We start from the raw sequence: 55,977 nt of genomic DNA on the forward strand, positions 1-55,977 counted from the left end.
CCTGGTCGTGCAGGACGGCGATATCGTGCTGTCGCCCGCCTGGTCGATCCATATGGGCGCGGGCACCGGGCCTTATTGCTTTGTATGGGGCATGACCGGCGAGAACCAGGCCTATGAGGATGTCACGCCCGTCCCGGTGAGCAGCCTCAGATGACGCTGAACCCCGGCGACGCGCTGCGCTACTGGCAGGTCTCGGCCATCACCGAGGCGCGGTTCGATCTGCCCGATGCGCCGCTCGAGGGCGAGATGGATCCGTTCTTCTTCCTAACCAAGGACCGCAACTTCATCCCGCATGAATATCCCTGCCGGACGGAATTCGCCGCCCGCCATCGCGCGACGCGGCCCGATGTCCGGGGCGCGCCGGACTGGGCGGCGAATGTGCTGCCCTTCGGACAGGACATGCTGGATCTGTCGGGGTTCTGGTTCCGCCCGACGCGGCTCTCTGCCTGGGCCGGAAGCTGCATCGACGCCGATGCGGCCGGACCCGCACGGCTGCGACTGACCACCTGTGGCGGTGCGGTGCTGTTCGTCAACGGCACCGAGGCGGGCTGGACCGCCCCCTATCTGCGCAACTGGACGAGCAGCGCCGAGTTCGAGGTGGAACTGGTCCGGGGCCGCAACGAGATCACGGTATTCTTCGACGATCTGGCCGAGCGCGACACCCGTTTCCTGATCCGGCTGGACTATATTTCCGGCCCGGATGCTGCGGCCGGTCTGCCTTTCGAGGCACCCGAGACGACCGTGCGCGCCGTGGAAACCCTGCTGGAGCAGATGCATTTCGACCGGCCCGCCTATCACGGCGGCGAGGTGGCGATCACGCTGCCCGCGAGCCTTGGCGCGGATGGCGCGGCCGATGTGGTGATCGAAGGCGATTTCATGTCGCATGAGCGGATGGAGCGGCATTATCCGCTCGCCGCCGGTCAGACCCGCCTGGTGCTGGGACAGGCGCAGGAGTTTCCGGCCGATTTCCGCCATTTCCGCGTGACCGCCACGCGCGAAGGCTTTGCCGCGACGCGCAGCCTGGGCGTCGAAATCTCTCACCCGACCGGCCCGGCCCCCGAAACGTCGGCGGGGCGGATTGCCGAGGCGCTCGACGCGGTCGCGGAAAAGGCCGAGCCCGACACGGTCTGCGCGCTCGCCCGGCTGGCCACCGGGCGGAGCGCGGACGATATGATCCTGCGCGCCCTGCCGGCCATCGCGGATTGCTGGGACTGCGCCGATTTCGCGCTCGTGCCGCTGCTGTGGTGCCGGATCCGCTTTGCCGACCGGCTGGCGGCGGAGACGGTGGCGCGGATCGACGACACGATCCTGGCTTACCGCTACTGGATGGACGAGCCGGGCAACGATGTGCAGTGGTATTTCAGCGAAAACCACGCGCTGCTGTTCCACACCGCCGCCTATCTGGCGGGCGATCTGCTGCCCGATGCGGTGTTCCGCCGGTCGGGCCGCGACGGGCGCGCGCAGTCGCAGGCCGGGGCGGCGCGGGTGCGGGCCTGGCTCGATCACTTCGAGGCCTGCGAGATGGCGGAGTTCAACAGCGCGCCCTATTTCCCGATAGATCTGAAAGGGTTATGCGCGCTATTTGCACTTGCCCCGGATGCCGATATCCGCGACCGGGCGGGCCGCGCCATCGCCCGGCTGGTCGAGATCGTCGCCAACAGCGCCCATCAGGGGGTGCTGACCGCCGCGCAGGGGCGCAGCTATGAGCACACGCTGCGGGCCGGGGCGACGCTGGAATTATCGGCCATCGCGCGGATGCTCTGGGGGGCGGGCAGTTTTGGCGCGCGGTTTCACTGCCTGCCGCAACTGGCGCTGTGCCTGCGCGATCACGGGCTGAAAATTCCGGATCTGAGGACCCGCGCGCTGTGGGATCGCGATGACGGGCAGGAATGGTGCTTCACCCAGGGTGCGGGGCGTTTCGCGCATCTCTATCACTGGAAGACGCGCTGGACCGCGATGGGTTCGGCGGCAACTTATCGTTGGTTCGACTGGGGTTATCAGGAAACCCTCATCCATGCCCGGATCGGGTCCGACCCGCAGGCGCAGATCTGGATCAATCAGCCCGGAGAGCTGATCCAGTCCGGCTATGGCCGCCCGTCCTATTGGGGCGGTTCGGCCAGCGTGCCGCGGGTCCAGCAATATCGCGGGCTGGCCGTCGTGACCTTCTCCGGCGTGCCGCCGCAGCCGGATCTGACCCATGCCTGGTTTCCGGGCTCGGTCTTCGATGCGTCGCGGGTGACGGATGCAAGCGCGATGGCCGTGCTGGACGGGGCGGGGCTGATGCTGGCCGCCTCCGGGCCTCTGTCGCAGGTGACGCAGGGGCCGAGCGCCGGAAACGAGCTGCGGCTGGCCGGGCGCGAGGGAACCTGGCTGCTGCGCGTCGTTGACGGGATCGGCGATCTCGACCAGCTTGAGGCGAAATTCGGCGCTCTGTCATTGATTGCCGGGCCGGATGGCAGCATTGTCGTCATGGACCCGGATTACGGTCGTGTGAGCTTTCATCCTGACGGCGTCGTGGAGGCCGAGGGACGCAGGCTCGACCCGGCGGAGTGGACCCTGACGGGGCGACGCCAGCACGTGATCTAGCCCGAAGAGGCTGGGAATTTAGGGAGGAGACTACGAAATGAACAGAACAGTGACGATGACGGTCGCCGCATCGGCCCTTGCGCTCGCGGCATCCGCGCAGGCGGGCGAGGTCCGCATGATGTGGTATTCCGACGGGGTGGAGGGCGAGGTCATGCAGGACCTGCTGAACCGCTTCATGGAGGAGAACCCGGACATCACCGTGACGCTGGACAATGTGGCCTATCAGGTCATCATGGAACAGCTTCCGATCCAGCTTGCCGCGGGCGAGGGGCCGGATATCGCGCGGGTGACCAACCTGAAGGAACAGGCGGAGCACTGGCTGGACCTGACCCCCTATGTCGAAGACCCGGACTACTGGCGCGAGAATTTCGGAGATCAGTTCGACTGGATGCGGCCCGACGACAGCGACATCATCCCCGGCTTCATGACCCAGCTCACCCTGGTCGGCGGCTTTGCCAATGCGACGCTGTTCGAGCAGGCGGGCGTCGAGATGCCGGGCGAGGGCGCGACATGGGATGACTGGGTCGCCGCCGCGACCGAGGTGCAGGAAAGCCAGCAGCTTCAGGCTGCCTTCGTGATCGACCGCTCGGGCCACCGCATCACCGGGCCGATCCTGTCCTCCGGCGCGGTGCTGAAGGGAGAGGACGGCAAGCCCGCGCCGCTGGATGATGCCGCGAAGGGCTTCATCACCAAGCTGGTGGACTGGACCGAAACCGGCCAGCATATGCGCGATGTCTGGGTCAGCGCCGCCGGCACCACCTACCGTTCCGGCGCGGATGAGTTCATCAACGCCAATATCGCCATGCTCTATTCCGGCTCGTGGCAGGTGGCGAACCTGTCCACCAAGATCGGGGACGGGTTCGACTGGGTGGCCATCGGCTCGCCCTGCGGCGATGCGGGTTGTTCGGGTCTGCCGGGCGGGGCGGCACTCGTCGCCAACAAGAACACCCAGAACCCGGAAGATGTCGGCAAGGTGATGGATTTCCTGGCCCGTCAGGACATCGTCAAGGAGTTCTCGGAACGCACGCTATTCCTGCCCGCCCATAAAGGCGTGGTCGAGGCGGGCGGGCTGGATTTCCAGACCGACGATCCGCAGGCCAAGGCGGCACTCGACAAGTTCGTCGAGGCCTCGGGCGAGATCATCCCGTCCGCGAACGAGATCCCGGCCTGGCGCTATGCCAATGCGCTTTACGGCGGGATGGTCAACCGGATCAGCCAGGCCATGGCCGGCGAAATGTCGGTCGATGAGGCGTTCGAGCGCATCGACAGCGACGTGGCCGAGCAGGTCGCGGCGGCGGAAGCCGGCGAATGAGCAATGGCGGGGCGACGCATTACCTGACGGCGCCCCTTCGCTGGCTGGCGCGGGCGGCGGATGTGCCGCTGCGCGCCTGGCAGCGCATGACCGGGCAGGGCGGCATGATCGCCCTGTTCCTGTTGCCGAACATGGCGATCTTCTCGATCTTCGTGCTGATCCCGCTGGGGATGAACGCGCTTTATTCGACCACGGGCGGGGTGGAGTTCTTCCTGGCCGACCGCCCCTATGTCGGGGGCGAACATTACGCCCGGCTGATGGATTGCGAGAATTACCTGGAGCCGCGAAGCTGCCGCGACGACATGTTCTGGATCGCGGTGTGGAACACGGCGCGCTTCGTCATCTTCCAGGTCGGGGTGATGACGCTGGTGGCGATGATCACCGCGCTGATCCTCAATCGCGCCATTCCAGCCAAGGCCTTCTGGCGGGCGGTGTTCTTCTTTCCGGTGCTGCTCAGCCCGGTCGTCGTGGGCCTGATCTGGCGGTGGATTTTGCAGCGCCAGGGCCTCGCCAATCTCGCCATGTTCGAGATGGGGCTGGAGCCGGTGAACTGGCTGACCGACCGGTTCTGGGCGTTTTTCGCGGCGGTGGGCGTCAGTGTCTGGGCGCATATGGGGTTCTATACGCTGATCCTGCTGGCCGGGCTTCAGGCCATTCCGCGCGACCTTTATGAGGCGGCCGAGATGGACGGCACGCCGCCCTTCCGGGTGTTCTACCGCATCACCCTGCCGCTCCTGATGCCCAACCTTCTGGTGGTGCTGGTGCTGGCGCTGATCCGCGCGGTGCAGATCTTCGATGAGGCATATGTGCTGACCGGCGGCGGGCCGGGCACATCGACGATGTTCATGACGCAATATATCTATGAAAGCGGCTTCGCGAACCTGCTGCGCAATCCGGGGCTGGCGGCGGCGGCCTCGATCCTGATGGCGCTCGTGCTGGTGGTGCTGACGCTGTGCCAGCTCTGGCTCAGCAGGCGGGCCGGGGGGGATCGCTGATGCGCTGGCTTGTCGCGAAGCGCGGCCGGACCGGGGACGGGCGCGGCTGGCACTGGACCGATATCGCCACCTGGGTCTGGCTGATCGGCGGCACGATCCTGATGTTCGGCCCGGCGGTCTGGCTGGTCCTGTCCAGCTTCAAGACCCCGGCCGCCCTGGCAGAGTTTCCGCCGACGCTGCTGCCCTTCGCCCAGCAGACCGTGGAGGTCGAGGGCGAGCAGAAGCCGCTCTATACCGTCACGCTGGCGGATGGCACGGTCAGGACCATGGCCGAGCTGCGCCGGGTGGGGATCGTGGCCCAGATGGTCGATCCCGACGATCCGGGGGCGGAGCCCGCGCGGGTCAACATCGCCGATCGCGACCCGGTGCGCGAGGTGGATTTCGCCACCGAGAACTATACCGAGCCCTTCATGCGCTTCGATTTCTTCCTGTTCCTGCGCAACTCGGTCTTTGTCACGGTGATGGCGACGATCATCACGCTTCTGACCAACTCCATGGCCGCCTTCGCGCTGTCGAAATACGAATTCCGCGGCCGCAATGCGGTGATGCTGCTGATCATCGCCACGCTGATGGTGCCCCTGTCGGTGATCCTCGTGCCGCTTTATTCGGTGGTCGCGGCGACGGGGCTGATGAACAATCTCTGGGGGGTGATCCTGCCCACCGTGGCCACGCCCACGGGGGTGTTCCTGCTGCGCCAATACATGCTGACCATACCGGACGAGCTCTTGGATGCCGCGAGGATGGATCACGCCTCCGAATGGCAGATCTACTGGCGGATCGTGCTGCCGCTGGCGGCGCCCGCGCTTGCGGTGCTGGCAATCTTCTCGGTGGTGTGGCGGTGGAACGATTTCCTGTGGCCGCTTGTCGTGCTTTCGCGCAAGGAACTTTACACGTTGCAGATCGGGCTGAACACCTATGCCGGAGAGCTGAACGTGCAATGGCACTACATCCTTGCCATGACTGTCGTGGCGATGATCCCGGTGGTGCTGGTCTTCGTCTTCCTGCAACGATTCATCACGGCGGGCATCGCCGGAACGGGGCTGAAATAATGGGCGCGATCGAGCTTGAGAACATCCACAAATCCTTCGGTGCGGTCGATGTCATCAAGGATGTGTCGCTGAACATCCCCGAAGGAGAGCTGACCGTGTTCGTCGGACCCTCGGGCTGCGGGAAATCCACCCTGCTGCGGCTGATCTCGGGCCTCGATCAGCCGACATCGGGGCGCATCCTGATCGACGGTCAGGATGTGACGCGGCGTTCGGCGGCGGATCGCGGGCTGGCGATGGTGTTTCAGTCCTATGCGCTCTACCCGCATATGTCGGTGCGCCAGAACATGGCCTTCGGGCTGGAAAATACCCGGATGCCCAGGGCCGAGATCGCGAGCCGGATCGAGGAGGCGGCGCGGCTTCTGGAAATCGACCCGCTGCTGGATCGGCGGCCGGGCCAGCTTTCGGGCGGGCAGCGTCAGCGCGTGGCGATCGGGCGGGCGATCGTGCGTGAACCCACCGCGTTTCTGCTGGACGAGCCGCTGTCCAACCTGGACGCGGAACTGCGCGGCACGATGCGGGCGGAACTGGCGGCGCTGCATGGGCGGCTTGGCAAGACGATGATCTATGTGACCCATGACCAGATCGAGGCGATGACGCTGGCCGACCGCATCGTGGTGCTGCGCGGCGGCGTGGTCGAGCAGGTGGACACGCCGCTGAACCTGTTCAACGCGCCCGCCAACCGCTTCGTGGCGGGCTTCATCGGCGCGCCGAAGATGAATTTCCTGCCGCGGCCGGATGGCCGCACAATGGGCATCCGCCCCCAGCATCTGCGGCTGGGAGAGGGCGGGCTGCCGGTGACGGTGGACATGGCCGAGAATCTGGGCGCCGAAACCCTGATTCATGGCCGCAGCGAGGACGGCCACACCCTGCTGGCGATGGTGCCGGGTCAGGTAACGCCCGAGCGCGGCGATGTGCTGTCGCTGCAATATGACGAGGCCGACGCGCATTATTTCGGCGAGGACGGCTTGCGCCAATAGTCCACAGGTTTCCTCCTTCACCCCCGGCCCGGAACAAGGGGCGCAAGCCCCGCCGGGCCAGCGGACGACCGCCCGCACGGGCGTCCGCTTCGTCGCCGGTCCGCGCGGAAAAATCGTTCGACGTGGCTGCGCGATAAAGGCGCTGAACTCGGGCGCCAGCAGCGGACACCCGCGGTCGTCCGCTGGCCCTCTGTTCGGGATACTGGGCGAGCAGGCATCCGCAACGAACTTATCGCTGCGGTTCGCTCTGTCTCCTCAGGTCACCCGATTGGCCCGCCGGTATTCCGGATGATCCCAAAGCCGCTTGTCCATCACTTCCGCCAGAACCCCGACCGCCCGGTCGATATCATCCGCATCGAGATAGAGCGGCGTGAACCCGAACCGCATGATGTCGGGGGCGCGGAAATCTCCGATCACCCCGCGCGCGATCAGCGCCTGCATGGCCGCATAGCCGTGGTCGAAGGCAAACGACACCTGGCTGCCGCGCGAGGACGGATCGCGGGGGCTGGCGAGGCGCAGATCGGGGCAGGCGGCCTCCACCCCCGCGATGAACCGCTCCGACAGCGCCACCGACGCCGCGCGCAGATCGGCCATGTCAATGCCCTCCCAGACCGACATGGCGGCTTCGAGCGCCGACATCTGCAGGACCGGCGGCGTGCCGACCCGCATCCGCTCGATCCCCGGCGCGGGGCGGTAGTCGAGATCGAAGGCGAAGGGCGCGTCATGGCCCATCCATCCGGCAAGCGCAGGCTGCGCCTCGCCCGCCAGATCGGGGCGGATATAGATGAAGGCCGGCGCGCCGGGGCCGCCGTTCAGATATTTATAGGTGCAACCGACCGCGAATTCGCAGCCCGATCCGGCCAGATCCACCGGCACCGCACCGGCGCTGTGGGCCAGATCCCAGATCATCACCGCGCCGGCGCGATGGGCGGCCTTGGTGATCCGCTCCATCTCGTGCATCCGGCCGCTGCGGTAATCGACCTGGGTGATCATCACCGCCGCCACCTCCTCGGTGATCGCGCCCTCGACCGCCTCGGGATCGACCACGCGCAACTCATGCCCGCGATCCAGATGCCGCAAGAGCCCGTCCGCGATATACAGATCGGTTGGGAAATTGCCGTTATCCGACAGAACGACGCGCCGGTCCGGCCGCATGGCGAGCGCGGCTGACAGCGCCTGATAGACCTTGATCGACAGCGTGTCGCCCATCATCACCGAACCGGGCGGCGCGCCGATCAGCCGGGCCACCAGATCGCCGACCCGGCCCGGCTGGCCCATCCAGTCATCCTCGTTCCAGCCCTTGATGAGATGCCCTCCCCACTGGGCGGTAACCACTTCGGCCAGATGCGCAGGTACGGCGCGGGGCAACGGCCCCAGCGAATTGCCATCCAGATAGATCACCCCCTCGGGCAGATCGAACAGATCCTTGCGGGGCAGGGTCGCATTCGCGCTCATAACTCACCTCTCACATCCCAAAGCTCGGGGAACAGCACCACGTCCAGCATGCGGCGCAGATAGGGCACGCCGCTCGTGCCGCCAGTGCCGCGCTTGAAGCCGATGATGCGTTCGACCGTGGTGACGTGGTTGAAGCGCCAGCGGCGGAAATAATCCTCCAGATCGACCAGCTTCTCGGCCAGTTCGTAAAGCGTCCAGTGGCGCGACGGGTTGCGGTAGACCTCGGCCCAGGCCGCCAGCACCGCCGGGTCGCTGACATGCGGCGTCTCGGCGGGCAGATCGAACGCCATGCCGGTCTGCTCGGCCAGCCGGTCGAGCGCGACGCGGTAGAGCGACGGCGCGGCCAGCTCCGCCTCCAGCATGGCCAGCAATTCGGGGCGGTGTTCATGGACCTTCATCATCGCCCGGTTGCGATTGCCGAGGATGAATTCGATCAGCCGGTACTGATGCGACTGAAAGCCCGATGACGCGCCCAGATCGTCGCGGAGCGCGCTGTATTCGCTGGGCGTCATGGTGCGCAGCACGTCCCATGCGCCGTTCAACTGCTCGAAGATCCGCGCCACGCGGGTCAGCATCTTGAAAACCGGGTCGAACTCGCCCTGTTGCAGCGTCTCGCGCGCCGCGGACAGCTCGAACAGCGCCAGCCGCATCCACAATTCGGAGGTCTGGTGCTGGATGATGAACAGCATCTCGTCATGGGCGTCCGACAGCCGGTGCTGCGCGCCCAGGATCTGGTCGAGCGCCAGATAATCGATATAGCTCATGTCCTGGCGGAAGGACATTTTCGCCCCCTCGCCGGACGGGTCATAGGCGTCGGTCATGCTCCGCTCCCGCTTGCCGGTTCCTGCTGTCTACACGCCGACATAGCGCTCGGATATGTCGGAAGTCATTTCGCCCATTGGACCGGCCCAGACCGTGCTGCCGCGTTGCAGGATCACCGCGCGGTCGCAGACCGAGGCGAGTTCCCGCACCGATTTGTCGATCAGCAGGATCGCCATGCCGGTCTCGGATTTCAGCCGCCGGATCGCGGCCCAGATCTCCTGGCGGATGATCGGGGCCAGCCCCTCGGTCGCCTCGTCCAGGATCAGAAGCCGGGGATTGGTCATCAGCGCGCGGCCGATCACCAGCATCTGCTGTTCGCCCCCCGACAGAGAGGCGGCGCGCTGCGCCATCCGCTCGCCCAGCCGGGGAAACAGCCGCGTGGCCGCCGCCAGATCCCAGGGGCCGGGACGCGCGGCGACGACCAGGTTCTCGCGCACGGTCAGATCCCCGAAGCAGCGCCGCCCCTCCGGCACCAGCCCGATGCCCAGCCGGGCGGCGCGGTGGCTGGAGAGCCGGTGCAGATCCTGGCCGTCGAAGCTGAGCCCGCCCTGCGACGGGATCATCCGGCAGATCGCCTTGACGGTGGTGGTCTTGCCCATGCCGTTGCGGCCCATCAGCGCCACCACCTCGCCTTCACCCACGGACAGATCGACCCCGAACAGGGCCTGGCTGACCCCGTAGGCGGCGGTGAGCGCGGAGAGATCCAGAAGGCTCATCCCTCCTCCCCCAGATAGGCCTCGCGGACCTCGGCGCTCGACCGGATCTCCGCGACCGTGCCGGTGGCGATCACCCGGCCATAGACCAGCACGCTGACCCGGTCGGCAAGCGCGAAGACCGCGTCCATGTCATGTTCCACCAGCAGGATCGGCGCCTCCTCGCGCAGCCGGTCCAGAAACCGCGTCAGCTTGGCCGAGCCGTCGCTGCCCAGCCCCGCCATCGGCTCGTCCATGATGAAGATCCGCGGCTCCAGCGTCAGCGCCACGGCCACCTCCAACTGGCGGCGCTGCCCGTGGCTGAGCGTTGCGGTGCGTGCGTGCAGGTGATCGGCCAGACCGACGCGGGCGAGGCAGTCCTCGGCGCGGGCGCGCAGATCGGCATCGCCAAGCGCGCGGCCGAAGAACCGCCATGGCCGGCCGGAGCGGCCGAGCGCGCCCAGCATGGCGTTTTGCAGCACGCTGTCCTCCATCGCCAGCGCCGAGATCTGGAAGGTGCGCCCCAGCCCGGCGCGGGCGCGCGCGGCGGTGTTCAGCGCGGTCACGTCCTGTCCCAGCAGATGCACCCTGCCGTGATCGGGGCGCAGCCCGCCGCAGATCTGGTGGATCAGCGTCGATTTCCCGGCCCCGTTCGGGCCGATCACGGCGTGGATCTCTCCCGGCCGCACATCAAGCGAAATCCCGTCGCTGGCGGTCAGCGCGCCGAACCGCTTGGTCAGCCCGTCGGTGGACAGCACCGGATCAGCCATCGCCCAGCCTCCGCCGGCTCAGCAGCCCGACGATCCCGCCGCGCGCGAAGAGCACGATCACCAGCAGGATCAGCCCCAGGAACACATGCCAGTGATCGGTCAGCCCGCCCAGAAGATGTTCCAGCGCCACGAACAGCACCGCACCCACCACCGGCCCGATCAGGCGGCCGACGCCGCCCAAGATGACCAGCACGATCAGCTCGCCCGAGAGTTGCCAGCTGAACATGGTCGGGCTGACGAAACGGTTGAGATCGGCAAACAGCGCGCCCGCGAGCCCCGTCACCGCGCCCGAGATTACGAAGGCCACCAGCTTCAGCCGGAACGGCGACAGCCCCACCGTCTCCACCCTGACCGGCACCTGCCGTGCTGCGTTCAGCGCCAGCCCGAAGGGCGACCGCGCCAGCCGGTCCCCGATCAGCAGCACCAGGCACAGCAGCGCGAAACAGATGCCGAAGAACTGGAACGGGATCAGCGTGTTCAGCCCCGGAAACCCGTTGCGGACATAGATCGACAGCCCGTCCTCGCCGCCATAGCGGTTCCAGGAGATGGCGAAGTAGTAGAACATCTGCCCGAAGGCGAGCGTGATCATGATGAAATACGCCCCGCTCGTGCGCAGCGATAAAAGCCCGATGCCGAGTGCCGCCAGCGAGGACAGCGCGATCGCGGTTAGCCAGATCACCGGCATGGAGGTGCTGCCCGCGATGGAGATCGGCCCGATCTCCAGCGGGGTGTAGGTCTGGACATGGAAGGCCAGGATCCCCATCGCGTATCCGCCCAGGCCGAAAAACACCGCATGGCCCAGGCTGACCAGCCCGCCAAGCCCGAGCGCAATGTTCAGCCCGACCGCGGCGAGCGCCAGGATCACCGCGCGGGTGGTCAGCGTGATGGTGAAGGGCTGATCGGCGATGCGCGCCCAGACCGCCACCCCCAGCAGCCCGGCCAGCACGGCAAGGTTCAGCCACCGCTCCGCGATCATGCGCGCGCCCCGAACAGGCCGGTCGGCCGCCAGATCAGCACCAGGCTCATCAATATATAGATCGACATGGATGCCAGCGACGCGCCTGCCGCCTGCGCCGTGGCCGGGTCGGTGAACACCTTGAACAGCTCGGGCAGGAAGATCCCGCCAAGCGTGCTGGTCAGCCCGACCAGGATCGCGCCGATGAACGCCCCCTTGATCGAGCCGATCCCGCCGATCACGATGCAGACAAAGGCCAGGATCAGCACCGGCTCTCCCATGCCGACCTGCACCGACTGGATGGTGCCGACAAGCGCACCGGCCAGCCCGGCAAGCGCCGCGCCGAGCGCGAAGATCAGCGTATAGAGGCGCGAGATGTCGATGCCGAGGGCTGCAATCATCTCGCGGTCATTCTCTCCGGCGCGGATCTGGATGCCGATCCGCGTGCGCTCGATCAGCCACCACAGCCCGCCCCAGACCGCCAGCCCCACCGCGATCAGCGCCAGCCGATAAAGCGGATACTGGATGCCGCCGGGCAGGGTGACAGGCCCGGACAGAGTGGCGGGGGTGTTGAGATAGAGCGGGAAGGAGCCGAAGATCCACCGCGTTCCCTCGGAGAAGATCAGGATCAGCGCGAAGGTGGCCAGCACCTGGTCCAGATGGTCGCTGGCATAGAGCCTGCGGATCACCACCATCTCGACCATCGCCCCGGCGAGCGCCGCCACGATCAGCGCCGCGATCAGGGCCAGCAGGAACGACCCCGTGACCCCCGCCACCGCCGCCGCCGCGAAAGCCCCGACCATGTAGAAGGAGCCATGGGCGAGATTGATCAGCCCCATCACGCCGAAGATCAGCGTCAGCCCGGCGGCCATCAGAAACAGCATGACGCCGAATTGCAGACCGTTCAGGATCTGCTCGATAATCAGGATCGCGGACATTCTGTGTTCCTGCCGGGCCGAACCGGAACAGGCCCGGCCCGGCTAAAGCGGTTGGCTTACATGCTGCACTCGCCGACATAGGCGTCGGCATGGTTCTCGATCGCGGTGCCGATGATCTTGTTGGTGTAGATATCACCTTCCTTGACCACCTCGCGGGCATAGATCGTCTGCACCGGGTGATGGTTCGCACCGAAGCTGAATTCTCCGCGGGTGCTGTCGAAATCCGCCGCCTTCAGCGCCGCGCGGAAGGCGTCCGCATCCGACGGCTCAGCGGTTTCCAGCGCCGAGATCAGCAGATTGGCGGTGTCGAAACCCTGGCTGGCATAAAGCGAGGGCAGGCGGCCGTATTTTTCCTCGAAGCTTTCGACGAAGGCGGCGTTGGTGGGATTGTCGATATCCTTGGACCATTGCGAGGTGTTGACCACGCCAAGGGCCGCATCGCCCACCGCCTGCAAGATCGCCTGATCGAAGGAAAAGGCCGGCCCGATCACCGGGATATCGACGCCGCTATCGGCATATTGCTTGAGGAACGAGATCCCCATCCCGCCGGGCAGGAAGAAATACACGCTGTCCGCGCCGCTGGCCCGGATCTGCGCGATCTCGGCGGCGTAATCGGTCTGGCCCAGCTCGGTAAAGATCTCACCGGCCGACTCGCCCTCGTAGAGCCGCTTGTATCCGGTCAGCGCATCATGCCCGGCCGGGTAGTTCGGGGCGAGCATGAAGCTGTTGCTGTACCCGGTCTGGTTGGCCCAGGCCCCCGCGGCCTCGTGCAGATTGTCGTTCTGCCAGGCGACGTTGAAGTAATTCTCGTGACAGCCCGGCCCGGCAAGCTGCGACGGGCCGGCATTGACCGACAGGTAGAACACGCCCTGATTGACCGCGCCGGGCACCACCGCCATGGCCAGATTCGACCAGATGATCCCGGTCATCACGTCCACCCGCTCCGACTGGATCATCTTGTCGGACAGCTGCACCGCGATATCCGGTTTCTGCTGGTCATCCTCGATGATGACCTCGATATCGTCGCGGCCGGACTGTTCCAGCGCCAGCATGAAGCCGTCGCGCGCGTCGATCCCCAGGCTGGCCCCGCCGCCCGAAAGCGTGGTGATCATGCCCACCTTGATCTCGGCCGAGGCTGCCCCCGCGCACAGCGCCAGTGCCGCCGCACAAGTCAGCAATTTGTTCATTTCCTGATTCCTCCCGGTTTTCTTCTTTTTGAACACGAAGCCATGGCCCGTGTCACCCGTCTTGACGCAGCCGGAATCGCTGGATCTTGCCGGTGCTCGTCTTGGGCAGGCTGGCGGCAAACAGGACCCGGCGCGGGTATTTATAGGGCGCGATCACCGCCTTGACGTGGTCCTGCAACGCCTTGACCGTCAGCGCGTCATCCGCGTGACCTGCGGCCAGCACGACATGCGCCTCTATGATCTGGCCGCGCTCCTCATCGGGCGCGCCGATCACCGCGCATTCGGACACGGCCTCGTGCGACAGCAGCGCGGCCTCGACCTCCGGCCCGGCGACGTTGTATCCGGCGGTCACGATGATGTCGTCGCTGCGCGCGGCGAAATGGAAGAACCCCTCCGCATCCTGCACGAAGCTGTCGCCGGTGATGTTCCAGCCATCCGCGACATATTCCGCCTGCCGCTCGCCGCGCAGATAGCGGCAGCCGGTGGGACCGCGCACCGCCAGCCGCCCGATCTCGCCGCGCGGGGCCTCGCGGCCATCCTCGGCCAGCACCTTCGCCTCATACCCGCCGACCGGCTTGCCGGTGCAGCCGGGGCGGTGGTCGTCGAAGCGGTTGGAGATGAAGATATGCAGCATCTCGGTCGCGCCGATCCCGTCCAGCATCGGCTTGCCGGTCTTTGCCTTCCAGGCGTCATAGATCGGGGCGGGCAGGGTCTCGCCCGCCGACACGGCCGCGCGCAGGCTGGACAGATCGGCGCCTTCCTCCATCGCCTGCAACATGGCGCGATAGGCGGTGGGTGCCGTAAAACAGACGGTTGCGCGGTATTTCTCGACGATCTCGATCATGTTGGGCGGCGATGCCGTCTCCAGCAAGGTCGCGGCCGCCCCGAAGCGCAGCGGAAAGATCGCCAGCCCACCCAGCCCGAAGGTGAAGGCCAGCGGCGGCGAGCCGACGAACACGTCTTCCGGCGTGACCCCCAGCACCTCGCGCGCATAGCCATCCGCGATGATGAGCAGATCGCGATGGAAATGCATCGTCGCCTTCGGATCGCCGGTCGAGCCGGAGGTGAAGGCCAGAAGCGCCACATCGTCCTGCGCCGTCTCGATCGCCTGGAACGTCACCCGCTTCTCAAGCGCAAGCCGGTCCAGTTCCGCATCATGGTTCGACGTGCCGTCGAAGCCGACCACGGTTTTCAGATAATCGCTGCCCTTGGCGCAGGCGATCATCTCCTCCATCAGCCGCGTGTCGCACAGCGCGAAGGCGATCTCGGCCTTGTCGACATATTTCGTCAGCTCGCCCGCGCGCAGCATCGGCATGGAGTTGACGACCACCGCGCCCGCCTTGGTCGCGGCCAGCCAGCAGGCGACCATCGCCGGGTTGTTGGCCGACCGGATCAGCACGCGGTTGCCGGGCTTCACGCCCAGATCCTCGACCAGCACATGGGCCAGCCGGTTGGTCCAGTCGGCCAGCTCCTTATAGGTGCGCCGCCGCCCGTTGCCGATCAGCGCGGTGTGATCGCCGAACCCTCTGGCCACCATCGCATCGGTCAGCTCCACCCCCGCATTCAGCCGGTCGGGATAGTCGAATCCGTCCAGCAGCAGATCCGGCCAGTCGGCCATAGGCGGCAGATTCTGTCGCGCGAAATGATCCTGATGCGCGCTGACGCGAAGCACCATGTCCGAACTCCCTGCTTCCCCCCGGCAGCCGCCTCGCAGGTCGGCTGTCCGCGGTCATTCTTGCGCAGGGCCGATAAAACTTCAAGTTTGAAATTTCGAGTTTGAAGTTTATTTGCCCCCCCGGATCGGCTATGCCCGAACCGGCGGGGCCGGAACGGGAAAGGCAGAGAGATGACCGACGAGACGCTGATCGACTGGGACGATGCCTTCGCCAACGCGGCCTATATCCCGGATGGCGCGTCCTATCCCGAGCGATGGGCACAAGATGCGGCGGCGTTCCGGGCGCAGGCGCGGGCGCGTCTGGATCTGCCCTATGGGGAAGCGCCGCGCGAAGGGCTGGACCTGTTTCTGCCCGACGCCGCACCGCTGGGGCTCATGGTTTTCGTGCATGGCGGGTTCTGGCTGGCCTTCGACAAATCCCACTGGTCGCATTTCGGCTCCGGCGCGCTCGCGCGGGGCTGGGCGGTGGCGATGCCCAGCTATACGCTCGCGCCCGAAATGCGAATTGCGGGCATGACCCGCCAGATCGCGCAGGCGGTGGCGCGGGCGGGGCAGGAGGTCTCGGGCCCGATCCGGCTCTGCGGCCATTCCGCGGGCGGGCATCTGGTGTCGCGCATGGCCTGCGCGGATGCGCCCTTGCCAGATGCGGTGGCGACGCGGATCGACCGGGTGGTCTCGGTCAGCGGTCTGCATGATCTGCGCCCGCTGATGCGGCATTCAATGAACGACCGGCTGCAACTGGACGCGGCGGAGGCGCGCGCCGAAAGCCCGGCGCTGAACGCCCCGCGTGGCGGGGTTCGGCTGACCGCTTGGGTCGGCGCGGCCGAGCGGCCGGAATTCCTGCGCCAATCTGCCTTGCTGGCCGAAAGCTGGTCGCGGCAGGGGGCACAAATCAGCCTCGTCGCCGAACCGGGCAGGCATCATTTCGACGTGCTGGACGGGTTGCGCGACTCAGATCATCCGCTGACGCGGGCGGTTCTGGACGGCTAGCGTTGCGCGGGTGAAAAAAGCCCGGCCATGCAGCATGGCCGGGCAGTCGGGGAAGGAAAGGCTACGCGCGCGTGATCCGGGCCGGTCGTCAGAAATCCACCTCGACCGCGACGCCGTTCTGCACCGCCAGATCAACCACCGCGGCGGCGACGGCCAGATCCTGCAGGCCCACGCCGGTTCCGTCGAACAGCGTGATCTCCTCCGCCGAGGCGCGGCCGGGATGTGTGCCATTGATGACCGCCCCGATCTGGGTGATGTCGCTCTCGGCGATCAGACCCGCGGCAACCGCATGCTGCGCCTCGCCGATGCTGACTGATTGCGCGACCTCGTCGGTGAAGACCGTGGCGCGGGCCAGAAGCGCGGGATCGACCTCCTGCTTGCCCTTGGTGTCGGTGCCCATGCAGGCGATATGGGTGCCGGGACTCACCTGATCCGCCATCAGGATCGCGTCGAATGACGAGGTGATAGAGATGATGACATCCGCCTCGCGAATCCCGTCCAGCTCCACCGCCTCGAAGGGCAGGCCGGCCTCTGCCGCCACTTCTTCCAGATTGGGCAGCATCTCGGGATGCAGGTTCCAGCCGATGACCTTTTCGAAATCGCGCTGTTCCAGCGCGGCGCGCAGCTGGAATTTCGCCTGATGCCCGGCGCCGATCATGCCGATCACCTTGGCGTCGTCCCGCGCCAGATGGCGGATCGAGACGGAGGACGCGGCAGCGGTGCGCAGCGCCGTCAGCAGATTGCCGCCCACCATCGCTCGCACCCGGCCGGTATCGGGATCGAACAGGAACACGGTGGATTGGTGATTGATGATCCCGTGTTGGTCGAGATTGTTGGGCCAATAGCCGCCCGCCTTCAGCCCCAGCGTCAGCCCGGCGCGGTCGAACCCGCCCTTGAAGCCGTACAGCGCATCCGCGTGCCCGATGGCCTCGCGAATGACGGGGAAGTTATAGGCGTCACCCGAGGCCATGGCGGCGAACACCTTTTCGACGGCGTCAAACGCCGCCGAGCGTGTCATCAGATCGGCGATTTCGCGTTCCGGCACGATCAGCATGTCAGTCTCCCTTGAGGTATTTGCGCCCCTGTGCATCGCCCGGAAGGAGACTGCACAGAGGCGACGACCCGGCCATTCCCGGTCGGCCGGAGCGTCAGCCCGCGATGTGCGGGATCAGTAGGCCTTGCCGCGGGCCGAGACCGGCCAGACCGTCTCGACCTTGCTGTTCCGCACGCCGACATACCAGTCATGGACATTGGCGGTCGGGTCGCAATGACCGGGCACGAGGCGCAGCTTCTCGCCCACTTTCAGTACGCCCTGCGGATCCGCGATGACGCCGTGCTCATCCGAGCATTTGACATATTCCACATCGTCGCGGCCATAGATGAAGGGCAGGCCGCTATCGACCGACTGCGCCTTGAGACCGGCATCGCAGATCGCCTTGTCGGCTTTCGCGTGGCTCATCACCTGGGTCAGGATGAAGAAGGCGTTTTCCCATTCGCCCTGATCGATGCGCTTGCCGTCCTTGTCCAGAATGCGCCCGTAATCGGCATCCATGAAGGCGTATGAACCGCATTGAAGCTCGTTATAGACGCCGGAATTCGCCTCGAAATAATACGACCCGGTGCCGCCGCCGGAGACCAGTTGCGGCTCCAACCCCTCGGCCTTCAACCCCTCGACCGCGTCGCTGACCTTGGCGATGGCGGCGTCCAGCTTCTCCTTGCGGCCCTCATAGCTGTCGATATGCTGCATCGCGCCCTGATAGGCCTGGATGCCGTCGAAACGCAGGCCGGGCGCTGCGTCGATGGCTTTGGCAATCGCCACCACCGACTCTGTCGAGGTCACGCCGCAGCGCCCCGCGCCGCAATCGATTTCGACGAAACAGCCCAGCTCGGTGCCGTGTGTCTGCGCCGCCGCCGACAGCTCGGCCACATTGTCGATATCGTCGACGCAGACGATCACATTTTCCGCCAGCTTCGGCAGTTGCGCCAGCCGGTCGATCTTTTTGGGGTCGCGCACCTGGTTGGAGACGAGCACATCCCTGATCCCGCCGCGCGCGAAGACCTCGGCCTCGCTGACCTTCTGGCAGCAGACACCGACCGCGCCGCCCAGCCGTTCCTGCAGCTTGGCCACGTCGACAGATTTATGCATCTTGCCATGCACCCGGTGCCGCATCCCATGCGCCTTGGCGTAATCGCCCATCTTCACGATATTGCGCTCCAGCGCGTCCAGATCCAGCACCAGACAGGGGGTCTGAATATCGGCCTCATCCATGCCGGGGATGGCGGGGACGTCGAAGCCCACATCGAGATCTTCGGGTTTCACATTCGTGTTCATCTTGAATCCTCCGGTCACTGGGTCCAGGGCAGGCGGTCGAGATCGACATTGCCGCCGGTGATGATGATGCCGACGCGCTTGCCCCTGAAGGCGTCGGGGTTTTTGAGGATGGTGGCGAGCGGGACCGCGCTTGACGGCTCCATCACCACGCGCAGATGTTTCCAGATCAGCTTCATCGCCTCGATGATTTCAGCATCCGAGGCGGTGTAGATCTCGCTCACATGGTTTGAGACGAAATGCCAGGTCAGATCCTTCAGCGGCACCAGCAGCCCGTCGGCTATCGTCTTGGGCGCATCATCGGCGATGATATGACCGGCCTTGAAGCTGCGATAGGCGTCGTCCGCCTGCTCCGGCTCTGCCGCGATCACTTGCGTTTCGGGGGCGAGCGTCGCCAGTGTCAGACAGGTGCCCGAGATCATGCCGCCGCCGCCAATCGGGGCCACGACCATATCGAGGCCGTCGGTCTGTTCGATCAGCTCCTTCGAGCAGGTCCCCTGACCGGCGATGACGCGCGGATCGTTATAGGGGTGGACGAAATCGCCGCCGGTCTCGGCCTGCACCTTGGCGAAGGTTTCTTCGCGCGACGAGGTCGAGGGTTCGCATTCCGTGATCACGCCGCCATAACGGCGCACCGTGTCCTTCTTGGCCTGCGGCGCGGTGCGCGGCATCACCACATTGCAGGGAATCCCGCGCCGCATCGCTGCGTAGGACAGGCATGACGCATGATTTCCCGAGGAATGGGTCGCCACACCCTTGGCGGCTTGCGCGTCATCCAGACCGAACACCGCATTGCAGGCCCCGCGCACCTTGAACGCGCCGGGTTCCTGAAAATTCTCGCATTTGAAGAACAGATCCGCGCCGGTCAGTTCATTCAGATAGGCCGACTCGCGGACCGGGGTGCGGCGGATATGGGGCTGGATGCGCTCATGCGCATCCAGCATGTCCTGATAGCTGGGAATATACATCTCGGCGTCTTTCATCAGGCGGCGTCTTTGCGCGCGGCTGACTGGGTCGAGCGGTAATATTCCTGTGCCGCCGCAACGCCTGAGCCGAGGCTTATATCCAGACCCAGATCGGCCATGCACATCTCAGCGGTCGCGATGCCGGACAATGTCATCACGTCGGTCAGGCTGCCCAGATGGCCGATGCGGAAGACCTTGCCCGCGACCTCGCCCAGACCGACGCCAAAGGCGACGCCGTAATTGCTGGCGGCATGGGTGACGATATCAGTCGCGTTGAAACCCTCGGGCGTGCGCACCGCGCTGACCGTGTCGGAATAGACATCGGGCGAGACTGCGCAAAGCTCCAGCCCCCAAGCAGCGATGGCGGCGCGAACCCCTTCGGCGATGCGGTGATGGCGGGCAAAGACATTCTCCAGCCCCTCATCCAGCAGCATGCCGCAGGCTTGGTTCAACCCGTTCAGCAGCCCGACGGCAGGGGTATAGGGATAGGCGTTATTGCCGTAGGATTTGCCCATGTCGCGCACGTCAAAGAAAGTGCGGGGCAGCGTGGCGCTATCAATCGCCGCCATCGCCTTTTTGCTGAACCCGAGGATCGCCAAACCCGGCGGCAGCATGAAGCCCTTCTGCGAACCGGTGACGGCAATATCAACGCCCCATTCGTCAAAGCGGAAATCCATCGACGCAATCGAGCTGACGCCGTCCACGAACAGCATCGCCGGATGCCCCGCCGCGTCGAGCGCGCGGCGCACGGCGGCGATGTCGGAACGCACGCCGGTCGCGGTCTCGTTATGCGTGGCCAGAACAACCTTGATCTCATGGTTCTTATCGGCGGTCAGGAATTCCTCATAGCGGTCGGCGGGCAAGCCGTGACCCCATGGGGTTTCGACGATCTGAACCTCCAGCCCGTGGCGCTGGCACATATCGATCCAGCGATGCGAGAACATGCCGTTGCGCGCCGCCAGAACCTTGTCGCCGGGCGAAAGCGTATTCGTCAGCGCGGTTTCCCAGCCACCCGTGCCGGTCGAGGGGAAAATGAAGATCTCGGCCTGATCGCTTTTCAGAACCTTGCGGACACCGGCAAGCGCCGGATGCAGGATCTGGCCGAACAGCGGCGAGCGGTGGTCGATCGTCGGCATGTCGCAGGCCTTGCGCAAGCTTTCGGGAATATTGGTCGGGCCGGGAATGAAAACCGGATTCTGAAAGCTCATGTCTGTCTCCTTCCATGTTCCCGCCAGACTAGAACGCCATGAGGCTGCACGAAATTTTTTTACTTTGCCGCCGGTCCGCTCCGGCAAAGGCGGAAAATCCAGCCTTGTCAGCCCCTTGTGTTTTTCATATCGTGAAAAATGATTTCGTATTTTGTGAGGGGCAGTTTATGGCAATCCCAGATAATCCCGAATCCGGGCCGCGCCGGACGCGCGGCCGGCCGCGCGGCTGGGACGACAAGACCGCCCAGAACACCATCAAGTCGCTGGATCGCGCGATGGCCGTCTTCGACCATGTCAGCCGGGGCAGCGGGCTGGCGCTGTCCACCATTGCGGCCGAGACGCAGGAATCCCCGGCCACGATCTACCGCATCCTCGTGACGCTGGCCGGGCGCGGGCTGGTGGAGTTCGATGCCGAGGCGCAGCTCTGGCATATCGGCCCGCACGCCTTCACCATCGGCACGCGCTTCCTGCGCCGCACCAGCCTGGTCGATCGGGCCCGCCCGGTGCTGCGCCGGCTGATGGAGGCGACGGGCGAGACCGCCAATCTCGGCGTCGAGCGCGAGGGCGCGATCCTGTTCGTCAGCCAGGTCGAGACCCATGCCAGCATCCGCGCCTTTTTTCCGCCGGGCACATTGTCGCCCATGCATGTCTCGGGCATCGGCAAGGCGCTGCTGGCGGCCATGCCGCAGGACCGGCTGGAGCGGCTGCTGGCGGGGCAGGACTTCGCATCGTTCACGGAGCATACGATCACCGACCGCGACCGGCTGGCGGACGAACTGCGCCGGATCCGCGCGCGCGGCTATGCCGTGGATGACGAGGAGCGCAATCTCGGGATGCGCTGCATCGCCGCGCCGGTCTTCGACATGAACGCCGAGGCGGTGGCCGGGGTCTCGCTCTCCGGGCCGACCAGCCGGGTGACGCCGGACGCGGTGGTCGGGCTGAGCGGCGAGGTGATCGCGGCCGCCGAGGCGTTGACCCGTGCGATCGGCGGGGTGGCCCGGCGGGAGGTCTGACCCGGCCCGCGGGGCCATCCGGGCGGACCGCGCGCCGCCCCGTCAAGCAGCAGGATCAGCCGCCGGGCCGCGCGGGGCGATGCCATGCGCCGATCCCGGCTCAGCGGCGGGTGAAATGCTTTTCATCCCCCATGAAATCCTTTACATTTGCGCTGACCCACGGCGTTCCGCGGGGAATTAGGGAGAAGAGCATGACATTTAAGACCTTGAAATACGGAGTTGTCGCGGCCACGGCCAGCCTGATGGCTGCCCCGGCCGTCATGGCCCAGGACGCAGAGGGCGCGGCCACCGGCGAATTGCCGATCGCGGTGCAGCTTTACACCCTGCGCGATTTCGGCACGCTGGACGAGCGGCTGGCCGCGGTCGAAGCGGCGGGCGTCACCGCGGTGGAGACCGTCGGCATGCAGGAGACCACGGCCGAGGATCTGAAATCCCAGCTCGACGCGCATAACATCGCGGCGATCTCGACCCATGCCCAGCTTGACGATCTGCGCGCCGATCTTCAGGGCGTCGTCGATTTCAACAAGGCCATCGGGAATGACACGATCACCGTGCCTTACCTCGCCGAAGACGCCCGCCCGACCGACGAGGCCGGCTGGGTCGCGCTTGGCGAGGAGCTGAAAACGATCTCGGACGAGTTGCAGGCGCAGGATATGCGTCTGGCCTATCACAACCATGATTTCGAGATGGTCGACATTGGCGGGCGCACCGCGCTCGAGGTGATGATGGAAGCGGCGGGCGAGGATGTCATGGCGCAGATCGATCTGGCCTGGGTCGCGCGCGGCGGGCTTGATCCGGCGGAATATCTGGGCCGGTTCGAGGATCGCGTCTTTGCCGTTCACGCCAAGGACAATGCGCCCGAAGGCGAGAACGAGGATCAGCGCGGCTTCGCGGCCCTGGGCGAGGGGGTGCTCGACTGGGCGGCCATCCTGCCCGCCGCCGAGGAGGCCGGGGTGGAATGGTATATCATCGAGCATGACCAGCCGCTTGCCGCCGATGAAGTCGTGGCGACCGGGGCCACCTTCCTGACCGAGAACCTGCCGGACGGCGCCACCCGCGACTGATCCCGCACGGGCCAGGTGAAACGCGAACGGGCCGCATCGCTGCGGCCCGTTTTTTGCTTTCAGTGATGCAGCACGCCTACATCGGGCGCACCCAGATATTGCGATAGCTGACCGAGGCGTCGTGATCCTGCAACTGGATCGGCGCGCAGCCATGGGCCTGGTATTGCGGATAGCCGATCCAGACCGTGCCGCCCTGCAGCTCGACATGGTTCTGCACCACCACCCCGTTATGGAACACGGTGATATAGGCCGGTTTCTCCAGATCGCCCTCATCCGAGAATTCCGGCGCATCGAAGATGATGTCGTATTCCTGCCACTCGCCCGGCCCGCGCGAGGCGTTCACCAGCGGGATATGCTGCTTGTAGACCGAGGCCGCCTGACCGTTCGCATAGGTCGGGTTGTCGGAGCTGTCGAGCACCTGCACCTCGTAGAGCTCCTGGAAGAACACGCCGCTATTGCCGCGATCCTGCCCCTCGAAGCCCTCGATATCCTCGGGCGCGCGCCATTCGATATGCATCTGCACATCGCAGAAGGACTCCTTGGTGCGGATTGCGCCGCTCTGGCGTTCGACGGTCATCACGCCGTCCGCGACCTGCCACGGCGCGGCGCCGCCTTCGACCGATTCCCAGGCATCGAGATTGCTGCCGTCAAACAGCACCACCGCGTCAGAGGGCGGGGCATCGGCGGGCGCATCCACGGTTTCCGGCACCGGCTCCCAGATCTCGGTCACGGTGGAGCGGGCCGCGTCATCCATGGCGGGCGCGGTGGCGGCGTCCTCGCCTTCCGCTTCCTCACCTTCCGCGTCGTCACCTGCCGCGTCGCCATCTTCCGCGTCGCCACCGGCCGCAGCCGCGTCCTGACCGGCCATATCCTCGCCAGCCATCTCCTCGCCAGCCATCTCCTCACCGGCCGCATCGTCACGCGCCATGTCTTCGCTGGCCGCGGCGTCGCTCGCCATATCGTCGCCGGCCGTGCCTTCCCCGGCCCCGTCGTCATCGCCCGAGGCGTCCGAGCTTGCGCCGTCCTCCATCGCGCTGCCGCTCTCGGTGGCGGCGTTGCCGGCGTCATCCGCCATCGCGTCCTCCGCCTCGGTTGCGGCCGGATCGACCATGTCGGAGGCGGCGTCGGGCCTGGCGGGCTCGGGCAGGGGCGCGTCGCCCTCGGTGTCGTCTTCCCCGGCGTCCTCCGCGGCGTCCGGGTTGTCCTCGGTGTCGAGTTCTTCGGCCGGCGACGGCGCGGCGGCGGGGGCCGGCACGCCCTGCGCTTCGGCCGCGTTCTGTTCGGCGGTCAGTTCGTTTTCCGCCTCGCTGTCCTGCGCGTGGGCCAGTCCGGCGGCGCAGAGACTTACGGCCAGGGCGGTGGTGGTCAGAAAATGGTTCATCTCGATACTCCTGCGGAAAAGAAAACACCCCCCGGCCGCGCCGGGGGGGCATCGCATGTCAGGTCGCCCAGGCCGGGCCGCCATCGTAATCGGTGTCGCGGAACTCGCCCGGCACCGCCTCGTAGCGCAGCACCTCGGTCGCGCCTGGCTGGGAGGTGAAGAAGCCGAACAGCACAAGCTGATGGATCGCGGTGAACCAGTGCGGCTCCGCCCCCTCGCGCGCCGACTGGTTGCGGGCGAGGCTCGCGATATCCTCGATCAGCACCTGCTGCTGGTTGGGTTCGAGCGCCATGAAATCGGCGCCATACACGTCCTGCGCATAGGTCTTCAGCATCTCCATTGCGTCCCGGAACTCGTCCTGCTGGGCGCGGTCGTAGCAGTCGCTCACATAGATCGTCATGAACTCGCCCACGCCGGCATCCTTCGCGCCGGGCGTGTCGGTCTGCGGAATGATGATCTCCGCCACCTCGTCGAGGAAGGCGGCATCCTCGGGCGAGAAGATGTTCTCGCCGATTTCCGTCGGCTGATAGCTCCAGCCGGCGCGGGGGGCGATCATCGCGGTCCCGGTGACGGCGGCGATCATGGAGAGAAGTTCGCGGCGGTTCATCACAGATCTCCGTTCTTGAGGCTTTCCACGGCATGGGCCGCAGCCCGCGCGGTCAGCGCCATATAGGTGAGCGACGGGTTCACGCAGCTTGACGAGGTCATGCAGGCGCCGTCGGTGACATAGACATTCGGCGCGTCCCAGAGCTGGTTGTTGCCGTTCAGCACCGATGTCGCGGCATCGCGGCCCATCCGCGCGGTGCCCATCTCGTGGATGCCCATGCCGGGCGCGTAGTCGCTCTCGGTCGGGCGCACATCGACCGCGCCGCCCGCCTCGAACAGGTCGACCGCGTCCTGCTGCATGTCCTTGCGCATTTCGCGTTCGTTCTCGCCCAGCTCGACGCTGATATCGAGCACCGGCATCCCCCATTTGTCGGTGACCGTGTCGCTCAGCGCGATGCGGTTCTCGTGATAGGGCAGCATCTCGCCGAAGGCGGTCATGCCGATGCGCCAGTCGCCGGGCTTGCTGATCAGCTCCTTGAAGTCCTTGCCGATATTCAGCTCGGCAATCTCGCGCCGCCAGCCCTCGCGGCTGGCCGAGCCCTGATAGCCGAAGCCGCGCAGATAGGGGCGTTCCTCGCCATCCAGATTGCGGAAGCGGGGGACATAGAAGCCCGCGGGGCGGCGTCCGAAGTAATATTTGTCGTCAAAGCCTTCGATCCGGCCCTCCGCACCGACGCGGAAATGGTGGTCCATCACGTTATGGCCCAGCTCGCCCGAGGCGGAGCCGAGCCCGCCCTCCCACACATCGGTGGCAGAGTTCATCAGCAGCCAGGTCGAGTTGAACGCAGAGGCATTCAGGAACACGACATTGGCGGTGTATTCATAGGTCTGGTTGTTCTCGGCGTCGATGATCTCGACCCCGGTCGCGCGCCCGGCGTCGCGGTCATACATGACCTGCCGCACGATGGAGAACGGGCGCAGCGTCAAATTGCCCGTCGCCATTGCCGCGGGAAGCGTCGCGGACTGGGTGCTGAAATACGCGCCGTAAGGGCAGCCGAGCCAGCACTTGTTGCGATACTGGCAGTTGGCGCGGTTCTGTTCGGGCTTGGGCTCCGTGATGTTGGCCACGCGCGAATTGATCAGATGCCGCTTGCCGCCGAAGGCCTGCTGGATGCGCGCCGCCACGTCCTTTTCCACGATATTGAGCGGGATCGGCGGCAGGAACTGCCCGTCCGGCAGAACGTCCAGCCCCTCATTCGAGCCGGAGATGCCGGCGAACTGCTCCACATGGTCATACCACGGGGCCAGATCGGCATACCGGATCGGCCAGTCAATCGCGATGCCTTCCTTCTGATTGGCCTCGAAATCAATATCGGACAGACGATAGGAATGCCGCCCCCACATCAGCGAGCGGCCGCCGACATGATAGCCCCGGAACCAGTCGAACCGCTTCGTCTCGACGTAAGGGTTATCCTGTTCGTTCGCCCACATGCCGTTGGTCGGTTCGTTCAGCGGATAGTCGCGCTGCAAGACCGGGTGCTGGCGCTTCATCTCCACCGTCGCCGTGCCGCGATGGGGGTAATCCCATGCCTCTTTTTCGGCATTCACGTAATCGGTCAGATGCTCGATATTGCGCCCGCGTTCGAGCATCAGCACCTTCAATCCCCGTTCCGTCAGTTCCTTCGCGGCCCATCCGCCGCTGATCCCCGAACCGACGACAATCGCGTCGTAATGCGTATTATCTGCCATCTGGCGCCCCTCCTCAGGACAAAGCTGGTTGGCTCAAATCGTGTTAAACATCACAGGTCAGAACCGCCGCGCGCAGCGCTTCGGCCGCGGCGTCGGTGGCCTGATCGGCACTCGGTACAAACTCCTGCGCGACATAGCCGGTGAACCCGGTGTCACGGATTGCGCGGCAAATGGCCGCGTAATTCAGTTCCTGGCTGTCATCGGGCTCGTGCCGGCCCGGATTGCCTGCGGTGTGGTAATGGCCGAAACAATCCTGATGGTCGGTGATCGTGCGGATCACGTCGCCCTCCATGATCTGCATGTGGTAGATGTCATAGAGCAGCTTGAAATTGGGCGAGCCGATGCGGTCGCACAGCGCCACGCCCCAGGGTGAGTTGTCACACAGGTAATCCGGGTGATCGACCTTGGAGTTCAGCAACTCCATCTGGATCACCACCCCGGCCTCTTCGGCGGCGCCCAGGATTTCCTTGATCCCCTCCTCGCAGGCGCGCAGCCCGTCCTCGGGGTCCATCCCGCGCCGGTTGCCGCTGAAGCAGATCAGGTTGCGGTATCCTGCATCGGCGACAAGCTGGATGTGGCGGCGGTAATTGTCGATCAGCACCGGGTGGTTGTCGCGTTCGGCCCAGCCATCCTCCAGGCTGATCTCCGCGCCGTTGCACATCGAGCTGTCCAGCCCGGCCTCCTTCAGCACCGGCCAGTCATCCGGCCCGCAAAGATCAATCGCCCCGATCCCGATGCGATTGCACAGAGCGGCCAACTGGTCGAGCGGCAGATCGCCATAGGTCCAGCGGGCGACGGAATGGTTGATATTGCCTTTCAGCGCAGTGGTTCCGGCGGTCTCGGCCTGCTGCGCGGCGGCCCGGCCTGCGATCAGCAATGCGCCGGTTCCGGCGGCGCCATGAAACAGGCTGCGGCGCGTGAGTCTCCGTTCCGACAAATCGGTCATCTTCAAATCCTCGCCTTGTTAAGTCGCCCGCCGCCTCAATTGCGGCAGAGGTCACATCCCTGCGCGACCGGCGCGCGGACGCGCAGGGGTCGTCAGCCGATCAATAGGGGCTGTCTTCGAAATAGTAATCCTCGGCATTGTCCTGGGTAATCAACTCGGACGCGATGATGAATTCGCCGGTCATGGGTGCAGCACCCGAGGCACCGACGGCCGTCATCTCGATCGCGGTCGAGATCATCGAGGGCGGATAGGTGACGTTGACCGGCACGGTCTCGTCGCCATTGCGGATGCGGTCCACCATCTCCTTCATCCCGGCGCCGCCGACGACGATCATTTCGCCCGAACGCCCGGCCTGTTCGATGGCCGCCAATGCACCGACCGCCTGATCGTCATCCGCAGCCCACACCGCGTCGATTTCGGAAAACCGCGAAAGGTAATCCTGCATCAGCGTGAACGCGTTGTCGCGGTTCCAGTTGGCGTGATCCATCGCCAGCACCTCAAGGTCAGAGCCTTCGAGCGCGGCCTCAAACCCCTCAACCCGCTCATTATCGACGGTGGACGGAATGCCGCGCATCACAACCAGCTTCGCGCCGCTGTCCAGATTATCCACGAAATACTGCCCGGCGGTCTGCCCGAAGCTCATATTATCGCCCGCGACATAGAGATCCTCGATCCCGTCCTGCGCCAGTCCCCGGTCCACGACTGTGACCCATGTGCCGCTTTCCGCGATCCGCTGGATCGGGCCGGTCAGCGGCTCGGATTCGAAGGGCAGCACGACAAGCGCGTCGATCCCGCGCGTCGCCACCATATCCTCAAGATCCGACACCTGCGTGCCCGGATCGGAGGTCGTGGTCAGCACGAAATCCATGTCGGGATAGGTTTCCTCGAGCCGCTCCACCGTGCGCTCGGCGTGGTAGTTCAGCGCACCGGCCCAGCCATGCGTGGCGGCCGGGATCGACACGCCGATGGTCTGTGCGAAGGCAGGCAGGGCAAGTGCGCCCGCCAGTGCCGTGGTGGCAACCAGAGTGATCTTCATTGTCAGTCCTCCCAGGGTAGTGTGACAGGGTTGACGGGCGGCCTCAGCGGGCCGGACCCGTGTTGCGTTGCAGAACGACCGCCAGGATGATGACGACGCCCTGAATGGCTCCGTTGAGATAGGGGCTCACGAAATCGGTCAGGTTCAGGATATTGCCGATCAGGCTGAGGATCAGCACGCCGACCACGGTGCCCCAGACCCGGCCGAACCCGCCTTTCAAAAGCGTGCCGCCGATGATGACCGCGGCGATTGCCTCCAACTCCCACAACAAGCCCGTGGCCGAGGAGGCCGAACCGAGGCGCGGCACATACATCACCACCGCCAGCCCGACCAGCAGACCGAGCAGCGCATAGGTGATCAGCCGCACCCGCAGCACCGCGACCGAGGAATAGCGCGCGACCTTCTCATTCGAGCCGATGGCCGCGCAATGCCGCCCGAACGCGGTGTGCCGCATGGCGATCTCGCCGATGATGGCGACAAGCGCGAAGACGATGATCGGCCAGCTAATCCCGGCGATCCCGCCGTAATAAACCGGGCGGTAGAACTCGCCCATCTGATAGCCGATGGACAGCGTGCCGCCATCCGCCAGCCAGGTGATGAGAGAGCGGTAGATCCCCATCGTGCCGAGGGTGACGATGAACGCCTCGATCCCGGCGCGGGTGATCAGCAGCCCGTTGATCATCCCCGCCGCGAAACCGGAAAACAGCGCGATCAGCATGCCCAGCAACACCACCGGCAGGGTGACGCCCATGCGTTCGGTCATCGCGTTCATGGCGATGATCATCACGCCCGCGACGAAGGCGGCCATCGAGCCCACGGACAGGTCCAGCCCGCCCGCGGTGATGACGAAGGTCATGCCCACGGCAATGATGCCGATGAAGGCCGAGCGCGCGAGTACGTTGGTGACATTGGCATAGCTCAGGAAATTGTCGCTCAGCGAGATGCCGATCAGCACCAGCACGATCAGCGCCACGACCGGGCCGATGGCTTGCAGATTGACGGATGACCGGCGCGCAGCCGGTTTCTTGGCGGTGGCGTCGGTCATGCGGCCGTCCCCTCTGGTTCTGCATCCATGCCCATGGCGAGCTTCACGATGCGTTGTTCGTTCACGTCCGCGCCGCTGACCTCGCCGGTGATCTCGCCCGAATGCATGACCACCACCCGATCCGCGAGGCCGATCAGTTCGGGCATCTCCGAGGAGATCACGATGATGCTGCGGCCCTCGGCGGCGAGATCCGCGATCAGTTGATAGATCTGCTGCTTGGTGCCGATATCGATGCCGCGCGTCGGCTCGTCGATGATGACGATCTCGGGATTGCTCAGCAGTGTCTTGGCCAGAAGCAGCTTCTGCTGGTTGCCGCCCGACAGATCGCCCACCGCCATGCCCCGGTCGGGGGCGCGGATGGCGAAATCCTCGATGGCCTTGCTGAGCGCGGCCTCTTCCTTCCTGCGGTTGATGAGCGGATTGCCGAATTCGGACAGAAGCGGCAGGGTCAGGTTCTCGCGCAGGGTCTTTTCCAGCAGCAGACCGGCGCCCTTGCGGTCTTCGGTCAGATAGACCAGCCCGGCCTTCACCGCCGCCGAAATGTCGCCTGGGGGCAGGGCGGTGCCTTTCACCGTCACCTCGCCGTCGCGCGGGCGCAGGCCCGCAATCGCCTCGGCCAGCTCGGTCCGGCCGGAACCGACCAGCCCGCCAATCCCCAGCACCTCGCCCCTGTGGAGATTCAGGCTGGCATTCTCGACCATGCCGGGGACGGAGACATTGCGCACCTCCAGCACCGTCTCGGCGCCGCCTTCGGCCTTGGGCGGGAACAGGTCGGACAATTCGCGCCCGACCATCGCCGTGGCCATGTCGTGTTCGCTGAACTCCTCGACCATGCCCGAGCGGACCATGGTGCCGTCGCGCAGTACCGTGACCCGGTCGGCAATCCGCTTCACCTCGCTCAGCTTGTGCGAGGTATACAGGATCGCCACGCCCTGTTCGCGCAGCCGCTCGATCTGCTCGAACAGCACCTCGGTCTCGCGCTCGGTCAGCACGGCGGTGGGTTCGTCCATGATGAGCACGCGGGCGTCGCGCGACAGCGCCTTGGCGATCTCCACCATCTGCTTGTCGGGGACCGAGATGCGGTTGACCTGGGTGGCGGGGTCGACGCGGCAATCGAGCCGTTGCAGCAATTCCGCCGACCGCCGCCGCATCTCGCCGTGATCCAGCCGCCAGCCTTTCTTCAGCTCGCGCCCGAGGAAGATGTTCTGATCGACCGCGAGATGTTCCGCCAGGTTGAATTCCTGGTGGATCATGATGATCCCCAGATCCTCCGCCTCGTCGGAATGATCGAAGCGGATCGGGTTTCCCTCGAAGATCACCTCGCCATCGGTCTGGGACAGATAGCCGGCCAGGATCTTCATGGTCGTGGACTTGCCCGCACCGTTTTCCCCGATCAGCGCGTGGACCTCTCCGGGGCGCAGCGCGAAATTGACGCCGTGCAGCACCTCGATCGGGCCAAAGGATTTATGCACGTCGCTGAGCGACAGGATCGGGTCGGTCATGGCATCACCTCCACCCAGCCATTATCGGCCTCGTCGGAGCGGATGCAGGCATCGATGAAATGCAGCCCCTCCAGCCCGTCCTGAAGATCGGGCACCAGCAGCGGGTCGGGCAGGGGGCGGCCCTCCTGCTGGGCGCGGATTGCCGCCGCCGCCTCGCGGTAGAGATTGGCGAAACCTTCCAGATAGCCTTCGGGATGGCCGGCCGGGATGCGGCTGGATTCCGCGGCACTGTCGGTCGTGCCCGGCCCGCCGCGCCGCAACTTGCGCGCGGCCTCTCCGAACGGGGTGAACCACAGCGTCTCGGGCGCCTCATGCGCCCATTCCAGCCCGCCCTTGTCGCCATAGACGCGCAGCTTCAGACCGTTCTCCGTGCCCGGCGCGACCTGAGAGCACCACAGTGTGCCCTTGGCCCCGCCGGCATAGCGCATCAGCACATTGGCGTTGTCGTCCAGCTTGCGGCCCGGCACGAAGGCGGTCAGATCGGCGGCCAGCTTTTCGGGCAGCATCCCGGTCACGAACCGGGCAAGCTGGAAGGCATGGGTGCCGATATCGCCGATGGCCCCGCCCGCACCGGCGCGTTCCGGGTCGCTGCGCCACTCGGCCTGCTTGGAATCGCTGGGTTCGGTCAGCCAGTCCTGCGCATATTCCACCATCACCAGCCGGATCTTGCCCAGATCGCCGCGCGCGACCATTTCCCGCGCCAGCCGGATCTGGGGATAGCCGGAGTAGTTGTGGGTCAGGAAGAACAGCGCGCCGGAGGATTTCGCGGCCTCGGTCAGTTCGCGCGCCTGCGCCATGGTGGCGGTCAGCGGCTTGTCGCAGATGACATGAATGCCACGGTCAAGGAAGGCTTTCGAGGCCGGGCCGTGCAGGTGATTGGGGGTGCAGATCGCCACCACCTCGATCCCGTCCTCGCGGGCTGATTCGGTTTCGGCCATCTTCTCGAAGTTGTCATAAGCGCGGTCTTCGGCGATGCCGAGCGTCGCGGCGCTCTGCTGCGCCTTCTCGGGGGTCGAGGACAGCGCGCCGGCAACGAGTTGAAATTCACCGTCAATCCGCGCCGCAATACGATGCACATTGCCGATCAGCGCACCGGCTCCACCCCCAACCATACCAAGACGCAGCGGCACATGACGTTTCATTTGCGCTCCCCCAACCCCAACATTCTCAGATTTGCCGCCTGATCGACACCGGAATCGGCAAAATCGTCAAAGGCGCGCTCGGTGACGCGGATGATGTGGTCGCGCACGAACGCCGCGCCCTCGCGCGCGCCATCCTCGGGATGTTTCAGCGCGCATTCCCATTCGACGACGGCCCAGCCGTCGAAATCCATCGCTGTCAGCTTGGAGAAGATTGTCCCGAAATCGACCTGTCCGTCGCCGGGGCTGCGGAAGCGGCCGGCGCGGTCCACCCAAGACTGATAGCCACCATAGACGCCCTGCCGGCCGGTCGGATTGAACTCCGCGTCCTTGACATGGAACATCCCGATCCGCTCGGCATAGATGTCGAGATGGTCAATATAGTCGAGCTGCTGCAGCAGGTAATGCGACGGGTCGTACAGCATCTTCGCGCGGGGATGCTGGTTCATGCGGTCGAGGAACATCTCGAATGTGACGCCGTCATGCAGATCCTCGCCGGGATGGATCTCGAAACAGATATCGACGCCGTTTTCCTCGGCATGATCCAGCAGCGGCCGCCACCGCGCCGCCAGCTCGTCAAACGCGGCCTCCACCAGACCCGCCGGGCGCTGCGGCCAGGGATAGAAATAGGGCCAGGCGAGCGCGCCCGAAAACGCCGCCATCCGGTCGAGACCCAGCCGGGCCGAGGCATCGATGGTCTTGCGGATCTGCGCCACCGCCCATTCCTGCCGCGCGGCCGGATTGCCGCGAAGATGGGCCGGGGCGAAGCCGTCGAACGCATCGTCGAAGGCGGGATGGACGGCGACAAGCTGGCCCTGAAGATGGGCCGAAAGCTCGGTGATCTCGACGCCGTTCAGCGCCGCGCGGCCCTTCAGATCGGCGCAATACGCGTCCGACGCAGCGGCCTGGTCCAGATCCAGCATATTCGCGGCACCCGACGGCACCTGCACGCCCAGATAGCCGCATCCGGCCGCCCAGGCGGTGATGTCGTCGAAATTGTCGAAGGGCGCGGAGTCGCCGATAAATTGTGCCAGGAATAGGCCCGGCCCCTTGATCGTCCTCATGTTTCCCCCCGAAGAAACGTGCGATGCAATCGGTTACATAGTGGGTGACACAGGATGAAATGGTTTACAACCGTTTTTTTTGGCCTAAATTGTTCATCTCTGGCAGCAGGAAAGAGACCGGGTGAAAGATCAGTCACGGGCCCCACGAATCCATGACGTGGCACGCATCGCGGGTGTGTCCGCGGCAACGGTCAGCCGGGCGCTGTCGAAACCGGACATGGTGTCGGAGGCGACGCGCAAGCTGGTCGAGGCCGCGGTGCTTGAAACCGGCTATATCGTCAACGTGACCGCTCGCAACCTGCGTCAGCAGCAGGTTGGCGGGGTGCTGGCCCTGGTGCCCAATATCGCCAACCCGTTCTTTTCCCAGATCCTGTCCGGCATTGCCGAGACCTTGCGTGCCAAGGGGCTGAATCTTCTGGTTCTGGACACGATTTCAGCCAGCACCCCGGCACCGAATGCGCCGCTGGCCAGCTATCTGAACCGGGCGCGCTGCGACGGGGTGATCGTGCTGGACGGGCGGCTGGAGCCGGAGCTTTTGACCCATCCGTCCTGCCCGCCGGTGGTGCAGGCCTGCGAATTCAACTCCATGCTGGAGGCGCCGCGCGTGCTGGCCGACAATGTCGCGGGCGGACGGCTGGCGGCGGAGCATCTGACCGGGCTTGGCCATCGCAGGCTGCTGCATCTGACCGGGCCGGTGGGCAACACGTTGACCATCTCGCGCCGCAAGGGTTTCGAGGAAGGGCTCTATCGCGCCGGCATCGACCCGGCGCAGGATCTGACCCGGATCGAGGGCGATTTCTCGCTGCGCGCGGGGTTCGAGGCGGCGGGCCGGATCGCCGGGATGGAGGCGCTGCCGACGGCGGTGTTCTGCGACAATGACGAGATGGCGATGGGGCTGATCCACGGGCTCCACAAGGCGGGGCTGGCCGTGCCGGACGACATCTCGGTGATGGGGTTCGACAATATCGAATGGTCGAATTACGGCCTGCCGCCCCTGACCACGATCCGGCAGCGGCGGGCGGTGCTGGGCCAGAAGGCGGCCGAGACGCTGCTGGCGGTTCTGGACGGGGAGCGCCCCGAGGCCGAGGTGATCCTGCCGGTCGAATTGCTGCCGCGCGACAGCACCGCGCGGGCCTGACGCGGGCGCGCGGCGCGGCGCGACGGCAGCAGGCCCAGCCGGTTCAGCCGGTCCAGTCCAGCACGATCTTGCCGGAGGTTCCGCCCTGCATGATCTCGAATCCGCGGGCGAAATCGGCGACCGGCAGGCGGTGGGTGATGACCCCGCGAATATCCAGCCCGCTTTCCAGCATGGCCAGCATCTTGTGCCAGGTCTCGAACATTTCGCGGCCATAGATGCCCTTGATGGTCAGCATCTTGAACACGATCCTTGTCCAGTCCACCGGGGCCGGGCGGGCCGGGATCCCCAGCAGCGCGATCCGCCCGCCCATCACCAGGTGATCGACCATCTGGTCGAAGGCAGACGGCGCGCCGCTCATCTCCAGCCCGACATCGAAGCCTTCCTTCATGCCGAGCCGCTGCTTGACCTCGGCCAGATCCTCGGCCGCGACATTGACCGGGCGCACATCCGCGACCGCCCCCGCCAGCGCCAGACGGTCGGGGTTCACATCGGTGATGACCACATGGCGCGCGCCGACATGGCGGGCGACGGCGGCGCTCATGATCCCGATCGGGCCGGCGCCGGTGATCAGCACATCCTCACCCACCAGATCGAAGGAGAGCGCCGTGTGGACCGCATTGCCCAGCGGGTCGAGGATCGCGCCCAGCTCGTCATCGACGCTGTCGGGCAGGGGGACGACATTGAAGGCCGGCAGGCTCAGATATTCCGCGAAGGCGCCGGGGATCTGGACCCCGATGCCGCGCGTCTCCGGGTCGAGATGGAATTTCCCGCCCCGCGCCGCGCGGCTTTTCATGCCGATCACATGACCCTCGCCCGAGACGCGCTGACCGGGTTCCAGATGGCGGACATTGCGCCCGGTCTCGGCGATCTCTCCGGCATATTCATGGCCGATCACCATCGGGACGGGCACGTTTTTCTGCGCCCAGTCATCCCAGGCATAGATATGGATGTCGGTGCCGCAGATCCCGGTCTTGCGGATGCGGATCAGCACGTCATCGGGGCCGATTTCGGGCACGGGGCGGTCCTGCAACCACAATCCGGGGCGCGGTTCGGCTTTCACCAGGGCTTTCATGTCGCGGCTCCGTTCAGATGATGCCGAGCGCGCGGCCGGCATCGGTGAAGGCGTCTATGGCGCGGTCGATCTCTGCGCGGCTGAGCGCCGCCGACATCTGGGTGCGGATGCGCGCGGCGCTCTTCGGGACCACCGGGTAGAAGAACCCGGCCACGAACACGCCGCGCGCGTCGAGGGCCGCGGCGAGTTCCTGCGCCCGCCTGGCGTCATGCACCATGACCGGGATGATCGGGGTGCGTCCGGGGATCAACTCGAACCCCGCCGCGGTCATGCGGTCGCGGAAATATCTGCTGTGATCGGCCAACGTGGCGCGCAGATCATCGGCGCCCCGCGCGATCTCGATCGCCTTGATGGCGCCGGCCGCCACCGGCGGGGCGAGGCTGTTGGAAAACAGATAGGGCCGCGCCCGCTGCCGGAGCAGGTCGATCACCGGCTGCGAGGCGGCCACGAACCCGCCCATGCCGCCGCCGAGCGTCTTGCCGAGCGTGCCGGTGATGATGCCGACCCGCCCCTCCACCCCGGTCAGGCTGGGCGTGCCGCGCCCGGCCTTGCCCAGATGGCCGGTGGCGTGGCAGTCATCGACCATCACAGTTGCGCCGTAGCGTTCGGCCAGATCGCAGATCTCGGGCAGTTTCGCGACATGACCGTCCATCGAGAACACCCCATCCGTCGCCACCAGCCGGAACCGCGCCCCGTCCGCATCCGCCGCCTTCAACTGATCCTCGAGCGCGTCCATGTCACCATTGGCGAAGCGGTAGCGTTTCGCCTTGCACAGCCGGATCCCGTCGATGATCGAGGCATGGTTCAGACTGTCAGAGATGATCGCGTCCTCCGCGCCAAGCAGCGGCTCGAACACCCCGGCATTGGCGTCGAAACAGGCCGCGAACAGGATCGCGTCCGCCATGCCCAGATATTCCGCGATCTGCCGTTCCAGTTGCCGGTGCAGCGTCTGGGTGCCGCAGATGAACCGGACCGAGGCCATGCCGAAGCCGTATGCCTCCATGCCGTCGCGGGCGGCGGCCACGATCTCGGGATGGTTGGCGAGGCCGAGATAGTTGTTGGCGCAGAGATTGATCGCCTCGCGCGTGCCGCGCCCGTCGCTGACGCGGATCGTGCCGCCCTGCGGCCCGGCGATCAGCCGCTCGCGCTTGTAGAGCCCGTCCGCCTCGATCTGGGCCAGCATGTCGCGGATATGGTCGTCCAGTCCGGTGGGCATCGCGTGTCCTCCTCTCATGGCGGCAGATGTGTTCCGTTAAGTCGGAATAATCCACTATAACGGATAAATGTCAATCCGTGCTGTGCGATCTTGAAACGCGTCGTCACCGGCCCGCTGTCGGGCGCATCCGCGCTCCTCGCTGGACCAGTCCAGCCCGGATCCTAGCATAAGTCCCGGTGCAGGTATATTGCCGCCTGGCATGGACGGGCGCGCAGGCACATAGCGCGGGCGGGGTTTCCGTCATGCCGGATCTGTGCAATATATCGGACAGAACATCCGTCACCCGAACCGGACCCCGCCGCCATGCCCTTCCGACCGCCCCGCATCGGCCCCGTCATCCAGACCGAGCGCAAGCAGCGCCGGCTGACGCTGGAACAGCTTGCGGCGCAGTCGGGGGTGTCGCGCTCCATGCTCAGCCAGATCGAACGCGGCGAGACCAACCCGACCTTCGCCGTGGTCTGGGCGCTGACACAGGCGCTCGGCATCAACATGGCCGATCTGCTGGGCGAGGGCGCGGGACCCGACGACGCGGACGGGATCGAGGTGGTTCCGGCCGCGCATACGCCGCTGATCCGCTCCACCGATGGCAGTTGCGAACTGCGCATCCTCAGCAGCCCGCGCACCGCCGGGGCGACCGAATGGTATGAGCTGACCATCGCGCCGGGCGGCAGCCTGGACAGCGAGGCCCATGCGGCGGGCGCGGTCGAGCATCTCACCGCGCTGACCGACGGGATCCGCATCACCAGCGGCGACAGCCGCGTGTCGCTGAAACAGGGCGAGACCGCCCGCTACGCGGCGGATGTGCCCCATGAAATCGCCAATCTCTCGGACCGGCCGGCGCGGGGCTTTCTGGTGGTGCTGCTGCGCTGATGGCACGCATGTGACTTGCCGGGGCGGGGCGCAGCCCCTATCCCGACCCCGACGCAGCCGGAAGACAGGCGATCCCCGCGCATGGGACGATGGATTTGCACATTGCTGGTGGTGCTTGTCGCGCTTGGCGCGTCGGGCGGGCATGAGCCGGGTTTTGCCGCAACGGTCGCGCCGGGCCAGGCGGCGGCGCCGCATTGTCCCGAGGGCGGGGCCGCCGAAACCGCAACGGACCGGCATGACGCCCGCGCCGCAGCCGAAACGGGCGACGACGGCAGGATGACCTTCCCCTGCGAGGTGGTCTGCCTCGGCGGGCCGGCCCCGCGCGGGGCGGCGTCGCATGCGGGCCGCTCTGCCCTGCCGCGCGGGGCGGGCTGGCGCATCGCGGCCGAGCACTGGCAGGGCCGGGGCGTGGGGCCGGGCGAGCGCCCGCCGAGATCCGTCTGAACATCGCTGAGAGGCGGCGCCGGGTGACGGCGCCAGATGATGTTCGCCCCATATGGGGCACAGATGGATCAAATACATGACACAGAAAATCTCTCGACGCGGCGTTCTGGCCGCGGGTGCGGCCATGGCCGCCAGCTTCGCCCTGCCGCGTGCGGCCCTGGCCAGCGACGGCCCGATGACGCTCAGCGCCACGACGCGGGTGCTGGATATTGACGGCCGCGCCGCCACCGTGCTGGGGCTGGAGAACGCGGCAGGCGGGCAGGGGCTCACCCTCGATCCCGGCCAGCGGTTCCGCGCCGATCTGACCAATGACCTGGCCGAGCGGATGATCGTCCACTGGCACGGCCAGATCCCGCCCAATGCGCAGGACGGCGTCCCCGACATGCCGATGCCGCTCTTCGCGCCCGGCGAGACCCGCCGCTATGACTATGCCGCCACGCCTGGCACGCATTGGATGCACAGCCATGTCCCGGTGCAGGAGATGCGGCTGCTGGCCGCGCCGCTGATCGTGCGCCGGCCCGAGGATCTGGCTGCCGACCGGCAGGAGGTGGTGATGTTCCTGCATGATTTCTCCTTCCGCACGCCGCAGGAGGTGCTGGCCGAGATCCGGTCCGGTGCCGGCCACGATGATGCCATGCCGGGAATGCAGGGCGCGGGCGTGGCCGATCCTCATGCCGGGCACGACATGGGCGGCGCGGATGGCGCGATGCCGGGCATGGACATGTCGGAAATGGAGGAGATGGCGGGTATGGACATGTCGAGCGGGGCGATGCCGGGCCACGACATGGCGGGAGACGGCATGGCCGGCGCGGCCCCGATGCAGATGGATCTGAACGATTTCGACTTCGACGCCTATCTGGCCAATGACCGCACCCTGTCCGACCCGGAGGTGGTGCGGGTGGATCCCGGCGGCCGGGTGCTGCTGCGCGTCATCAACGCCGCCGCCGCCACGGTGTTCTGGATCGACAGCGGCGACCTTGCTGGCCGACTGGTCGCGGTGGACGGCCAGCCGGTCCGCGCGCGTGCCGGGTCGCGCTTCGGGATCGCGATGGGGCAGCGACTGGATATCGCGATTGACCTGCCCGCCGGGCGCGGCGCCTGGCCCGTGCTGGCGCTGCGCGAGGGGGCCGTGGAGCGCGCCGGGCTGATCCTGGCCACGCCGGGGGCTCATGTTCCGGTCATCCCGGCGCGGGCAGAACAGGCCGCGCCGCCCTTCGATCTGGATCTCGCGCAGGAATCCGCCCTGCGCGCCGCCACGGCGCTGGAGATGCGGGAGGCCGACGCCAGCCAGATGGTGATGCTGGGCGGGCAGATGCAGCCCTATATCTGGACCATCAACGGGCGGGTGTTCGAGGAGCGCATCCCGGTCCCCGCCCGGCAGGGCCAGCGGGTCGAGCTGGTGTTTCACAACATGTCGATGATGGGCCATCCCATGCATCTGCACGGCCATCACTTCCAGGTCGTGGCGGTGAACGACACCCGCTTTGCCGGGGCGCTGCGCGACACGGTCTATGTGCCGCCCATGTCACGCGTCACCGTGGCGCTGGATGCAGGCGAGTCGGCGGAGTGGATGCTGCATTGCCACCACATGCCGCATCTGGCCAGCGGCATGATGACGACGCTGGCCGTCCGGGGCTGAGCGGGACGCAACTCTCCGGCGGGCCCGCCCCGCCGGAGGGCTTCAGCCCCGCTGCGCGCGGTCCGGGCCCGCCACCACCAGCTCGGTCTTCCAGCCGCGGCAGGCCTCGTCCAGCCGGCCGGGCAGGGGCGCATCGGTCAAGAACAGGTCCAACTCCGCCAGCGAGGCGATGCGCGCAGGCGCGCTGCGCTTGAACTTGGAGTGATCCGCGACCAGCATGGTCTGGCGCGCCTGGCGCAGCACCGCGCGGCTGACCCCGACCTCCTGGATGTCGAAATCCAGGATGTCGCCCTCCTGATCGAGGGCCGAGCAGCCGATCACGGCGATGTCGAACTTGAACTGGCGGATGGTCTCGGTCGCAAGCGCCCCGATCAGACCGCCATCCGACCGGCGCAGGCTGCCGCCGGTCACCAGCACCTCGCAATCCGGGTTGGCGACCAGGATATTGGCCACGTTCATGTTGTTGGTGGCCACCATCAGATCGGTATGTCCCAGCAATTCGCGGGCCACCGCCTCGGTGCTGGTGCCGATGTTCAGAAACAGCGAGATCCCGTTCGGGATCCGCGCGGCACAGGCCCGCGCGATTTCCGCCTTGGCGTCGCTGTTGAGCAGCCGCCGCTCCTCATAGCCGATATTGCTGGTGCCCGATGGCAGCACCGCGCCGCCATGCACCCGCTCCAGCCGGCCGGACTCGGCCAGCTCGGACAGATCGCGGCGGATGGTCTGCAAGGTGACGCCGAAATGCTCGGCCAGCCCCTCCACCGTCACCTTGCCGTCGCGGCGCGCCATGTCGAGGATCTCGGGATGGCGGAAGCTCTGGGACATGAGATGTTCGCTTTGCTTTCGGTTTTCGCCGGTTGGGCTGACTGGACGTCATTCGCGGCGTGAAATCCAGACAAAATTTGCGAATTTGACCCGTAATCGCGCAAGTCTGGAGATTATCTCCTTGTAAACCCGTCATAATCTCGAAATCGAAAGAAAACGAAAATAAAAACCTTGCGTTTATGTTTGGCTGTGCACTAGCCTGCCGGACTCAAGGGGGCCATCACGTGCAGCAGCATCTCAACAGCGATCCGGTGGATCTGTTCGTCATCGGCGGCGGCATCAATGGCTGCGGCATTGCGCGCGACGCGGCCGGGCGCGGGCTGTCGGTGACGCTGGCCGAGATGAACGATCTGGCTTCGGCCACCTCCTCGGCCTCGACCAAGCTGTTCCATGGCGGGCTGCGCTATCTGGAATATTTCGAGCTGCGGCTGGTGCGCGAGGCGCTGATCGAGCGCGAGGTTCTGCTGCGCGCCATGCCCCATATCAGCTGGCCGATGCGCTTCGTGCTGCCCTATCACAAGGATATGCGCTTCGATTCCGAAACCCCGACCTCTCGCCTTCTGGGCGTGGTCATGCCGTGGATGAAGGGGCGGCGGCCGGCCTGGCTAATCCGGCTGGGGCTGTTTCTCTACGACAATCTCGGCGGGCGGAAGATCCTGCCGGGCGCGGCCACGCTGTCGCTTGACGGCACGGCAGAGGGTGCGCCGCTTCAGGACGAGTTCCGCCACGCCTATGAATATTCCGATTGCTGGGTCGAGGATTCGCGGCTGGTGGCGCTGAATGCACGCGATGCCGCGGAACGCGGCGCTACCATTCTGACCCGGACCAAGGTGACACGCGCGGCGCGCGACGGCGATCTGTGGCGGATCGAGACCCGCGACAGCGATGGCGGGCAGACGCGGATCCACCATGCGCGGATGCTCATCAACGCAGGCGGGCCCTGGGTGGGCGACATCATCCATGACAAGATCGACCTGCCGTCCCGCGAAGGGGTGCGGCTGGTGCGCGGCAGCCATATCGTGACGCCGCGGCTCTACGATCACGACAAGTGCTATTTCTTCCAGGGCACGGATGGCCGGATCATCTTCGCCATCCCCTATGAGCAGGATTTCACCCTGATCGGCACCACCGATGCCGAACATGACGACCCGTTCACCAGCCCGGTCTGCACCGAGGCGGAGCGGGATTACCTGATCGGCTTCGCCAATCGCTATTTCAAGCGCCCGATTTCGGCCGCGGATGTGGTATGGTCCTATTCCGGCGTGCGCCCGCTCTACGATGACGGCGCGTCGAGCGCCACGGCGGCGACGCGGGACTATACGCTGAAGGTGAATGCAGAAGGGGGCGCGCCGGTGCTGAACATCTTCGGCGGCAAGATCACCACCTATCGGCGGCTGGCCGAAAGCGCGCTGGAGCGGATCGGCCAGCATCTTGCCGTGCCGGGCCAGCCGTGGACGGCGGGGGCGGCGCTGGCGGGCGGGGATTTCGCGGTGGACGGGTTCGACCGGCTGGTCGGTGATCTGCGCGCGCGCTTCGGTTTTCTGGATCCGGCGCAGGCGCGGCGGTTGGTCCGGGCCTATGGGACGGAGGCCGCGCGGATCATGGGTAATGCCGCCTCGTCCGAGGAACTGGGCCAGGATTTCGGCGCCGGGCTGACCGAGGCCGAGGTGGTCTGGCTGATGGACCATGAATTCGCCCGCCGGGCCGAGGACGTGGTGTGGCGGCGCTCGAAGCTGGGGCTGCGGATGGATGCCGCACAGATCGAGGCGCTGGATGCGTGGATGATCGCGCGGCGCGGCAGCGCGGCCGCGGCGGAGTAGGGCCGGATGCCGCGGGGCAGCCGGATGGGGATGGCAGGATGACACTGGAACTCAAGGGCGTCACGAAATCGGTCGAGGGGCAGGTTCATATCGCGCCCACCGATCTGACGCTGGAAAACGGCACGATGAACGTGCTTCTGGGGCCGACGCTGGCGGGCAAGACCTCGCTGATGCGGCTGATGGCGGGGCTGGATCAGCCCACGGCGGGCCGGATCTTCTGGAAGGGCGAGGATGTCACCGGGATGCGGGTGCAGGACCGCAAGGTGGCGATGGTCTATCAGCAATTCATCAACTACCCCTCGATGAGCGTCTATGACAACATCGCCTCGCCCATGCGGCTGATGGGCGTCGGCCGGGACGAGATCGACCGGCGGGTGCGCGAGACCGCGGCGCTGATGAAGCTGACCCCGATGCTGGATCGCAAGCCGCTGGAGCTGTCTGGCGGGCAGCAGCAGCGCTGCGCACTGGCCCGCGCCTTGGTCAAGAATGCCGGGCTGGTGCTGCTGGACGAGCCGCTGGCCAATCTGGATTACAAGCTGCGCGAGGAATTGCGGGTCGAGATCCCGAAGATCTTCGAGGCGTCGGGCGCCATCTTCGTCTATGCCACCACCGAACCGGAAGAGGCGCTCTTGCTGGGCGGCAACACCGCGACGATGTGGCAGGGGCGGGTCACGCAGTTCGGGCCGACGCCGCGCGTCTATCGCCGGCCCGTCGATGCGACCACGGCGCGGGTGTTCAGCGATCCGCCGATGAATTTCCTTCAGATCACCAAGACCGGCGACCGGCTGGTCTTCGATGGCGGGCAGAGCGCGCCGGCGGCGGGCGTTCTGGCCGATCTGCCCGATGGGCGCTACATGGCCGGGTTCCGGCCCAACCATCTGGATATAAGCCAGAACGGGCCGGACGCGATGCGCTTTACCGCGCGGCTGCATGTGACCGAGCTGACCGGTTCCGAAACCTTCGTCCATCTGGATCATCACGACGCGCGTTGGGTCGGGCTGATCCACGGCGTGCACGATCTCGAAATCGGCGCGCCGCTGGATGTGTGGCTGGAACCGCGCCATGTCTATGTCTTTGCCGAGGATGGCGGGCTGGTCGCCCCCGCCGCCTATGCGATGGCCGCCTGAGGGGAACGCATATGGCACGCATCACGCTCGACAATCTCGCCCATTCCTACCTGCCGCGCCCGGCCGGGCCCGAGGATTACGCGCTCAAGGAGCTGAATTACGACTGGGAGGATGGCGAGGCCTATGCGCTGCTCGGCGCATCGGGCTGTGGCAAGTCCACGCTCTTGAACATCATCTCGGGCCTGCTGATCCCGTCGCAGGGCCGGGTGCTGTTCGACGGCCAGGACGTGACCCATGCCCCCACGGCCGAGCGCAATATCGCGCAGGTGTTCCAGTTTCCGGTCGTCTACGACACCATGACCGTCCATGACAATCTGGCCTTCCCGCTGCGCAATCGCGGCCGGGATGAGGCTTACGTTGCCGAACGGGTGCAGGAAATCGCCCGCATGATCGGGATGGAGGAGATGCTGACCCGCAGGGCGCAAGGTCTGGGCGCGGATGCCAAGCAGAAGATCAGCCTCGGCCGCGGCATGGTGCGCAAGGATGTGAACGCGCTTCTGTTCGACGAGCCGCTGACCGTGATCGACCCGCATATGAAATGGGAGCTGCGCACCCAACTCAAGAAGCTGCACCACGATTTCGGCCATACCATGATCTATGTCACCCATGACCAGACCGAGGCGCTGACCTTCGCCGACAAGGTGGTGGTGATGCATGACGGCCGCGTCGTCCAGATCGGCACTCCGGATGAGCTGTTCGAGCGGCCGGAGCACACCTTCGTCGGCTATTTCATCGGCTCGCCCGGCATGAATATCCTGCCCGCCAAGATCGAGGGCGACCGGGCCATCATCGACGGGGCCGAAATCCCGCTCGGGCGCGGCTACGGGCCGGTTGACGGCAAGGTCGAGATCGGCATCCGCCCCGAATTCGCCCGGCTGAGCGCGGATGAGGGTCTGCCCGTCACCCTGCGCCGGGTGGAGGATGCGGGCCGCCACAAGATCATCCGCGCCGAGCTGTTCGGCCATGACATCAACATCATCGCCGGTGAGGACGCGCTGATCGGCCCCGACATGACCCGCGTCAGCTTCGACGCCCGCCGGGTCAATGTCTATGCCGATGACTGGCGCGTGACGCCTGTGGGGGAGGCCGCGTGATGCAGCAGAAGACCGTCAACAACAAGGCCTGGTTCCTGGTGCTGCCCGTGCTGCTGCTGGTGGCGTTCTCGGCGGTGATCCCGCTGATGACGGTGGTGAATTACTCGGTGCAGGACACGTTCGGCAATAATGTCTTCTTCTGGGCCGGGCTGGACTGGTTCCGCGAGATGCTGAGCGATGAGCGGATGTGGGACGCGCTGCAGCGGCAATTGTTCTTCTCGGCCACGATCCTGGCCATCGAGGTGCCGCTGGGGATCTTCGTGGCGCTGAACATGCCGAAATCGGGGTTCTGGTCGTCCTTCTGCCTGGTGCTGATGTCGCTGCCGCTGCTGATCCCGTGGAACGTGGTCGGCACGATCTGGCAGATTTTCGGGCGCGTCGATATCGGGTTGCTCGGCCATACGCTGGATGCGCTCGGGATCGACTATAACTACACCCAGAACCCGGTCGCGGCCTGGGCCACGATTATCGTGATGGATGTGTGGCACTGGACCTCGCTGGTGGCTCTGCTGGCCTTCGCCGGGCTGAAATCCATCCCCGACGCCTATTATCAGGCCGCCAAGATCGACCAGGCGAGCCGGTGGAAGGTTTTCCGCTATATCGAACTGCCGAAAATGTCCGGCGTGCTGATGATCGCGATCCTTCTGCGCTTCATGGACAGTTTCATGATCTATACCGAGCCTTTCGTCGTCACCGGCGGCGGGCCGGGCAATGCCACGACGCTGCTGTCGATCGACCTGGTGAAAATGGCGCTCGGCCAGTTCGATCTGGGCCCGGCCGCGGCCTTCTCGATCATGTATTTCCTGGTGATCCTGCTGATCTCTTGGGTGTTCTATACCGTGATGACCAATCTCGACAAAAAGGGGGTGTGAGATGACCGACGCGACCGCCGATCACGCCGCGCCCGCCGAACGGACCACGCCCCGCGCCCGGACCCGCCGCAGGGGCGGGGGCAGCGTGGTCGTGATGACGCTGTATCTGCTGTTCCTGATGCTGCCGATCTACTGGCTCATCAATATGAGCTTCAAGACCAATGCCGAGATCCTGGGCAGTTTCACCCTGGTTCCGATGAACCCGACGCTGGCGAATTACGCCACCATCCTGACTGATCCGGCTTGGTATATGGGGTACGTCAATTCGCTGATCTATGTGGTGATGAACACGGTGATCTCGCTCACCGTGGCGCTGCCGGCGGCCTATGCGTTCTCGCGCTACAGCTTCATGGGCGACAAGCATCTGTTCTTCTGGCTGCTGACCAACCGCATGGCACCGCCCGCGGTGTTCGCGCTGCCCTTCTTCCAGCTTTATTCCTCGATCGGGCTGTTCGACACCCATATCGCGGTGGCGCTGGCGCATTGCCTGTTCAACGTGCCGCTGGCGGTGTGGATTCTGGAAGGCTTCATGCGCGGCGTGCCGAAGGAGATCGACGAGACCGCCTATATCGACGGCTATTCCTTCCCGCGCTTCTTCATCCGCATCTTCATGCCGCTGATCGCGTCGGGCATAGGGGTGGCGGCGTTCTTCTGCTTCATGTTCTCCTGGGTGGAGCTGCTGCTGTCGCGCACGCTGACCACGGTGAACGCGAAACCGATTGCCGCGACCATGACCCGCACGGTCGGCGCGGCGGGGGTGGATTGGGGCGTGCTGGCGGCGGCGGGGGTGCTGACCATCATACCGGGCGCGCTCGTGATCTGGTTCGTGCGCAATTATATTGCCAAGGGCTTTGCCCTCGGCCGGGTATAAGGGGGACGGCGATGGCATGGATGGCATGGACATGGCCCACGGCGGCGTTCTTCGCGGTCATCGCGGCGCTGCTGGTGATCTTCACGATCTTCGCGATCCGCTATCCCGAGACGCCGCGCACCGGCGTTCTGGGGATCGAGACGACGCGCGGCGACCGGCTGTTCATCACGCTTCTGGGCAGCGCCTTCATCAACCTGGCCTGGCTGGGGCTGATAGGCGTGGCGCAGCCCGCCGCCCTGATCGTTTGCCTGATCTACGCCGCGGCGGTGTTCCGCTGGGTGTGACGCGGGGCGGGGCGCACGGCCGGCCCATGACTGACAACAACGACTTCAACACGGAGGAGACCATGAAACATAATCTTAAGACGACAACGGCCTTGGCGCTCGCGCTCGGCCTGCTGGGCCACCCGGCGCTTGCCGATATGGAGGCGGCGCGCAGCTTCCTCGATGCCGAAATCGGCGATCAGTCGGCGCTCTCGCGTGAGGAGCAGGAGGCCGAGATGCAGTGGTTCATCGACGCCGCACAGCCTTTCGCGGGCATGGAGATCAAGGTGGTGTCCGAAACTATCACCACCCATGAGTATGAAAGCCAGGTGCTCGCCCCGGCCTTCGAGGCGATCACCGGCATCCGCCTGACCCATGACCTGATCGGCGAGGGCGATGTGGTCGAGAAGCTCCAGACCCAGATGCAGTCGGGCGAGAATATCTATGACGCCTATGTCAACGATTCCGACCTGATCGGCACGCATTGGCGCTACCAGCAGGTGCGCAACCTGACCGACTGGATGGAGAATGAGGGCGCGGATGTGACCAATCCGGGCCTCGATCTGGACGATTTCATCGGCACCCAGTTCACCACCGCGCCGGATGGCAAGCTGTATCAGTTGCCCGACCAGCAATTCGCCAACCTCTACTGGTTCCGCTACGACTGGTTCACCGATCCCGAGATCATGGCCGCGTTCGAGGAAGAATACGGCTATGAGCTGGGCGTGCCGGTCAACTGGTCGGCCTATGAGGATATCGCCGCCTTCTTCACCGGCCGCGAGATCGATGGGGTCGAGGTCTATGGCTCCATGGATTACGGCAAGAAAGACCCCTCGCTCGGCTGGCGCTATACCGATGCGTGGATGTCGATGGCCGGCATGGGCGACAAGGGCGAGCCGAACGGCCTGCCGGTCGATGAATGGGGCATCCGGGTGAACGAGAACTCGCAGCCCGTGGGGGCCTGCATGGCGCGCGGCGGGGCGGCGAACAGCCCGGCGGCGGTCTATGCCGTCGAGAAGGCGGTGGAGTGGCTGAACGAATACTCCCCGCCCTCGGCCATGGGGATGACCTTCTCCGAAGCCGGTCCGGTGCCGGGGCAGGGCAATATCGCCCAGCAGATGTTCATGTACACCACCTTTGTCGCGCCCCTGGTCGACAGCCCGGCGGTGATGAACGAGGACGGCACCCCGAAATGGCGTCTCGCCCCATCGCCGCATGGCGTCTACTGGGAAGACGGCATGAAGGTCGGTTATCAGGATGTCGGATCCTGGACGCTGATGGAATCGACGCCCGAGGACCGCGCCAAGGCCGCCTGGCTCTATGCGCAGTTCGTGACCTCCAAGACCGTCGATGTGAAGAAGGCCCATGTCGGGCTGACCTTCATCCGCGAATCCACCGTGCAGCATGAAAGCTTCACCGAGCGCGCGCCCAATCTGGGCGGCCTGGTCGAGTTCTATCGCTCGCCCGACCGGGTCCGCTGGTCGCCCACCGGGACCAACGTGCCGGATTATCCGAAACTGGCACAGCTCTGGTGGCAGAATATCGGGGATGCGATGTCGGGGGCGAAATCCGCGCAGGACGCGCTCGACAGCCTCTGCGCCGATATGGAAAGCGTCATGGAGCGTCTGGAACGCGCCGGCATCCAGGGCGATCTCGGCCCGGTGCTGAACGAGGAGAAGGATCCGCAGGAATGGCTCGACGCCGAGGGCGCGCCGAAGCCGGCCGTGGCGGACACGCGCGAGGAGCCGCAGACCGTCAGCTATGACGAGCTGGTGAGTTCCTGGCAGTAAACTGTGATCCGGGGGCGGGCAGTGACCCGCCCCCGATTCGCACCGCGCACCGGTTTATCAACCCGAGCGTGCTGAGATACACGCAAGAACAACCCTGGATTGCAGAGCGAAATGGCGTGAAACGGCGCCGCCTCTGCAACGCGCAATCCGGACCGATAAAATTTCACAAAAGAAACTAATTCCACGCATCGCTCGGCGATCTGCGGCTTGACAGGCGACGACATCTCTCTGTTCCCTACGGGAAAACCGGGGAATGACCACGATGTTGAAGGGCCGCACCGACACTCCGCCTGCATTGCCAACCCCACGCCCCCGCTGGTTGCGCCTGCTGATCTTGGTCGGGCTGGGGTTCATCTTGTTCAACACGCTCGGTGTCGCGCTGTTTCTGGGGTCCGGACCCCGCATAGGGGGCGGGATGCTGGTGAAGCTGGTGCTGGTGGGCGCAGCCATCGCGGTGCCGCTGTGGAAATTTGACGGTCTGAACGTGCTGCGCAGTTGGTCGAACCCGGCCAAGGCGAGTTTCACGCAGACCGACGATCCGGCGACGGGCGCTGTGCTGTTCACGGTGACACCGGCCCGCGCGGCGCGGATGCCGGCGCTGCCGCTGTTTGCGATCGGTGGATTTCTGCTGTTCGTGGCGTTGATCGGCACCACCGGCATTGGCGGCTTTATCTGGGCCTATCTGGTGGCGATCGTGTTCATCGGCGTGGGATGCAGCTTCGTCCTGCCAGGCGCGGCGGATCGCAGGCCGGCCGACATCTCGGTCAGCCCGGGCGGAATTCGCCGCGACACGATCCATCTTCCCCTCGACGCCATTGCAGATCTGCGTGTCACGCAGGGCGGGCTGGTGATCGATGCCGATCCGCTGGTGGCGGGGCCGCGCGGGGTCTCAACGGCGGCGATGGCCGGCCGCCACATGGGCCGACGGCAATCCGGGCGCGGCTTTGCGGTGGAGATCCGGGCCGAGGGCGAAGGCCGCTATGACGTGCTGGCTGGTGGGTTGACCGAGGATTGCGCGCAGGCCTTGGCCACGGATCTGGTCCGGGCTCTCGCCACGGCGCGCAGCCAGACACCGGCAGCGTCCCCGGTGGGGGCGGGATGAACCCGGCATAGCGGCGGATAGCGGAGGACGGCGATGTGCGCCGTCGGACCGCCCGCCTGCGCCGGCATGAGTCAGCTTCCGTCCAGATCCCGCACCGCCTGCAGCAGCCGGTCGCCGTATTTCTCGTGCAGCTCGCCCGGCGAGACCAGGAAGGACGGGCCGCCGACATTCAGCCCGTAGACGGAGCTGCCATCCAGCGAGCGGATCGGGGCGGCGATCGAGTTGATCTCGGCCTTCCAGCCGCCGAAGCTGGTGCAGTAGCCGCGAGACTCATAGTCGCGCTCCGCCTCGCGCAGGCTGTGGATCATGCGCTCTTCCTGCTCGGGAAACTCGGCCACGCAGCGCCGCAGCAGCTCGGCCCGTTTCTGCGGCGGCAGGCCGACCAGAATGGCGCGGCCGATGCCGGAATAGAACAGCGGCAGCTTCGCCCCGATCTCGATGGACAGCGACATCGCCTGACGCTGGCGGCGCGTCGCCAGATAGACCGCACGGGTGCCGCTGCGCTCGGCCAAAGCGACGGTGACATAGGGATTCGGGCCGCTGATCAGCGCCTCCATCACCTCGCCGCCGCGCTCGCCCACATTGATCCCGGCAAGCGCGTTGAATCCAAGATGCAGCACCTTCGGTCCCAGCCGGTATTCGCCCGTGGCGTCGTAGCGATGCAGATGGCCGGTCTTGGTCAGCGTATAGGTCAGCCGCGAGACGGTCGGCCGGGCCAGCCCGGTGCGGCGCGAGATCTCGTGATTCGACAGATAGCGATCGTCGGGCCCGTAGCAGGCCAGAATGTCCAGGCCGCGCGACAGGGCGGTGACGAATTGCCGGTCCCCCTGATCGGCGGCCTGCCCGGCGGGCTCGGCCGCGCCGCTCATCTCCTCGTCATCCGGCATCTGAACCGGTTCCGCCGCCTTTGCCATTCTTATCCTTCCTTGCGCGATTCTTCGCTTCGCTGTGCGAAATCCTCGTCCGCGCAGTCTTCGATCAATAGCATAGTTTTTGCGCTCTGCGCAAAGACGCAACGTCAACTTCAAGCGCGAATGCGTCGCGGGTCGGGTCGTGCAGAGCGCAGAAATCCGCGCTCCGAGTCGCGAACGCTTGACAGAGAGGACGGTTTCCTTGTATTCCGTTCGCACTGCGGACAATTCGTTCGCAATTTTCTGGGGGAGTATCGGGGGCCGGACACGCGGCGCCCCGGATGGGAGGACGATCAATGAGTTTTGTCAGAATGACAGTGATGGGCCTGTCGGTGATGCTGGCCGGTGCCGCGCAGGCGCAGGATCAGGCGGCCGAGGTGGAACTGCCTCGCCAGATGTCCTGGACCGCCTATGACACCGGGTCGGCGGGCTTCAACCAGGCCGTGGCCATCGGCGGCGAGATGCAGAAGGCCTTCGGCACCAGCCTGCGCGTGCTGCCCGGCAAGAACGATATTTCGCGCATGGAGCCGCTGCGCCAGGGCCGGGTCGAGTTCTCGGCCACCGGCGTGGGCGGCAGCTTCATGGCGCAGGAAGGCGCCTTCGAGTTCGGCGAGGCGAAATGGGGCCCGCAGCCGGTCCGTCTGCTGCTTGCGAATAATGGAGGCGATATCGGGCTGTCGGTCGCGGTGGCCGGGGATCTGGGCATCGAATCCTATGCCGATCTGGCCGGCAAGCGCATTGCCTGGATCGCCGGTGCGCCGGGGCTGAACGTCAACATGGATGCCTATCTGGCCTATGCCGGCCTGACCTGGGACGATGTCGAGCGGGTCGAATTCGGCGGCTATGGCGCGTCCTGGACCGGGCTGATCGAGGGGCAGGTGGACGCGGTCTTCGGCTCCACCAATAGCGGCCCGGCTTACGAGGCCGCATCCGGCCCGCGCGGCATCGCCTGGCCGGCGATGGATCTGGAGGACGAGGCCGCCTTCAAGCGCATGACCGACATCGCGCCATTCTATACCCCCACCCATATCACCGTGGGCGCAGAGATCGACGGCACCGATGGCGTGGACGGCGCCGCCTATCCCTATCCGGTGCTGATCGCGGTCGAGGAAACCGATGCCGATCTGGTCTATAACATGACCCGCGCGATGGTGGAGCTGTTCCCGTCCTATGACGGCAAGGTGCCCGGCATTGACGGCTGGAGCCTGGATACCCAGAACTTCAGCTGGGTCGTGCCCTATCACGACGGCGCCATCCGCTATTTCGAGGAAGCCGGCGTGTGGAGCGACGAGGCGCAGGCCCATAACGACGAACTTGTCGAGCGTCAGCGCGTGCTGCAGGAGGCATGGGCCGCGCTTAAGGATGAAAAGCCGGATGACTGGGACTCCGCCTGGGCCGAACGTCGCCGCCAGGTGCTGGGCGATGCGGGCCTTCAGGTCGTCTTCTGATCCGATCCGGCATGTCCGGGGCGTCGCGGCCGCGGCGGTGACGCCCCGATCCCAACCACCCCTGTCCAGGGCGCGGCCCGTCTGCGGTGCGCGCGACCGGCGACCCCTTCATTCCAGAGGAGGCCAGTGTGCAGACTGCGCAAGACCTTTCCGATGAACCCGCTGGCCAGCCGCCGGAAGGCAGGCTGCAGCTCCGGGACTACGCCCTGATCGCGCTGACGGTGCTGGCCGTCGCCATGGTCATCAACCATCTGTTCAACCTGCGGCTGTTCGGGATCGTCCTTCTGGATGGCCGCTATCTGAACATCCTGGCCTCGCTTTTCCTGGCCGGGTCGTTCCTGATCTTCGACATTCGCGGCAAGCGTTTCGGGCCGACCAGCCTGGTGGACTGGCTGCTGGCGGCGCTGTCGCTGGCTTCGGGCAGCTATGTCGCGGCCAATGCGATGACCAACCTCAACGAGGGCTGGGAATTCGCCGCGCCGCAGACTGCCACCTGGGTCGCCTTCGTCTTCGCCGCCCTGGTGCTGGAGGCGACGCGGCGCGCCGGCGGGCTGGTTCTGGCCATCGTGGTCACGGTGCTGGCCTTCTATCCCACATTCGCAGGCCATGTCCCGGCGCCGTTCTCCGGCTTCCAGAGCACGCTGAGCGAGGCGTTCTCCTATCACGTCTATTCATCGGAAAGCATCTTCGGCATTCCGATGAAGGCGTTCGGCGGGGTGGTGATCGGCTTCATCATCTTCGGCGCGGTGCTGCAACAGACCGGCGGCGGGGTGTTCTTCAACGATCTGGCGCTGGGTCTGGTCGGGCGCTATCGCGGCGGGGCGGCGAAGGTGTCGATCTTCGCCAGCGGCTTCATGGGCTCGATGTCGGGCAGCGTGATCTCCAACGTGCTGACCACCGGGGTTGTGTCGATCCCGGCAATGCGCCGGACCGGCTTCTCGGCCAAGACCGCCGCCGCGACCGAGGCCTGCGCCTCCACCGGCGGCGTGCTGATGCCGCCGATCATGGGGGCCACCGCCTTCGTCATGGCGTCGTTCTTGTCGGTGCCCTATGCCGAAATCGCCATCGCGGCGGCCATCCCCTCGGCGCTGTTCTATTTCGCGCTGTTCGCGCAGATCGACAGCTACGCGGCGCGGCGCGATCTCAAGGGGCTGGAGGCGGCCGAGGTGCCGCGTCTGCGCGACACACTGCGCAGCGGCTGGCCCTATGTGCTGGTCTTCGGTCTGCTGATCTTCATGATGGTGGTGATGCGTCAGGAAACCGCCGCGCCGTTCTACTCGGTGCTGCTGCTGCTGCTCATCAATCAGTTCATGCCCGGCCACCGCATGACGATGCGCAAGCTGATAGGCATCGTCATGGCCGTGGGCTCCAGCCTGGCCGAACTGACCGCGGTGATCCTGGGGATCGGGCTGATCGTCGGCTCCTTCTCGGCCACCGGGCTGGCCGGCACGCTGGTCAACGAGCTTCTGTTCATCGCCGGGGACAATGTGTTCATCCTGCTGGTGATGGGGGCCGCGACCGCCTTCGTCTTCGGCATGGGGATGACGGCCACGGCCTGCTATATCTTCCTGGCCATCGTGCTGGCGCCCGCGCTCGAAGCCGGCGGTCTGGACCGCATGGCAGTGCATCTGTTCATCCTCTACTGGGGCATGGTCAGCTATATCACCCCGCCGGTGGCGCTCGGCGCCTATGCGGCGGCGACCTTGGCCGGAACCAGCCCGATGAAGGCCGGGTTCGAGGCGATGCGCCTGGGCAGCATCATCTATCTGGTGCCGTTCCTCTTCGTGCTGAACCCGGCGCTGATCGGCAATTCCGGCGCGGTCGAGGTGGCGCTGGCGGTGAGCTGCGCCTTCCTCGGCGTGGGCATGATCAGCATGGGGCTGCAGGGCTTCGTCAGCTTCCTCGGCCCGCTGGACGGGCGCGGCGGCATGGTGCTGCGCGCGATGCTGGCGCTTGGCGGCTTCTTCTTCGCCATGCCCGCCATGCCCTTTGCCGGCGTCGGCTTCGGCACCACCGCCCTTCTGGGCCTCGCGCTCGTGGCGCTGCCGCTGCTGGTGGCCTATCGCCGCGGCCGGCAGCCGGTCCCGGCGGAGGCAGGCCAATGAGCGGGGCGCAGGTGAACGGGATCGCCCCCGAGGCCTCGGCCCTGGACGAGGCGCAGACCCTGCGCCGCATCCACGAATTGCTGGAGCGTGGCGCGCCCGACCGGATCGCCATCCAGGACCATGACGGGCGCGAGTACAGCTATGGCGATCTGACCCGGCTGGTGGGCGAAATGGCCGATCTGCTGCGCGATCACGGTGTGCGGCCCGGCGACCGGGTGATGGTGGTCAGCGAGAACTGCGTGACCTTCATCGTCGCCACGCTGGCGCTGTCGCGACTGGATGCCTGGGCGCTGCTGGTCAATGCAAGGCTGACCGAGGCCGAGATCGCCCGGCTGACCGAGGTGGCCGATATCCGCTGCGCGCTCTTCACCGCCGAGGCGTCGAAGAATGCCCGCGCCCATGCCGAGATCATGCAGGCCAGCGTCATCGGCCGGCTCGATTGCGGCGAGGTGCTGGTCTCGCCGCCGCGCCTCGACAGCCGGGCCGAGCCGGTTGAGGAAGGTTCCGATCAGCCCGGCGTGCTGATCTATACCAGCGGCACGGTGGGCGAGCCGAAAGGCGTGGTGCTCAGCCACGGCAACCTGCTGTTCATGTGCTTCTCCTCGTCCAAGCTGCGCCGCATCACGCCGGAGGACACCACGCTGGCGGTGCTGCCCGGCACCCATATCTTCGGGCTGACCTCGGTGTTTCTGGCGGCACTCGCGCGCGGGTCGCGGCTGGTGCTGATGTCGCGCTTCGACGCGCAGCAGGTGCTCGACCATCTGGCCCAGGGGGTGACGATCTGCCCCGCCGTGCCGCAGATCTTCGCCGCCCTGCTGCGCCATCTGCGCGAGGCCGGGCTGGACACGCCGCGCCACTCGCTGCGCTATATCTATGCCGGCGGCGCGCCGCTGGATCTGGGGCTGAAACAGCGGGTCGAGGCGGCGTTCGGGCTGACCCTGCATAATGGCTACGGCCAGACCGAGGCCGCGCCGGGCATCTCCACCACGCGACTGGATCTGCCGCGCGAGGACAGCTCGGTCGGGCTGCCGATCCCCGGCACCGAGGTGGTCATCCACAATCCCGACGAACACGGGGTGGGCGAGCTTTGGGCGCGCGGCCCGAACGTGATGAAGGGCTATTACCGCAACCCCGAGGCCACGCGCGCCGCGCTGACCGAGGACGGGTTCCTGCGCACCGGCGATCTGGCCCGGCAGGACGGCGATGGCGCGCTCCATATCGTCGGGCGGCTGAAGGAGCTGATCGTGCATTCCGGCTTCAACGTCTATCCGCCCGAGGTGGAGGCGGTGCTGACCGCCCATCCGGCGGTCTCGACAAGTGCCGTGGTCGGCATGGCGCGCAAGGGCGACGAAGACGTGATCGCCTTCGTCACCGCCCATTCCGACGTGACCGAGGCGGAGCTGCGCGATTGGGCGCGCCGCCATATCGCGCCCTACAAGGTGCCGGCGCGCGTCATCATCGCCGAGGCGCTGCCGCAGGCTGCGACCGGCAAGATCACCAAGGCGAAACTGCTGGATCACTTCCGCGACCAGCTCGAAGACGAGGGACAGAACTGATGCTTGAAGGTTATATTTTTGACGGATTGCGGAGCGCGTTCGGGCGTCATGCCGGGGCGTTGTCGGGGATCCGGGCGGATGATCTGGCGGCGCAGGTGATTTCGGCGCTTGTGGGCCGGTCGGATCTGCCGGTGGAGCGGATCGAGGACGTGATCCTGGGCAATGTCTGCCAGTCGGGCGAGGACAGCCGGAACGTGGCGCGGTTTGCGGGGCTTCTGGGCGGTGTGCACGAGGCGGCGGGCGGTCTGACGGTGAACCGGCTCTGCGGTTCTGGGATGGCGGCGGCGCTGGATGCGGCGCGCTCGGTGACGGTTGGGGAGGCGGATCTGTATCTGGCCGGCGGCACCGAGAGCATGACGCGGGCGCCCTTCGTGGTGGCCAAGTCGCCCGCGGCCTGGGCGCGCCAGCCGGAGATCTACGATTC

The 55,977-nt window shown here is 66.0% G+C and carries 50 protein-coding genes (1 of these 50 running past the window's edge); 25 read left to right on the forward strand and 25 right to left on the reverse strand.

Going from position 1 to position 55,977, the window contains the following annotated elements:
* The 6 genes in view from kduI to BLT73_RS14115 are tightly spaced (at most 37 nt apart) and all read left to right on the forward strand, a layout consistent with a single transcriptional unit that may run on beyond the window.
* A protein-coding gene (kduI, locus tag BLT73_RS14090; RefSeq protein WP_218132550.1) for a 5-dehydro-4-deoxy-D-glucuronate isomerase crosses the window boundary here: on the forward strand, positions 1-154 show its 3' end. It extends 686 nt beyond the left edge of the window; 154 of the gene's 840 nt are visible here — the last part of the coding sequence; its start codon lies off the left edge, out of view; it ends in the stop codon at positions 152-154.
* Positions 151-2,586: a hypothetical protein gene (locus tag BLT73_RS14095; RefSeq protein ID WP_090524882.1), complete on the forward strand. Its 2,436-nt coding sequence runs from the start codon at positions 151-153 to the stop codon at positions 2,584-2,586. Before kduI ends, BLT73_RS14095 begins: the two co-directional genes overlap by 4 nt.
* A gap of 37 nt (positions 2,587-2,623) precedes the next feature.
* Positions 2,624-3,898, forward strand: a complete 1,275-nt coding sequence (locus BLT73_RS14100) for an ABC transporter substrate-binding protein (protein ID WP_090524884.1) — start codon at positions 2,624-2,626, stop codon at positions 3,896-3,898.
* Entirely contained in the window at positions 3,895-4,893 is a 999-nt protein-coding gene (locus BLT73_RS14105) for a carbohydrate ABC transporter permease (RefSeq protein ID WP_090524886.1), read from the forward strand. The genes BLT73_RS14100 and BLT73_RS14105 overlap by 4 nt, the downstream gene beginning before the upstream one ends.
* Positions 4,893-5,942, forward strand: a complete 1,050-nt coding sequence (locus tag BLT73_RS14110; RefSeq protein ID WP_090524889.1) for a carbohydrate ABC transporter permease — start codon at positions 4,893-4,895, stop codon at positions 5,940-5,942. Before BLT73_RS14105 ends, BLT73_RS14110 begins: the two co-directional genes overlap by 1 nt.
* Entirely contained in the window at positions 5,942-6,919 is a 978-nt protein-coding gene (locus tag BLT73_RS14115) for an ABC transporter ATP-binding protein (protein WP_090524891.1), read from the forward strand. Before BLT73_RS14110 ends, BLT73_RS14115 begins: the two co-directional genes overlap by 1 nt.
* 255 nt (positions 6,920-7,174) lie before the next feature.
* On the opposite strand, the gene kynU is transcribed toward BLT73_RS14115, so the two are convergent.
* Genes kynU through BLT73_RS14155 form a run of 8 tightly spaced genes read right to left on the reverse strand, consistent with a single transcriptional unit; the run spans position 7,175 to position 15,413 of the window.
* Positions 7,175-8,374, reverse strand: a complete 1,200-nt coding sequence (gene kynU, locus BLT73_RS14120) for a kynureninase (protein ID WP_090524893.1) — start codon at positions 8,372-8,374, stop codon at positions 7,175-7,177.
* The gene (locus BLT73_RS14125; protein ID WP_090524895.1) at positions 8,371-9,195 is read right to left on the reverse strand and encodes a tryptophan 2,3-dioxygenase; all 825 of its coding nucleotides are present in this window, start codon (positions 9,193-9,195) and stop codon (positions 8,371-8,373) included. The genes kynU and BLT73_RS14125 overlap by 4 nt, the downstream gene beginning before the upstream one ends.
* A gap of 30 nt (positions 9,196-9,225) precedes the next feature.
* On the reverse strand, positions 9,226-9,912 hold the full coding sequence (locus BLT73_RS14130; RefSeq protein ID WP_090524896.1) for an ABC transporter ATP-binding protein: 687 nt from the start codon (positions 9,910-9,912) through the stop codon (positions 9,226-9,228).
* The gene (locus BLT73_RS14135; protein ID WP_090524898.1) at positions 9,909-10,658 is read right to left on the reverse strand and encodes an ABC transporter ATP-binding protein; all 750 of its coding nucleotides are present in this window, start codon (positions 10,656-10,658) and stop codon (positions 9,909-9,911) included. Before BLT73_RS14135 ends, BLT73_RS14130 begins: the two co-directional genes overlap by 4 nt.
* A complete protein-coding gene (locus BLT73_RS14140) occupies positions 10,651-11,634 on the reverse strand; it encodes a branched-chain amino acid ABC transporter permease (RefSeq protein WP_090524900.1) in 984 nt (327 codons plus the stop codon). Before BLT73_RS14140 ends, BLT73_RS14135 begins: the two co-directional genes overlap by 8 nt.
* Positions 11,631-12,551: a branched-chain amino acid ABC transporter permease gene (locus BLT73_RS14145; protein ID WP_090524902.1), complete on the reverse strand. Its 921-nt coding sequence runs from the start codon at positions 12,549-12,551 to the stop codon at positions 11,631-11,633. The genes BLT73_RS14140 and BLT73_RS14145 overlap by 4 nt, the downstream gene beginning before the upstream one ends.
* 56 nt (positions 12,552-12,607) lie before the next feature.
* Positions 12,608-13,738 carry an ABC transporter substrate-binding protein gene (locus BLT73_RS14150; RefSeq protein WP_090524903.1) on the reverse strand — a complete coding sequence of 377 codons (1,131 nt, stop codon included), beginning with the start codon at positions 13,736-13,738 and terminating at the stop codon, positions 12,608-12,610.
* 52 nt (positions 13,739-13,790) lie between these two features.
* The gene (locus tag BLT73_RS14155; protein ID WP_176805110.1) at positions 13,791-15,413 is read right to left on the reverse strand and encodes an AMP-binding protein; all 1,623 of its coding nucleotides are present in this window, start codon (positions 15,411-15,413) and stop codon (positions 13,791-13,793) included.
* Between the two features lie 171 nt (positions 15,414-15,584).
* Between BLT73_RS14155 and BLT73_RS14160 the strand changes: the two genes are divergently transcribed.
* Positions 15,585-16,403, forward strand: a complete 819-nt coding sequence (locus tag BLT73_RS14160; protein ID WP_090524905.1) for an alpha/beta hydrolase — start codon at positions 15,585-15,587, stop codon at positions 16,401-16,403.
* Positions 16,404-16,491: 88 nt separating this feature from the next.
* Here BLT73_RS14160 and bhcD read toward each other — a convergent pair whose 3' ends face one another.
* The 4 genes from bhcD to bhcA form a co-directional block, all read right to left on the reverse strand.
* A complete protein-coding gene (bhcD, locus tag BLT73_RS14165) occupies positions 16,492-17,457 on the reverse strand; it encodes an iminosuccinate reductase BhcD (protein ID WP_090524907.1) in 966 nt (321 codons plus the stop codon).
* Between the two features lie 114 nt (positions 17,458-17,571).
* Positions 17,572-18,735 (reverse strand): 3-hydroxy-D-aspartate aldolase BhcC, encoded by a 1,164-nt coding sequence (bhcC, locus tag BLT73_RS14170; RefSeq protein ID WP_090524970.1) that lies wholly within the window; start codon positions 18,733-18,735, stop codon positions 17,572-17,574.
* Between the two features lie 14 nt (positions 18,736-18,749).
* Entirely contained in the window at positions 18,750-19,715 is a 966-nt protein-coding gene (bhcB, locus tag BLT73_RS14175) for a beta-hydroxyaspartate dehydratase BhcB (protein WP_090524909.1), read from the reverse strand.
* The gene (gene bhcA, locus BLT73_RS14180) at positions 19,715-20,905 is read right to left on the reverse strand and encodes an L-aspartate--glyoxylate aminotransferase BhcA (protein WP_090524911.1); all 1,191 of its coding nucleotides are present in this window, start codon (positions 20,903-20,905) and stop codon (positions 19,715-19,717) included. Before bhcA ends, bhcB begins: the two co-directional genes overlap by 1 nt.
* A 167-nt stretch (positions 20,906-21,072) precedes the next feature.
* Here bhcA and bhcR point away from each other — a divergent pair, with 167 nt between their 5' ends.
* Together bhcR and BLT73_RS14190 are read left to right on the forward strand one after the other, a co-directional pair.
* A complete protein-coding gene (gene bhcR, locus BLT73_RS14185; RefSeq protein ID WP_090524913.1) occupies positions 21,073-21,918 on the forward strand; it encodes an HTH-type transcriptional regulator BhcR in 846 nt (281 codons plus the stop codon).
* Positions 21,919-22,109: 191 nt separating this feature from the next.
* On the forward strand, positions 22,110-22,982 hold the full coding sequence (locus BLT73_RS14190) for a sugar phosphate isomerase/epimerase family protein (protein ID WP_090524916.1): 873 nt from the start codon (positions 22,110-22,112) through the stop codon (positions 22,980-22,982).
* A gap of 76 nt (positions 22,983-23,058) precedes the next feature.
* Here BLT73_RS14190 and BLT73_RS17655 read toward each other — a convergent pair whose 3' ends face one another.
* From BLT73_RS17655 to BLT73_RS14235, 9 genes are all read right to left on the reverse strand, one after another.
* A complete protein-coding gene (locus BLT73_RS17655; protein WP_245727342.1) occupies positions 23,059-24,363 on the reverse strand; it encodes a 3-keto-disaccharide hydrolase in 1,305 nt (434 codons plus the stop codon).
* A gap of 58 nt (positions 24,364-24,421) precedes the next feature.
* The gene (locus BLT73_RS14200; RefSeq protein ID WP_090524918.1) at positions 24,422-24,970 is read right to left on the reverse strand and encodes a gluconate 2-dehydrogenase subunit 3 family protein; all 549 of its coding nucleotides are present in this window, start codon (positions 24,968-24,970) and stop codon (positions 24,422-24,424) included.
* Complete coding sequence (locus BLT73_RS14205; RefSeq protein WP_090524920.1) at positions 24,970-26,658, reverse strand: GMC oxidoreductase; 1,689 nt, start codon at positions 26,656-26,658, stop codon at positions 24,970-24,972. The genes BLT73_RS14200 and BLT73_RS14205 overlap by 1 nt, the downstream gene beginning before the upstream one ends.
* Positions 26,659-26,701: 43 nt before the next feature.
* Entirely contained in the window at positions 26,702-27,604 is a 903-nt protein-coding gene (locus BLT73_RS14210; protein ID WP_090524922.1) for a hydroxypyruvate isomerase family protein, read from the reverse strand.
* A 100-nt stretch (positions 27,605-27,704) separates the two neighbouring features.
* Positions 27,705-28,640 (reverse strand): ABC transporter substrate-binding protein, encoded by a 936-nt coding sequence (locus BLT73_RS14215; RefSeq protein WP_090524924.1) that lies wholly within the window; start codon positions 28,638-28,640, stop codon positions 27,705-27,707.
* 43 nt (positions 28,641-28,683) lie between these two features.
* The gene (locus BLT73_RS14220; protein ID WP_090524926.1) at positions 28,684-29,685 is read right to left on the reverse strand and encodes an ABC transporter permease; all 1,002 of its coding nucleotides are present in this window, start codon (positions 29,683-29,685) and stop codon (positions 28,684-28,686) included.
* Positions 29,682-31,187 carry a sugar ABC transporter ATP-binding protein gene (locus tag BLT73_RS14225; protein WP_090524928.1) on the reverse strand — a complete coding sequence of 502 codons (1,506 nt, stop codon included), beginning with the start codon at positions 31,185-31,187 and terminating at the stop codon, positions 29,682-29,684. The genes BLT73_RS14220 and BLT73_RS14225 overlap by 4 nt, the downstream gene beginning before the upstream one ends.
* Positions 31,184-32,329, reverse strand: a complete 1,146-nt coding sequence (locus BLT73_RS14230; RefSeq protein ID WP_090524930.1) for a Gfo/Idh/MocA family protein — start codon at positions 32,327-32,329, stop codon at positions 31,184-31,186. The genes BLT73_RS14225 and BLT73_RS14230 overlap by 4 nt, the downstream gene beginning before the upstream one ends.
* Positions 32,326-33,390 carry a sugar phosphate isomerase/epimerase family protein gene (locus tag BLT73_RS14235; protein WP_090524932.1) on the reverse strand — a complete coding sequence of 355 codons (1,065 nt, stop codon included), beginning with the start codon at positions 33,388-33,390 and terminating at the stop codon, positions 32,326-32,328. The genes BLT73_RS14230 and BLT73_RS14235 overlap by 4 nt, the downstream gene beginning before the upstream one ends.
* Before the next feature lie 157 nt (positions 33,391-33,547).
* Here BLT73_RS14235 and BLT73_RS14240 point away from each other — a divergent pair, with 157 nt between their 5' ends.
* Positions 33,548-34,528, forward strand: a complete 981-nt coding sequence (locus BLT73_RS14240) for a LacI family DNA-binding transcriptional regulator (protein WP_245727343.1) — start codon at positions 33,548-33,550, stop codon at positions 34,526-34,528.
* 43 nt (positions 34,529-34,571) lie between these two features.
* Here BLT73_RS14240 and tdh read toward each other — a convergent pair whose 3' ends face one another.
* Together tdh and kbl are read right to left on the reverse strand one after the other, a co-directional pair.
* On the reverse strand, positions 34,572-35,600 hold the full coding sequence (gene tdh / locus BLT73_RS14245; protein ID WP_090524936.1) for an L-threonine 3-dehydrogenase: 1,029 nt from the start codon (positions 35,598-35,600) through the stop codon (positions 34,572-34,574).
* A 13-nt stretch (positions 35,601-35,613) separates the two neighbouring features.
* Positions 35,614-36,834, reverse strand: a complete 1,221-nt coding sequence (kbl, locus tag BLT73_RS14250; RefSeq protein ID WP_425438827.1) for a glycine C-acetyltransferase — start codon at positions 36,832-36,834, stop codon at positions 35,614-35,616.
* 285 nt (positions 36,835-37,119) lie between these two features.
* Here kbl and BLT73_RS14255 point away from each other — a divergent pair, with 285 nt between their 5' ends.
* From BLT73_RS14255 to BLT73_RS14265, 3 genes are all read left to right on the forward strand, one after another.
* Positions 37,120-37,686 carry a helix-turn-helix domain-containing protein gene (locus BLT73_RS14255; protein WP_090524940.1) on the forward strand — a complete coding sequence of 189 codons (567 nt, stop codon included), beginning with the start codon at positions 37,120-37,122 and terminating at the stop codon, positions 37,684-37,686.
* An 81-nt stretch (positions 37,687-37,767) separates the two neighbouring features.
* Positions 37,768-38,130, forward strand: a complete 363-nt coding sequence (locus BLT73_RS14260; RefSeq protein WP_143025687.1) for a hypothetical protein — start codon at positions 37,768-37,770, stop codon at positions 38,128-38,130.
* Positions 38,131-38,206: 76 nt separating this feature from the next.
* Positions 38,207-39,769, forward strand: coding sequence for a multicopper oxidase family protein (locus BLT73_RS14265; protein WP_090524974.1), 1,563 nt, complete (start codon positions 38,207-38,209; stop codon positions 39,767-39,769).
* A gap of 42 nt (positions 39,770-39,811) precedes the next feature.
* Here the strand turns inward: BLT73_RS14265 and BLT73_RS14270 are convergent, their stop codons facing one another.
* Positions 39,812-40,594, reverse strand: a complete 783-nt coding sequence (locus BLT73_RS14270; protein WP_090524943.1) for a DeoR/GlpR family DNA-binding transcription regulator — start codon at positions 40,592-40,594, stop codon at positions 39,812-39,814.
* Between the two features lie 179 nt (positions 40,595-40,773).
* Between BLT73_RS14270 and glpD the strand changes: the two genes are divergently transcribed.
* The 8 genes from glpD to BLT73_RS14310 all read left to right on the forward strand — a co-directional run bounded on the left by glpD (position 40,774) and on the right by BLT73_RS14310 (position 49,533).
* On the forward strand, positions 40,774-42,414 hold the full coding sequence (gene glpD / locus BLT73_RS14275; RefSeq protein WP_090524944.1) for a glycerol-3-phosphate dehydrogenase: 1,641 nt from the start codon (positions 40,774-40,776) through the stop codon (positions 42,412-42,414).
* Positions 42,415-42,452: 38 nt separating this feature from the next.
* On the forward strand, positions 42,453-43,541 hold the full coding sequence (locus BLT73_RS14280; RefSeq protein ID WP_090524946.1) for an ABC transporter ATP-binding protein: 1,089 nt from the start codon (positions 42,453-42,455) through the stop codon (positions 43,539-43,541).
* Between the two features lie 11 nt (positions 43,542-43,552).
* A complete protein-coding gene (locus tag BLT73_RS14285; RefSeq protein ID WP_090524948.1) occupies positions 43,553-44,635 on the forward strand; it encodes an ABC transporter ATP-binding protein in 1,083 nt (360 codons plus the stop codon).
* Positions 44,635-45,507 (forward strand): carbohydrate ABC transporter permease, encoded by an 873-nt coding sequence (locus BLT73_RS14290; protein WP_090524950.1) that lies wholly within the window; start codon positions 44,635-44,637, stop codon positions 45,505-45,507. Before BLT73_RS14285 ends, BLT73_RS14290 begins: the two co-directional genes overlap by 1 nt.
* A gap of 1 nt (position 45,508) precedes the next feature.
* Positions 45,509-46,378, forward strand: a complete 870-nt coding sequence (locus tag BLT73_RS14295) for a carbohydrate ABC transporter permease (RefSeq protein ID WP_176805112.1) — start codon at positions 45,509-45,511, stop codon at positions 46,376-46,378.
* 11 nt (positions 46,379-46,389) lie between these two features.
* Positions 46,390-46,662 (forward strand): DUF2160 domain-containing protein, encoded by a 273-nt coding sequence (locus tag BLT73_RS14300; protein ID WP_090524952.1) that lies wholly within the window; start codon positions 46,390-46,392, stop codon positions 46,660-46,662.
* A 62-nt stretch (positions 46,663-46,724) separates the two neighbouring features.
* Positions 46,725-48,431 (forward strand): ABC transporter substrate-binding protein, encoded by a 1,707-nt coding sequence (locus BLT73_RS14305; RefSeq protein ID WP_090524979.1) that lies wholly within the window; start codon positions 46,725-46,727, stop codon positions 48,429-48,431.
* Between the two features lie 253 nt (positions 48,432-48,684).
* The gene (locus BLT73_RS14310) at positions 48,685-49,533 is read left to right on the forward strand and encodes a hypothetical protein (RefSeq protein ID WP_245727345.1); all 849 of its coding nucleotides are present in this window, start codon (positions 48,685-48,687) and stop codon (positions 49,531-49,533) included.
* A 71-nt stretch (positions 49,534-49,604) separates the two neighbouring features.
* Here BLT73_RS14310 and BLT73_RS14315 read toward each other — a convergent pair whose 3' ends face one another.
* Entirely contained in the window at positions 49,605-50,447 is an 843-nt protein-coding gene (locus BLT73_RS14315; protein WP_245727346.1) for an IclR family transcriptional regulator, read from the reverse strand.
* Between the two features lie 293 nt (positions 50,448-50,740).
* Here BLT73_RS14315 and BLT73_RS14320 point away from each other — a divergent pair, with 293 nt between their 5' ends.
* The 4 genes from BLT73_RS14320 to BLT73_RS14335 all read left to right on the forward strand — a co-directional run.
* Complete coding sequence (locus BLT73_RS14320) at positions 50,741-51,892, forward strand: TAXI family TRAP transporter solute-binding subunit (RefSeq protein ID WP_245727347.1); 1,152 nt, start codon at positions 50,741-50,743, stop codon at positions 51,890-51,892.
* Between the two features lie 128 nt (positions 51,893-52,020).
* The gene (locus tag BLT73_RS14325) at positions 52,021-53,997 is read left to right on the forward strand and encodes a TRAP transporter permease (protein WP_245727348.1); all 1,977 of its coding nucleotides are present in this window, start codon (positions 52,021-52,023) and stop codon (positions 53,995-53,997) included.
* The gene (locus BLT73_RS14330; RefSeq protein WP_090524955.1) at positions 53,994-55,553 is read left to right on the forward strand and encodes a class I adenylate-forming enzyme family protein; all 1,560 of its coding nucleotides are present in this window, start codon (positions 53,994-53,996) and stop codon (positions 55,551-55,553) included. Before BLT73_RS14325 ends, BLT73_RS14330 begins: the two co-directional genes overlap by 4 nt.
* Positions 55,553-55,977: thiolase family protein (locus tag BLT73_RS14335; RefSeq protein ID WP_483874353.1), on the forward strand; the 425-nt coding region annotated here is incomplete at its 3' end. The genes BLT73_RS14330 and BLT73_RS14335, both read left to right, overlap by 1 nt.

Origin of the sequence: Paracoccus isoporae (genome assembly GCF_900101865.1) — a bacterium.
In the GTDB taxonomy this organism is placed as follows: domain Bacteria; phylum Pseudomonadota; class Alphaproteobacteria; order Rhodobacterales; family Rhodobacteraceae; genus Paracoccus; species Paracoccus isoporae.

Excerpts from the sequence above, each read along its gene's own strand:
- BLT73_RS14095 (WP_090524882.1), top strand. The coding sequence starts at position 151 with ATGACGCTGAACCCCGGCGACGCGCTGCGCTACTGGCAGGTCTCGGCC.
- BLT73_RS14100 (WP_090524884.1), top strand. The coding sequence starts at position 2,624 with ATGAACAGAACAGTGACGATGACGGTCGCCGCATCGGCCCTTGCGCTC.
- BLT73_RS14105 (WP_090524886.1), top strand. The coding sequence starts at position 3,895 with ATGAGCAATGGCGGGGCGACGCATTACCTGACGGCGCCCCTTCGCTGG.
- BLT73_RS14110 (WP_090524889.1), top strand. The coding sequence starts at position 4,893 with ATGCGCTGGCTTGTCGCGAAGCGCGGCCGGACCGGGGACGGGCGCGGC.
- BLT73_RS14115 (WP_090524891.1), top strand. The coding sequence starts at position 5,942 with ATGGGCGCGATCGAGCTTGAGAACATCCACAAATCCTTCGGTGCGGTC.
- kynU (WP_090524893.1), bottom strand. The coding sequence starts at position 8,374 with ATGAGCGCGAATGCGACCCTGCCCCGCAAGGATCTGTTCGATCTGCCC.
- BLT73_RS14125 (WP_090524895.1), bottom strand. The coding sequence starts at position 9,195 with ATGACCGACGCCTATGACCCGTCCGGCGAGGGGGCGAAAATGTCCTTC.
- BLT73_RS14130 (WP_090524896.1), bottom strand. The coding sequence starts at position 9,912 with ATGAGCCTTCTGGATCTCTCCGCGCTCACCGCCGCCTACGGGGTCAGC.
- BLT73_RS14135 (WP_090524898.1), bottom strand. The coding sequence starts at position 10,658 with ATGGCTGATCCGGTGCTGTCCACCGACGGGCTGACCAAGCGGTTCGGC.
- BLT73_RS14140 (WP_090524900.1), bottom strand. The coding sequence starts at position 11,634 with ATGATCGCGGAGCGGTGGCTGAACCTTGCCGTGCTGGCCGGGCTGCTG.
- BLT73_RS14145 (WP_090524902.1), bottom strand. The coding sequence starts at position 12,551 with ATGTCCGCGATCCTGATTATCGAGCAGATCCTGAACGGTCTGCAATTC.
- BLT73_RS14150 (WP_090524903.1), bottom strand. The coding sequence starts at position 13,738 with ATGAACAAATTGCTGACTTGTGCGGCGGCACTGGCGCTGTGCGCGGGG.
- BLT73_RS14155 (WP_176805110.1), bottom strand. The coding sequence starts at position 15,413 with ATGGTGCTTCGCGTCAGCGCGCATCAGGATCATTTCGCGCGACAGAAT.
- BLT73_RS14160 (WP_090524905.1), top strand. The coding sequence starts at position 15,585 with ATGACCGACGAGACGCTGATCGACTGGGACGATGCCTTCGCCAACGCG.
- bhcD (WP_090524907.1), bottom strand. The coding sequence starts at position 17,457 with ATGCTGATCGTGCCGGAACGCGAAATCGCCGATCTGATGACACGCTCG.
- bhcC (WP_090524970.1), bottom strand. The coding sequence starts at position 18,735 with ATGAACACGAATGTGAAACCCGAAGATCTCGATGTGGGCTTCGACGTC.
- bhcB (WP_090524909.1), bottom strand. The coding sequence starts at position 19,715 with ATGAAAGACGCCGAGATGTATATTCCCAGCTATCAGGACATGCTGGAT.
- bhcA (WP_090524911.1), bottom strand. The coding sequence starts at position 20,905 with ATGAGCTTTCAGAATCCGGTTTTCATTCCCGGCCCGACCAATATTCCC.
- bhcR (WP_090524913.1), top strand. The coding sequence starts at position 21,073 with ATGGCAATCCCAGATAATCCCGAATCCGGGCCGCGCCGGACGCGCGGC.
- BLT73_RS14190 (WP_090524916.1), top strand. The coding sequence starts at position 22,110 with ATGACATTTAAGACCTTGAAATACGGAGTTGTCGCGGCCACGGCCAGC.
- BLT73_RS17655 (WP_245727342.1), bottom strand. The coding sequence starts at position 24,363 with ATGAACCATTTTCTGACCACCACCGCCCTGGCCGTAAGTCTCTGCGCC.
- BLT73_RS14200 (WP_090524918.1), bottom strand. The coding sequence starts at position 24,970 with ATGAACCGCCGCGAACTTCTCTCCATGATCGCCGCCGTCACCGGGACC.
- BLT73_RS14205 (WP_090524920.1), bottom strand. The coding sequence starts at position 26,658 with ATGGCAGATAATACGCATTACGACGCGATTGTCGTCGGTTCGGGGATC.
- BLT73_RS14210 (WP_090524922.1), bottom strand. The coding sequence starts at position 27,604 with ATGACCGATTTGTCGGAACGGAGACTCACGCGCCGCAGCCTGTTTCAT.
- BLT73_RS14215 (WP_090524924.1), bottom strand. The coding sequence starts at position 28,640 with ATGAAGATCACTCTGGTTGCCACCACGGCACTGGCGGGCGCACTTGCC.
- BLT73_RS14220 (WP_090524926.1), bottom strand. The coding sequence starts at position 29,685 with ATGACCGACGCCACCGCCAAGAAACCGGCTGCGCGCCGGTCATCCGTC.
- BLT73_RS14225 (WP_090524928.1), bottom strand. The coding sequence starts at position 31,187 with ATGACCGACCCGATCCTGTCGCTCAGCGACGTGCATAAATCCTTTGGC.
- BLT73_RS14230 (WP_090524930.1), bottom strand. The coding sequence starts at position 32,329 with ATGAAACGTCATGTGCCGCTGCGTCTTGGTATGGTTGGGGGTGGAGCC.
- BLT73_RS14235 (WP_090524932.1), bottom strand. The coding sequence starts at position 33,390 with ATGAGGACGATCAAGGGGCCGGGCCTATTCCTGGCACAATTTATCGGC.
- tdh (WP_090524936.1), bottom strand. The coding sequence starts at position 35,600 with ATGAAAGCCCTGGTGAAAGCCGAACCGCGCCCCGGATTGTGGTTGCAG.
- kbl (WP_425438827.1), bottom strand. The coding sequence starts at position 36,834 with ATGAGAGGAGGACACGCGATGCCCACCGGACTGGACGACCATATCCGC.
- BLT73_RS14255 (WP_090524940.1), top strand. The coding sequence starts at position 37,120 with ATGCCCTTCCGACCGCCCCGCATCGGCCCCGTCATCCAGACCGAGCGC.
- BLT73_RS14260 (WP_143025687.1), top strand. The coding sequence starts at position 37,768 with ATGGGACGATGGATTTGCACATTGCTGGTGGTGCTTGTCGCGCTTGGC.
- BLT73_RS14265 (WP_090524974.1), top strand. The coding sequence starts at position 38,207 with ATGACACAGAAAATCTCTCGACGCGGCGTTCTGGCCGCGGGTGCGGCC.
- BLT73_RS14270 (WP_090524943.1), bottom strand. The coding sequence starts at position 40,594 with ATGTCCCAGAGCTTCCGCCATCCCGAGATCCTCGACATGGCGCGCCGC.
- glpD (WP_090524944.1), top strand. The coding sequence starts at position 40,774 with ATGTTTGGCTGTGCACTAGCCTGCCGGACTCAAGGGGGCCATCACGTG.
- BLT73_RS14280 (WP_090524946.1), top strand. The coding sequence starts at position 42,453 with ATGACACTGGAACTCAAGGGCGTCACGAAATCGGTCGAGGGGCAGGTT.
- BLT73_RS14285 (WP_090524948.1), top strand. The coding sequence starts at position 43,553 with ATGGCACGCATCACGCTCGACAATCTCGCCCATTCCTACCTGCCGCGC.
- BLT73_RS14290 (WP_090524950.1), top strand. The coding sequence starts at position 44,635 with ATGCAGCAGAAGACCGTCAACAACAAGGCCTGGTTCCTGGTGCTGCCC.
- BLT73_RS14295 (WP_176805112.1), top strand. The coding sequence starts at position 45,509 with ATGACCGACGCGACCGCCGATCACGCCGCGCCCGCCGAACGGACCACG.
- BLT73_RS14300 (WP_090524952.1), top strand. The coding sequence starts at position 46,390 with ATGGCATGGATGGCATGGACATGGCCCACGGCGGCGTTCTTCGCGGTC.
- BLT73_RS14305 (WP_090524979.1), top strand. The coding sequence starts at position 46,725 with ATGAAACATAATCTTAAGACGACAACGGCCTTGGCGCTCGCGCTCGGC.
- BLT73_RS14310 (WP_245727345.1), top strand. The coding sequence starts at position 48,685 with ATGACCACGATGTTGAAGGGCCGCACCGACACTCCGCCTGCATTGCCA.
- BLT73_RS14315 (WP_245727346.1), bottom strand. The coding sequence starts at position 50,447 with ATGGCAAAGGCGGCGGAACCGGTTCAGATGCCGGATGACGAGGAGATG.
- BLT73_RS14320 (WP_245727347.1), top strand. The coding sequence starts at position 50,741 with ATGAGTTTTGTCAGAATGACAGTGATGGGCCTGTCGGTGATGCTGGCC.
- BLT73_RS14330 (WP_090524955.1), top strand. The coding sequence starts at position 53,994 with ATGAGCGGGGCGCAGGTGAACGGGATCGCCCCCGAGGCCTCGGCCCTG.